Consider the following 56,079-nt stretch of genomic DNA (forward strand, 5'->3'; position numbering starts at 1 on the left):
GGGGGGGCGGCCGGAAGGGGGTTCGAAAAAACAAAAACTGACCCAAGGGGTTCCGAGGGGCGACCCACACAGGAACTCGGGGGGGGGCCGCCCGTTTCGTGTACGGGGAAAGAATTTCGGCGAGGCGGCATAGCGGGGGGCGTTCACAGGCGTCACCAAGGTCAGGAGCACCACAACGGTGGTGGGGGAAGTGAAGGTGACGATGGATGGCGTGCACGACCAGAACGCGGAGAGTTTCCGGGAGTTCGTGGCGAGCCGGTCGTCGGCGCTGCTGAAGACGGCCGTCCTGCTGAGCGGCGGTGACCGGCACGCGGGCGAGGATCTGCTGCAGAACGCGCTGATCAAGGTCGCGGGGAAGTGGAACCGGGTCGAGGATCCCGAGGCGTATGTGCGCCAGGTCCTCTACCGGCAGCAGATCGGCCGCTGGCGGCTCAAATGGCCCAAGAGAGAAGTGAGTTACGGGGAGGTGCCGGACGGCGTCGGAAGTGAGGGGAGTACGTCCTCGGCCGAACTGCGGGTCGTCGTGCGCGAGGCGCTCGGCCGGCTCACCGCCCGTCAGCGCACCGTTCTCGTCCTGCGTTACTTCGAGGACCTGCCCGAGGCGGACGTGGCCCGTCTCCTCGGCGTCTCGGTGGGAACCGTGCGCTCCACCACCCACCGCTCCCTGGCCAAGCTGCGCGGCCTCGTGCCCGACCTGGCCGGGTTCGGCCGGGCCGAGGCCGAGCAGCCGCCGTCCCGCGACTACACGCCCGTGGAGGTGCGCCCGTGAACGTCGACGAACTGCTCAAGGAGGCGCTGCGCGAACAGGCGGCCGATGTCGGACCCGCGCCCGTCGACCTCGCCGACCGGGTGTTCGTGACGCGGCGCAGGCGGCGCACCCGCGCCGCCGTGGCCGCGGCGGTGGCCGTCACCGCCGTGGTCGCCGCAGCCGTGGTGGTGCCGCGTACCGGTGGCGGCGAGGACACCAGGCCCATGGACGTGATCGGCCCCGCCGATGTCATCGCGCACCCGGACCAGTCACCGCCCAAGGACGTGATCGCGGCCGGTCGGACCGCTCTCGCGTCGTTCTCCACGACCAAGCAGGTCGTGTTCAAGAACGGCGACGGCGAACTCAAGCGGACGTACGGGGTGTTCGACCCCACGACCAGGACGTACCGCAAGACCACGAAGTGGTCCTGGCTCACCGTCGCGCCGGGCATGCGCACGGCCGCCGTCCTGGAGCAGAAACTGCCGGCCGAGCGGGTCGGTCTTCTCGACCTCGCTACGAACAAGGTGACGCGCTGGATCCCGGTGAAACAGGGGGTCGCCGGGATCGCGTTCTCACCGGACGGCAACAAACTCGTCGCCACCACCTACGGCAAGAACCCGGACCACCTCTACAAGGAGGTCGAGGTCGACGACGGCAGCGGCAAGACCATGCCGGGGCTGAGCTTCGAGTCGTCGAGGACCGGTTTCGCGATCCTCGACGTCGGCACGGGGCGCGGCGACTGGCACCGGGTCACGGAGAACAAGGACACCAACGCCCGCCAGGACTTCGCGTTCAGCCCGACCGGCAGGCTCGTGCACGCCGGGGTCATGACGGGCGGGGTGCCGGAGCAGTACTTCGATCTGAAGGGCCGCAAGGCGGCCGTGCCGGGCAACGAGAAGTACACCCAATGGTTCGTCGAGGCGGGGCTCTCACCGAACGGCAAGCTCGTCGCCGGTGACTTCGCGGGCAGCGGCAACACGATCGCCGTCGCGGTGAACGACGCCAGGACCGGCAAGCTCGTCGAGAAGCTGCCCGCGCAGCAACTGCTCGCCTGGGCCGACGACAAGCGGCTCGTCGCCTGGGGCTGTGACCCCAAGAAGTGCAACGGCAAGGGGGAGTTCCACAACCAGCTGCTGCTGGTCACCCTCGGCAGCAAGAAGGCCGTCGCGCTCAGCGACTTCCGCAAGGCGTCGGACGACTATCCCGGACGCTGGAGCCCCGAGTTCACGACGCGCTGACCAACGCGTCGTAAGCCCGGAGCAGCCCGTCGGTCACCTCGTGGCCGGCGGGCCGCAGGGGTGCCCGGACCGGGCCGCCGCCCGGCAGGCCGAGTGCGGCCAGGAGGGCCTTCACGGTGACGGTGCCGGGCAGCCCCGCGTTCATCGCCGCCTCCGTCAGCGGCACGGTCAGCCGCTGGCGGCGGGCGGCTTCGGCGGTGTCGCCCGCGTCGTGGGCGTCGACGATCGCGCGGAAGGCGCGGGGGACGGCGTTCGCGACCGTCGAGACGTATCCGGCGCCGCCCAGCGCGTACAGCGCGAGGACGTACTCGTCGCAGCCCGTGTAGTACGCCAGATCGGTGGCGGCCATGACCTTCTGGGTTCCGAGCAGGTCGTACGCGCAGTCCTTCACGGCGACGATCCGGGGATGCGCGGCGAGCCGGATCATGGTCTCCGGCTCGATCCGGGTGCCGGTGCGGCCCGGGATGTCGTACAGCATCACGGGTACGTCGACGGCGTCGGCAAGCGCGCGGAAGTGCGCCTCGACGGCGTCCTGCGGCGGCCTGCTGTAGTACGGGGTGACCGCCAACAGGCCTTCCGCCCCTGCTTGTTGGGCCTGTCGTGCCAGGGAGAGGGTGTGCCGGGTGTCGGACGTGCCGATGCCCGCGAGGACCGTGGCGCGGCCGTCGACCGCCTCGCGCACCGCCCGCACCAGGTCCGTCTTCTCGGCGTCCGTCGTGGTGGGGGACTCCCCGGTGGTGCCGGACAGCACGAGCCCTTCGCAGCCCTCGGTCACCAGCCGGTCGGCCAGGCGCTGCGCGGCGCTCAGGTCCAGGGCGCCGTCGTCGGTGAAGGGGGTGACCATGGCGCACAGGGCGCGGCCGAACGGGCTGCGGGGGCTTTGCGGGGCGCGGGTGTTCATAGGTGCAGTTTCGGCCGCCCGACGGTGAAGCTCCACTTAAATCTGCTACGAGGTGTCGTGAAGCATCGCTTAAGTGAGAGAAGAGTGATGCGATATTTCGTGTTGACTTGGCCGGTTCTAGCCGCGTTTTGGCCCGAAAGAGTTCTTCAGGGGGGTCGGCCGGAATCCGATGAACTGCACAGCAGGTGTTCTGAGTTGATGTGGTTCACGCGGTTCATGTGGGTCACGCGGTTCGAAGAGGGGTTCTGGTGCGAGACGTGGTCCTTGCCCTGACCATGCCCGCGCTGATGTGCGCGAGTGGGATCTACGCGGCCGGCGCGGCCTGGTGGCGGCGCAGGCGTCCGGCGCCACCGCCGTACTCGCAGGCCGGGCTGCGGCTCGCCGGCGAGCGGGCGGTCGTGGTCGCCGAGGCGATCGTGGCCGACGAGTACGCGCTGTGCGCGGCTGACATAGGGTTCCCGGATGATCGAAGTGCCGGAGGCGTTCGCGCGCGGGACCGTCGCCCGTGAAGGGGCGAGCGGAGCGGCTTGGATCGCCGAACTGCCTTATATCGTCGACCAGTTGCTGGAGCGGTGGCAGTGCGTGCCCGACGGTGGTGTGCTGCACGGCGGAGTCGGGGTCATCGTGCCCGTGCGGCGCGGGGACGGGACGCCCGCGGCCCTGAAGGTGTCGTTCCCGCACCACGGCAACGTCCATGAGCCCGACGCCTTCGAGGTGTGGGACGGGCGCGGGGCCGTCCGGCTCCGCGAGCGCGCCGACGACCGGTTCGCGATGCTCCTGGAACGGGTGGCCGGGACGACCCTCGCCGAGTGCGGCGACCCCGACACGATGATGACCGTCGCGGGCCGCCTCAGTCACCGGCTCGCCGTGCCCGCGCCGCCGGAACTGCCCCGGCTGCGGGACCGTGCCGACGAGTGGGAGGCACAACTACTTGCAAATGCGGCCGAGTTGGCGCATCCCCTGCCGTCACGGGTGGTGGCGGCCGCCGTCGAGAGCGTGCGCGATCTCGGGCGCGCCCAGCCCGATCTCCTCGTCCACGGCGACCTGCACGCCAGGAACATCCTGCGCGCCGAGCGCGAACCCTGGCTGGCCGTCGACCCGAAGGGGTGCGCGGGCGACCCCGCCTACGACGCGGGTACGGCCATCAAGGCACACCTGCTCTTCCTTCTGGCGGAGGACGACCTCGCCAGGGCCGTCCGGCGCAGCATGGACATCTTCGCCGACGCCGCCGGACTCGACCGCGACCGCGTCCGGCGCTGGTGCCAACTCCACGCAGTCCAGGCCACGTTCTGGGCGCTGCGGCACGGCCCCGGCCGCGAGCGCGCCGGTCTCGACCGGGACGGCATCGTGGAGCTCGCCGGACGGCTGGCAGCACTGCTCACCGAGGAGATCTGAGGCCCTGCTGCCAAATCGCCCAGTATGCGCCACCATGAAGGCGTAGCTCGCAGGCCGTTCAGGGGAGGCACCATGAGGCTGGGCAAGGCACTCGCCACCGGGATCGCCGAGGAAGCGCCGCGGGAGGCCGCCGAGGTCGCCGCGGAGCGCGAAGTCATCGTGGACAAGCGGGAGTCGACGGCCGAGGCCGGTGCGCCGGAGCCCATCGAGGTGCCGGCCGTCCGATGAGACTGCGGCTCCCCGAGGAGAGCCCGAAGCAGCCGCCCACCGGATTCAAGATCGCCCACCCCGTGCTCCACACGGACGGTGGGCGCGCCGGTTTCCTGGGCGTCTCGCTCGGCGCCGCCGCGCCCTACGGAGTGCTCGACGAGGCGCGGTGCGTGTACGGGCGGCGGCACCGCGTGCCCCACCGGCGCTGCGACTGCGGGTTCCACTGTGTGCACGAACGTGCCGTCGCCGAGGGGCTCGCGGTGCTCGCCGAGCACCGCAAGACGGTGCTGCTCGAAGTCTCCGTCCTCGGCCACTACATCCGGTTCGAGCGGGGCTTCCGCTACGCCCGGCAGCGGGTGCGCACCATGACCGTGGGGCCGTGCCCGTGCGGCGCGGCGGCCTCGGTGCTCGCCGACGCCGGATGGGGGCGCGACGGCCAGCGGGCCCTCGAAGCGGCGTGCGGCGGCTGTGTGGGCGGCCGGGCCCGCTGGACCCTCGCCACGTTCGCCGACCTCGCGGGACAGGGGCTGAAGGTCGTCGCCGCCCCCGGCGCCCAGGGCGCCGATGACCTGGTCGGCATGCCCGAGCTGGTCGCCGAGGCGGCCCTGCTTCAGGCCCGCCTCGACTGGTTCCAGGGGCAGCTGGGCCGGCTCGGTGAGGCGCAGGGCGGAGGCGGGCCGGAGACGCGGTGAACGGACCGGAGGCGCGGTGACCGGGCCGGCGTGGCCCCGGCCGCCGAACCGGTCACTCCGAACAGAATCCCCGTCTGGACAAAAAATGTTTTCGGTGCGACGGTGGAGTCATGTTCGACGTCACCGTCATCGAGGATCCGGCCGCCGCCGCGGTCTCGCTCGACCCCGTACGCGCCCGGCTGCTGGCCGAGCTCGCCGCGGGGCCCGCGTCCGCGGCGATGCTGGCGCCCAAGGTCGGCCTGCCGCGACAGAAGGTGAACTATCACCTGAAGACGCTGGAGAAGCACGGCCTGATCGAGCTGGCGGGCGAGCGGCGCAAGGGCAATGTGACCGAGCGGCTGATGCGGGCGAGCGCGGCGTCGTACGTGATCTCGCCCGGGGCGCTCGGCGCGGTGCAGCCCGACCCCGACCGGGACCGCGACCGGCTCTCCGCACACTGGCTGATCGCGCTCGCCGCCCGCCTGCTGCGGGACATGGGCGCGCTGCTCACCGGCGCCGCGAGAGCCCGCAAGCGGCTGGCGACGTTCGCGCTCGACGGCGAGGTGCGGTTCGCGTCCGCCGCCGACCGGGCGGCGTTCGTGGCGGAGCTGACCCAGGGCGTCGAAGGGCTGATCCGCAAGTACCACGCGGCGGATGCCGCCGACGGGCGCGACCACCGCCTGGTGATCGCCCTGCACCCCAAGGTCCGTGACGAGGAACCCCGACTGCCCACCAGCAACCAGGAATTGACGGAGTGACAGGCCATGGCTGACGAGAAGCGGCACGCCGAGAAGGCGGACAACGGCAAAGAGTTCGAGATCCCCCGCGAGTTCGAGGTGGGCGCCTCGCCCGAGCAGGTCTGGGACGCCGTCACCCGGCACACCGACGGCTGGCAGTGGCCCATGGAGTACGAGCCGAAGCAGGGCGGCGCGGGCCCCTTCAACTCCGTACTGACCGTGTGGGACCCGCCGAACCGGCTCACCGTCCGCTCCGACGACCCGGACGCGCTGCCCCCGTTCCAGACGAGCAACCAGCTCGACTACACGATCGAGGCCCGGGACGGCGGCGCCCGCTCCTGGGTGCGCTACGTGCACAGCGGCATCTTCGTCGACAACTGGGACGACTACTACGACGGCGCCGACAAGCACACCGACTTCTATCTGCACACGCTGCGCCAGTACGTCACGCACTTCGCGGGCCGCACGGCCGCCTTCGCCACCCTCGACGGCCCGGTGACCTCGGCGAACGGGGACGCGCTCACCGCCGTGGGCCGTGCGCTGAACCTGCCCGACGGCGCCGCGGCGGGTGCGCGGGTCCGGGTCCAGGGCCCGGACGGCACGACCCTGGACACTGTTCTCGACTACCGCAACGACTGGTTCATCGGCCTGCGCACCGACAGCGCGCTCTACCGCGTCTTCGGCCGGGGCCGCTGGGGCGCCCCGGTCGGCATCACCGTCCACGACTTCGCGCCGGACGCCGACGCCGAGCGGAACACGGCCGACTGGAGCGCCTGGCTCACGGCGGTCTTCAGCTGAGCCGGGCGGACCCGGAGGTCACGGCCGCAGGCGCAGCACCTGCGGGTCGTGGTCGCTGATCTGGTCGTGGAACTCGCTGTTGATGTGCACGCTGTCGTACGCGAACGAGCCCTTCCTGATCGAGGGGCTGACCAGGATCTGGTCCAGGACCTGGCTGTTGCCCTGGTAGTCGTACGTGTAGCGCTCGCTCTTCGGCAGCGACTTGATCGCCGACCAGAGCGCGCCGCCGTCCTCCAGGAGCTTCGCCGTCCCCGAGAACTCGAAGTCGTTGATGTCGCCGAGCGTGATCACGTCGGCGTCCTTCTGGACCTTGAGGATGTCCTTCACGAAGGAGTTCACGGAGGTCGCCTGCGCGTGGCGCTGCGTCTCGGAGCTGCGCGTCGGCGGCTGGTACTGCGAGGTCAGGCCCTGGTCGCCGCCCTTCGACGCGAAGTGGTTGGCGATGACGAAGACGGTCCTGCCGCGGAAGGTGAACTCGCCCGCGAGCGGCTTGCGGCTGTTCGTCCAGGCGGTGTTCGCCGGGTCGATCCGGCCGGGGGAGGCGGTGAGCGCGGCCTTGTTCTTCCCCGCGCGCGTCACGCCGACCGCCGTCGTCGCGTCGCCGCCCGCGCGGTCGGTGAAGGACACCCGCTCCGGGTTGAACAGGAACACCTGCCGGATGTTGCCGCCGGGCTCGCCGCCGTCCGCGTTGTTCACCGGGTCGATGGAGCGCCACTCGTAGCGCGGGCCGCCCGCCGCGACGATCGCGTCGATCAGCTTGCCCACCGTCACGTCGGCGGCGACGGTGCCGTCGTTCGTCGCGCCGTTGTTGTCCTGGATCTCCTCCAGGGACACGATGTCGGGCGAGCGCAGGTTGTCGACGATGGCGGCGGCGTGCTCCTCGAAGGTGGCGTCGCCCGGGTCGAGGTTCTCGACGTTGTACGTCGCCACGGCCAGCTCGCCCGACTTCTGCGCGCGGGTCGTCTCGCGGGTCAGCCCCGACTTCTTCAGGCTGCCCAACTCCCGCGCCACGAGCGTGTATCCGCCGAACGAGTTGTAGTCGAGCGGGCCCTCGGTGGTGCCGGTCAGGACGTCACCGACATCGGCCGTCGGGAAGTCGGCGGTCGCGCCGAGCGACTGGACCTGGAGCCGGCCCGAGTTCTGCGAGGTGTACGAGCCGTAGCGGGAACCGCCGCGCTTCGTCGCGTTCTCGTGCGGCTTCACCGTGACCCACAGCTCGGTGTACGGGTCCGACGCGGTCACCACCCGCGACGAGCCGATCCGGACGTTCTGGCCCTCCAGGGACTCGTAGTAGTCCAGGGTGTACTTCTTCGGCTGGAGCGTCAGCCCGTTGACCGAACCGTTCGCGGCGCTGTCGCCCGTCGCGGTGTACGCGTCCGGGACCGACTTCGCGCTGATCGTCGTCACCGGGACCGCGTTGCCGGACGAGACGACCGTCACCGTCGGCTTGGTTATCTCCGTGAGCGACTGGTTTCCGGACGCGGCGCCGCCCGGCACGTACTCGGTGACCGTGCCGGAGACGGTCACCGCGTCACCGGCCTTGACGGTCGGGGTGGAGCTGGTGAAGACGAAGACGCCCTCACTGGTGGCGGGGTCCGCGTCCGGGTTCGGGTCCTGGAACCAGAACCCCTTGGACGAGCCGTACGTGCGGACACCGGTCACCACACCGGCGACGTCCGTGACCGCCTGGCCGGCGAGCGGGGAGACGCGGGTGCTGCCCTGGATGTCGTGGATGGCGACCGCGGCGGCGTGCGCGGGGGCCGTCACCACGACCGCGTAGGTCGCGCAGCACGCGGTGGCGACGGCGAGCGCGGCCAGCCGCGAACGGGTACGCGCGGAGTGCACGGGCGATACGGACGATACGGATCTGCTCGACAAGGGATGCCTCCGGGGGCGTGCGTGTGGCGAGCGCCGGGACGAGGGTGGAGCGTGAGCGGGCGGGGCACGGGCCCCGTCCGTTTCTACGTCTACGTCTACGCGCGTCAATCTCTTTCCTGGGCAGGGGAGTTGTCAAGGTTTTCCGGGTGTCCCACAGGCGAGCGAAACCTGACGGGTACATGAACTGGGCGGCAAAGGGTCAAATCCGTCTACGCTGAGCCGTCGCAACGTATGACTCTTGTACGGCCCGAGGAGAACCAGCCGATGTCAGACAGCTCCCCCCTGCCGCCGGTGCGGCTGCCCGCCGAAGCGGAGCTGGCGCGGGACGCCCTTGCCACCCCCCTGCTGTCGCGCGCGGTGCAGCTCGCGCGCTGGGCCGGACCCGACACCCGGGTCGGCGCGGGCGGCGAACTCGTCGAGGAGCAGCTGCCCGCCGCCGCTGCCGAACTGGGACTCTCCGGCACCGGTGACGACGACGGCGAGGCCGTCGCGTACGCGAGCGAGGCGTGGCGCATCGCCGTCGACACGGGGCTCGTGGAGATCGTCGACGAGGAGGAGGGCACCGTCACCGTCGGCGACGAGCTGGGTGTGCTCACCTCCGGCGGCCCGGCCGACGTCCTCGGCCTGTGGCTCGGCGCGCTCGACAGCGTCCTGGCCGACGCCTCCGTGCCGGACCTGGACGACCTGGTCGACGCCATGGACCTCGAAGGGGGCTCCGGCGAGATCGACTTCTCGCAGCTCGACTGGGACCCCGAGGCGGAGTCCGAGTTCCTGGAGGGCGTCCTCGGCAATCTGTATCTGCTGACCGTCGCCGAGGGCGGCGCGGGCGACGGGCCCGTGCCGCTGCCCGCGCTCGCCGCGTCGATGATCGTCCCCGACGACATGGGGGAGCCCACCGACGACATCCTGGAGCAGGTGTCGGACGCGATGATGCGGCTCGACGACCAGTTCCGGCTGCTCGGCCCGGTCGGGCTCGTGGAGTTCCAGCCGGTCGACGAGGCGCTGATGGCAGACATCGACGAGGCGGCCGAGGCGGCCGAGCCGGTCGACGACTCCGACGTCTCCCGCTACGGCATGGTGCGGCTCACTCCGCTCGGCCTGTACGGGATCCGGGCGCGGATGCTGGAGGCCGGGGTGGACGCGCCGGCCGTCGGCGATCTCGCGGACAAGGGCGCCGACGTGCTCCTGGACAGCACGTCCGGGTTCCCGCAGGCGGCCGCCCAGGCCGAGATCGAGCAGTGGGTCGCACGGCGTGAACCGCTGGGCGCGGCGCGGGAGTTGCTGGCGGCGGCGCGGGGGGCCGACGAAGGCGCGCCGTTGCGCAGGCTGCGGTGTCAGCAGGCGCTGTCCCTGGTCGGGGCCGAGGCCGAGCCCGCGCTCCGGGAGGTGCTCGACGATCCCGAACTCGGGGGTCTTGCCCGGGTCTGGCTCGCCGAGCACGGGTTCGCCGATGTGCCCGCGCCCTCGGAGGACCTGGTCTTCTGGCTCACCGTCGACACCATCGCGGCGCAGCTCTCCCTGGAGGGGAACTCGGACGAGCTTCAGGCGCTGGTGGAGGGGCTTGCGGCGCAGCACAGCGGGTTCTTCGCGGCGGCGTGGCGGGTGGAACATCCTGCGACGCCGGATGTTCTGGAGGCCATGGGGCGGCTGCACCCCGACAAGAAGGTTGCCAAGGAGGCGCGCAAGGCTGCCTTCAAGGCTCGCTCAGCGGCGCAGTAGGGGTGGTTGTCGGTCGGCTGACGGCCGGTGGGGGCTGGTCGCGCAGTTCCCCGCGCCCCTGACAGATCTGCGTCTGCCCCACGGGGTTCGTCGTCGGGTGCCGGCCGGTGGCCGCTTCTCGCGCAGTTCCCCGCGCCCCTGGGAGCGAGCTTCGCTCGCCCAGGGGAAGGCGCGCGTAGCGCATGCCTTCAGGGGCGCGGGGAACTGCGCGACCAGCCCCCACCGGGCCCGCGGTCGAAGGACGGGCACGGGCGGGCCGGGGCCCGGGATGCTCCGGCCCGCCCTGGTGGTCGCTAGCCGAGATAGCGCGTCGTGTGCTTGAAGGACGACGTCGCCCCGTCGAAGCCGTACGTGCCCCGGTACGCCGGCGGATTCTGGTACTCCCCGACGATCGTGATCGTGTTCGCGCAGGAGCCCTGACCGGCCCGCTTGGCGTCGATCCGGATCGAGTCGCCGATGAAGCCGCCCGTGATGTCCCACGGGGCCCCGCAGATCCCGGACGTGATCTGACCCCCGGTCACCACGTAGGGATGCGTGTTCGGATTGACCTTCGCGGTGAGGGCGAAGGTGACCTGCCCGTTGTTCAGCTCCAGCTTGCAGTCGACCGACACCGCCTCGGCGGACACGTCGGCCTGCGCGGCGAACGCCTCGTCGCGGGTCTTGACCTCCGCGCCCTGCGGGTTGTGGAACCGGTGCTCGGTGCGGGACTGGCTCTTCTGCCTGCGTGCCTGAGTGGTCATGACGTCACCCCCTATGCCAGCTGCTCGGCGATCTCGACGCGCAGCAGCGCGCGGACGTTCTCGATGTGGTTGGCGACCGTGACCTGCGAGGAACCGGCGAACAGCAGGCCCACCGCGACATTGTCGAGGGACGTCACCAGGGAGCCGGAGTCGCCGCCGGCCGAGATGTTCGTGGTGAGGACCTGGTCCTTGAAGCGGGCCGTGCCGGCGGTGCCGTAGTTGACGTCGATCGTCGCGTCGACCGCGATGATCCGGCCGAAGGAGATGTTCGTCGTGCGGCCCGTCTTCTTCACGAGGTCGCCGACCGCGACATTGGCCTTGCGGCGCCAGGCCCGCGGCGCTCCGCTGAAGTACTGCTCGCGCGTGGCGTCCTGGAACTGGACCTCGCCGAGCGCGCAGTCGACCACGTTGTTCTGCTGGTCGAGCGGCGTCTGCGGGGCGAACTGGATGGTGATGAACCGGGACAGCGTCGCGATCCGGTCCGCGGGGCTGGTGCCGCCGTCGAACGTGCCGGGCTGCACGATGACGCTGCCCAGCTGCGCCCGGTTGGAGTCGGCGAGCACATGGTTGTTGGAGAGGATGTAGAACTTGGCCGGGGTGCCGAGGCCGGGCCCCGGCGGGTCCACGGTGGCGCCCGGCAGGAAGTCGTAGACGACGCTGCCCAGCGTGCCCGCGGTGATGGCCACGTTGCCGACCGAGAAGCCGGCCGGGCACGGGCGCATCCGGCGGACCAGGACCTGCGGCTCGAAGGTCGCGAGGCCGCCCAGCTCCTCCAGGAGCGGCTGGCTCAGGCCGCCGAGCTGCTGGCCGACGCCGCCGTCGGGCCCGTAGCCGACACCTTCCTGCTGGTGCGGTCCGGCGCCCGGCCTGCTCTGCCGCCGCTGGGCGGAGATCTGGCCGACGGCCACGATGTCGGTGGGGGTGCCGTCGTCCATCTGATGCGGGATCACATCCCGCTCGGGCAGCATGGATTCGGGCACTTTCTGGGTCACGAAGACCAGGACGGCCGGTTCACCGGTGGGCCGGCCGTCGACCCATTTCACGCCGTGGCCGTAGCCGACCACATTGGCCAGCGGCTGTTCGCGCCGCAGGAAGTCGTTCTGTGCCTGCTGGCGGGAGCTGTCGCTGAGCTGACCGCCGGCGGGTCCTCGCATCAATTCGGGCTGGCTCACGCCAGACCACCTCTTCCCCTGACTGCACATGCATGCGGGGGTCCCCCGGAGCCGGTCAGCGCTCGCCGGGTGTCTCGTCCTGGGCGCGGACGTCGCCGATCGCGAGCACGCGCACCGGTACGCCGTCGAGCTCCTGGGGAACCACGTCGTCCGCGGGAAGCCGGTCACGGGGCACTTTGCGGGTGACGAAGACGACGATCACGTCCGCCCCCGAGTGCTCGTCCCTCCCGATCCCGACTCCGGTGACATTGGCCAGCTTCATCAGCCGGCTCTCATGGAGGCCGCGCGCCCGACGTGCGTCCACTCGGCTCGCCACCCCCTCGACGGGTGATGCGGTGATGCAGGTAGGGACTGTCTATTGCCGCACGGAAAGGTGGTCAAGCCGTTCTGCGTGAAATCTTGGGTTTACGTAGGAGATGCGCCTGTTGACCTTCTTTACGAAGATTCTTCCGATGTCTGCGGGAAAGCGCTGTCAGATCCGTCAGGTCCGCAGATAGGAGGCGCCGTTGAGGTCCAGGACGGTTCCCGAGGCCCACTGCGCCCCGGGCGACGCCAGCCACAGCACCGCCCCGGCGATCTCCTCCACCGAGGCGACCCGGCCGAACGGGCTCTGCGCCCGCACCTCGTCGGTCAGCCGGTGCGCGACCCGCTCCGTCTCGATGAACCCGGGCGCCACCGACGCCACCCCGATTCCGTGCGGCGCGAGCGCGACCGCGAGGGACTGCCCGAGCGCGTGCACGGCGGCCTTCGTCGCCCCGTACGCCGGGTGGTCGGGCTCGCCCTTGAAGGCGCCGCGCGACCCGACGTTCACGATCCGGCCCCCCGTGCCCTGCTCGATCATGCGCCGGGCGGCCAGATGGCTGAGGTTCGCGGTGCCGAGCAGATTCACCGCCACATGCCGCTGCCACAGCTCCGACCACTCCTCGTACGAGGTGGTGGCGGGCGGGTGCGGAAGGTTCACGGCCGCGTTGTTGACGAGGACGTCGATGCCGCCGAGTCCCTCGGCCGCCCGCTCGGCGATCGACGCGGTGCCGGCCGGGTCGGACAGATCGCCCCCGACGAGCACGTGCCCGGTGCCGGGGAGCGAGTCGAGGGTGGCGCGCGCCTCGGCCTCGCGGGAGCCGTAATGCACGGCCACCCGGTCGCCGCCCGCCGCGAACGCCTGCGCCAGCGCGCGCCCCAGGCCGCGCGAGGCGCCGCTCACGAGCACGCGCCGTCCGGATTCCGGCAGGTTCACTGAAGTCATGAAAGGGAGCCCCTCGGCTTAGGACGGTGTTCAACCGCCGTTTATACGCGAGCGAGAACGTGTGGCCGAAACAGGCCCGCCCCCCGCCACACCATCATCACGGGAGACAGCCACATGTCGCTCACTCGCAGGGACTTCGCCAGACGCTCCGCGGCCACCGGTGCCGGAGTCGCCCTGGCCGGCTCCGTCGGCGCCCTCGCCACCGCGCCGAACGCGCTCGCGGCCACGGACCACGGTCACGACCACGACGACGACCACGGTCACGAGCACGGACACGAGCACGGCGTCGGCTACGGCCCGCTGATCCCCGACCCGGCCGGGCTCCTCGCGCTGCCCGCCCACTTCTCGTACAAGGTCATCACCTACAGCGGGAAGACCAGGCTGGAGTCCGGCGAGTTCACCCCGTCCAACCACGACGGCACCGCCACCTTCGAGGGCCCGCGCGGCACCACGCTCCTCGTCAACAACCACGAGCTGGCCGGCGCCCGCGCCGACTGGCCGCACCCGGTGCCGCTCACCGAGGGACTCGTGTACGACACCGGCGCGGCCGGCGGCTGCACGGTCGTCGAGGTGCGCCGCGGCGGCGAGGTCGCCGAGTGGGTCGGCATCGCCGGTACCGCCACCAACTGCGCGGGCGGCTCCACCCCCTGGAACACCTGGCTGACCTGCGAGGAGACCGAGGACAAGGCCGGCTCCAAGGGATTCACCAAGGACCACGGCTACGTCTTCGAGGTCGACCCCGCCGACCGCCGCGCCAACCGCTCGCCCAAGCCGGTCAAGGCGCTCGGCCGGTACGCCCACGAGGCCGTCGTCATCGACCCCAAGCGCGGCGACGCCCTGCTCACCGAGGACGCCGCGAGCCCCAACGGGCTGCTGTACCGCTGGGTGCCGCCGCACGGCTTCAAGCACGGCCGCGGTCGCCTGCGCACCCTCGCCGACGACGCGGGCGTCCTCCAGGCGTTCAAGTGCTTCGACTCCGGCGGCCGGTTCGTCGACGACCTCTCCCGCGCCACGAAGATCGGCACGGTCTACGGCGTGGACTGGGTCGAGGTCCCCGACCGCGACGCCAAGACGGTCTCCACCCGCAAGCAGTTCAAGGACGGCGAGGTCACCCGCGCCCGCAAGCTGGAGGGCATGTGGTGGGGTGACGGCGGCGCGTACATCGTCTCCTCCTTCGCCCGCACCGAGAGCCCCGTCCAGCACGACGGCCAGGTCTGGTTCTACGACCCCAAGCGCCGCACCCTCACCCTGAAGGTGCTGCTCGGCGTCAACCCGGACCCGTCGGTCGACGGCGCCTTCGACGGCCCGGACAACATCACCGTCTCGCCCTACGGCGGTCTGGTCATCGCCGAGGACGGCGAGGGCGTCCAGCACCTGTTCGGCGCGACCGAGAAGGGCCGTACGTACCCGATCGCGCGCAACGAGCTGAACATCGGCTCCGCGGACGACCCGGAGTACAGCGAGTTCACCGGCGTCACCTTCTCGCCCGACGGACGCACGCTGTTCGCCAACATCCAGACGCCCGGCATCATGCTCGCCATCACCGGCCCCTGGAAGCGCCAGCGCTAGTCACTACCGCAGCGGGTCCACCGGCGGCGCCTCGCGTTCCGAGGCGATCCGGTGGACCCGCCTGCGCACCGCGTACCAGCCGATCAGCAGCGCGGCCGCGATCGGGATCAGGGTGAGGACCGTGTCCCGGCCCGCGCCGTCCGTGTCGAACCACATCATCACGACGACCGCGAGCAGGAAGGCGACCGTCGACAGCTCGATCCACGGCGACGCCCACAGCCGGAACGCCGGCCGGTGCACCAGGCCCTGCTTCGCGCGCCGCACGAACAGCAGATGACAGATCATGATCATCGACCAGGTGGAGATCACGCCCAGCGAAGAGATGTTGGTGACGATCTCGAAGGCCTTGTCGGGCAGCCACGCGTTCAGCGCGACACCGAGCAGCGCCACCACCGCCACCAGCAGGATCCCGCCGTACGGGACATGGCTGCGGCTCATCCGCGCGGTGAAGGACGGCGCCGAGCCCGCCATCGACATCGAGCGCAGGATGCGGCCGGTCGTGTAGAGCCCGGAGTTGAGCGACGACAGCGCGGCGGTCAGCACCACCAGGTTCATGATGCCGCCCGCCGACGGCACCCCGATCTTCGACAGCACGGTCACGAACGGGCTCTCGTTCGCCGAGTACGAGGTCCAGGGCAGCAGCAGCGTCAGCATCACGACCGAGCCGACGTAGAAGATCGCCACCCGCCACATGATCGAGTTCACCGCCCGCGGCACGACGGTCGCCGGATCGGCGGTCTCGCCCGCCGTCACGCCGACCATCTCCACGGCCGCGTAGGCGAAGATCACGGTCTGGGTGATCAGCACGACCGGCCAGATGCCCAGCGGGAACATGCCGCCGTTGTCGGCGATCAGGGAGACACCCGCCGCGTGCCCGTCGATCGGCTCGCGCGAGACGAGGAAGTAGATCCCGATCAGCAGGAAGATGATCAGCGCGGCGACCTTGACGATCGCGAACCAGAACTCCATCTCGCCGAAGGCCTTCACCGAGATCAGATTGACCGTGAGCACGATTGCCAGGGCGATCGCCGCGAGCACCCACTGCGGCACCGAGGTGAACAGCGACCAGTAATGGACATAGACCGCGGCCGCCGTGATGTCCGCCATTCCCGCCGTCGACCACTGCAGGACGTACATCCAGCCCGCCGCGAACGCGCCCTGCTCGCCGAGGAACTCGCGCGCGTAACTCACGAACGAACCGGACGACGGTCTGTGCACCACCAGTTCGCCCAGCGCCCGCACGACGAAGAAGGCGAACACCCCGCACACGAGATAGGCGATGGCGAGCGCGGGCCCGGCCTTGGCGAGATTGCCGCCCGCGCCGTAGAGCAGACCGGTGCCGATCGCCCCGCCGATCGCGATCATGCTGATGTGCCGCGGCTGGAGCGTCTTGCTGTATCCGAGGTCTCCGGCGTCGGCGACGCCCTCGGCGGTGGTCGGGTCGTCGAGGCCTGAATCTGGATTCCTGTCCTGGTGCACGCACGGAACTCTCGCAAAATAAATGCCTGGCACGGCTGTTACGCGCCGCCGTACAGTCGTTCTTGTCCAGGTGCGACAGGCAGGACCTACTTCCACTCATAATGGGGAGGCCGCGGGTTCGATTCCCGCCGCCGGTATTTCCGTGCCGGTGTAGCTCAGTGGCAGAGCACCATCCGTCGGTTCCGCCGGCCTTGATCTCTGGACGCATGCATTTCCTCGGAAAGCGCAGTACATGGTGTGTGCCCGGTGCGCAGACAACGGGTACTTCTGGATCTGGCGGTTGCGGGTTCGAATCCCGTCGGTGACTTCGGGTTGCCGTAGCTCAATCGGGTAGAGCACCTGACTGTTTCCGTCGTCGATTCCTGACCTCGGGCACGCTCCATGCGCTGCGCTTTTCGTGTGCGCGAACGAAGAATTCAGGGGGGAGAATCGACATGGCCCGTTACAACCGCAAGGGCGCCAGAGCGGCGCTGCGTTCCGTCGTCCGCACCACCGGCCGCACCGTGCCCACGCACGAGGGCGGCACCGGATTCGGGCGCGACCCCCGCTCCGAGCTCTTTCTGCTGGCGGTCGCCAACTTCGTCTCCCAGCGGACCTTCTACGAGGACGGCGCGGACCGCGACGACCGGTTCGCCGCGCTCGTGCGCGCCCTCGCCGTGAGCGACCCGGAGTGGACCGCGGGTCTGCTCGGCTGGCTGCGCGGCGAGGGCAATCTGCGCACCGCGTCCCTCGTGGGCGCCGCCGAGTACGTGAAGGCACGGCTCGACGCCGGCGCGGGCGACGGACCGTCGAACCGGGCGGTCGTCGCCTCCGTGCTGCGCCGCCCCGATGAGCCCGGCGAGCTGCTCGGCTACTGGACGCAGACGTACGGACGGGCCGTCCCCAAGCCGGTCAAGCGCGGCATCGCCGACGCCGTGCGGCACCTGTACCACGGCAAGGCGCTCCTGAAGTACGACACCGCGTCCAAGGGCTACCGCTTCGGCGACGTGCTCAATCTGGTGCACGCCTCTCCCGACCCGGCCAAGCCGTGGCAGGGCGAGCTGTTCCGGTACGCACTCGACCGGCGCCACCACCCCGACACGGCCGCGCCCCCGGCGGGCAGCGACGTCCTGCGCGCCCACCGGGAGCTGATGGCCCTGCCGGTCGCCGAGCGGCGCTCCGTGCTGCTCGCGCCCGACGGCGCCGAGCGGCTCGCGGCGGCGGGCGTGACGTGGGAGGCGCTGGCCGGCTGGCTGCAGGGCCCGATGGACAAGGCGGCCTGGGAGGCCGTGGTCCCGTCCATGGGCGCGATGGCGCTGGTCCGCAACCTCCGCAACTTCGATGAGGCGGGCGTCTCGGACGAGGTCGCGTCGCGGGTCGCCGCGAAGATCTCCGACCCGGCCGAGGTGGCGCGCTCGCGGCAGTTCCCGTTCCGCTACCTCGCCGCCTACCAGCACGCCCCGTCGCTGCGCTGGGCGTACCCGCTGGAGACGGCGCTCGGCCACTCGCTGGCCAACGTGCCGTCCCTGAAGGGCCGTTCGCTGATCCTGGTGGACCGCTCCGGCTCCATGTGGGGTCCGCTGTCCGAGCGGTCGCAGCTCAACCGCGCGGACGCGGCAGCTGTTCGGCGCGGCGGTCGCGCTGCGGGCGGAGCGGGCCGACCTGGTGCAGTTCGGCACGGGCAGCACCGACGTCATGTACCGCAAGGGCGAGTCCGTCCTGAAGGTCCTGGAGCGCTTCGGGAACCTGGGCGGCACGAACACCGCCGAGGCGGTCCGGCGCCACTACCGCGGCCACGACCGGGTGCTGATCGTCACGGACGAGCAGGCGCGCTACAGCAGGCACGGCGACCCGACCGGGCAGGTTCCGGCGCGGGTCCCCGTCTACACCTGGAACCTGGCTGGGTACCGGGCGGGCCACGCGCCCTCCGGTGCGGCGAACCGGCACACGTTCGGCGGGCTCACCGACGCGGCGTTCCGGATGGTGTCGCTGCTCGAATCCGGGCGGGACGCGGACTGGCCCTGGACGTAGCGGGGTCGAGCGGCTCGGGCCGCTCGACCCGGCTCCTCGTCCGCCGGGTCAGCCCGGTTGCCGGGCTCCCGTTGTCTGTGGCTGGTCGCGCCCCGCGGCGGAGCCGCTGTTCGGTACGGCCCCGCGCCCCTTCCGGGGCCGTAGCCCCACCACGATGACCAACAGAGCCCCCATCGCGATCAGGGCGCCCACCTCGAACGCCCGTGTCGCCCCGTGCACCAAGACCGCGTCCGCCGACCCGTGGGCGTGGCGTGTCGCTGTGCCGTACACCGTGACCAGTGCCGCCAGGCCCACCGTGCCGCCCAGCCACTGGAAGGTCTGGAGCAGGCCCGAGGCCGCGCCCGCCTCGGCCGGGGTGATGCCCGTCAGGATCGTCGCGTTCAGCGGCATGAAGCTGAGGCCGACGCCCACGCCGAGCAGCAGCATCGGGCCGAGCAGCCCGCTCGCGAAGCTGTCGGTGGCGGCGAGGCGACTCAGCCAGGCGCCGGTCGCGATCATCAGCAGGGAGCCGGTGACCAGGAGCGGCTTGGCGCCGAAACGGGCGAGCAGCCGGGGCGCGCACCGCACCGTCACGAACACCGCCGCCGTCAACGGCAGGAACGCGAATCCTGCCTTCAACGGGCTGTAGTCCAGCACCTGTTGGACGTAGAGCGTGAGGAAGTAGAAGGCGCCGAAGTTGCCGGCGGGAAGCAGCAGGATGATCGCGTAGGCGGCCGCACGGTCGCGGTCCCTGAAGAGGGCGAGCGGGGCGATGGGCTGCCGGGCGCGCGACTCGACCCAGAGGAATCCGGCGAGCAGGGCCGCCGCCGAGAAGAAGCAGGTCAGGGCGAGGGGATCGGTCCAGGAGCTGTCCGAGACGCGGATGAAGGCGTAGACGAGGAAGAACATCCCGGCCGTGCCCGTGACGGCACCCCCGGTGTCGAAGGAGTCGAACCGGCCGCTGTGGCGCGGGGTTTCGCGGACCACGCGCGGCAGGGCGAGCGCGAGTGCCACGCCGATCGGTACGTTGATCAGGAGCGACCAGCGCCAGGACGCGAGGTCGGTGAGGGCGCCGCCGAGCACCAGACCGATGGAGGCGCCGATGCCGGCCATCGAGGAGTAGACGGCGAGGGCGCGGTGGCGGGCCGGTCCGTCGGCGAAGTGCATGGTGATCAGGGCGAGGGTGCTGGGCGCGATCAGGGCGGCGCCGACGCCCTGGACGGCGCGGGCGGCCAGCAGTAACGCGCCGTCGGTGGCGAGCCCGCCGCACAGCGACGCGGCGGCGAAGACCAGGACGCCGGTGATCAGCGTCCTGCGGCGGCCGAGGATGTCGCCCGCGCGACCGGCCAGGAGGAGCAGGCCGCCGAAGGCGAGGGTGTAGGCGTTCAGGACCCAGGACAGGCCGGTGGGTGTGAAGTCGAGGGTGCGCTGGATGTCGGGCAGCGCGACGTTCACGACGGTGGAGTCCAGACCCACCATCAGGTAGGCGGTGACGATGAGGGTGAGGACCGCGCCGGGGCGCGCTACGGTGCGGTCCCGAAGGTCCGTGGATGTGGTGGCGGGCGGTGCGGAGGACATGCTCGACTCCCGTACAGGGACGGTGGGTTGAGAGGCGCGCGGGCAGCCCGGACTGCCCGCGAGATGAAGCGGGGACTGTCTCCGTTTAGCTCCGGCTAACATACGGAGACAGTCCCCGGTTGTGCAAGGGGTTCTCGAAGGCGCCCCCGGAGGAGGCAGACATGGCCCAGGTGGGAGCGGCCGGGCGACCGGCGAAGCCGAAGCGCGCGGACGCGCGCCGCAACTACGAACGGCTCCTGAAGGAAGCCGCCGCCGCGTTCGCCGAGAAGGGCCCCCAGGCCTCGCTGGACGACATCGCCAAGCGGGCCGGCGTCGGATCGGGCACGCTCTACCGGCACTTCCCGACGCGCGAGGCGCTCATGGAGGCCGTGTACGTCGACCTCTTCGAGGCGCTGGCCGAGCGGGCGAGGACGCTGGGCGCCGAGCTGCCGCCGGGGGACGCGCTCTTCGCCTGGCTCGGGGAACTCGGCGAGCAGATCGTGCAGGTGAAGGCCCTCAAATCGCTGCTCGGAGCGGTCGTCGCCGAGAGCGGGGCACCCCTCGTCATCCAGTGCGGCGAGTGCCTCAAGAGTGCGGCGGCCGAGCTGCTCGCCGCGGCGCAGGAGGCCGGCGAGATGCGCACCGACCTGACCCATCTGGAGCTGCTGCGCCTCAATCACGCCGTCGTCGAGGCGGCTCAGCTGGCCGGAGGCGACCCGGAGGGCGTGGCCCGCTATCGGCGGCTGATGCTGGAAGGCCTGCGGACATCCGCGTAGAAGGCCTGCCCGCGGCCGCGCAGGAGTGGGCCGGGCAGAGACGTGGAAGCGGGCCCGGGTAAGAGAACCGTAGAAAAGTCTTCGGTAAGGGAACGGTAAAGCGGAGCCGCTCGTTACCTGGGGCATGACCGCTATGACCCCCGGCTCGAACATCCCGCTCACGGCGCAGCGCGTGGCGGTGGACGTCTCCGCTCCCGTGCGGCTCGACGTATCGGGCCTGCTGCTCACCGCCGACGGCAAGGTGCGCTCGGACGACGACTTCATCTTCTACAACCAGCCCGCCGGCCCCGGTGTGACGTACGCGTCGGGCGGGGGCTCGGCCCCCGACTCGATCACCGTGGACACCGCGGCGGTGCCGCCCGGCATCGAGAAGATCGTCGTCACCGCGAGCCCGGACGCCGAAGGACAGACGTTCCAGGGCATCGAGCCCACGGCCACGATCCGTGACGCGGCCGACGGCTCGGTCCTCGCCACGTTCACCCCGCCGCAGCTCGGCGCCGAGACGGCGCTGGTGATCATCGAGGTGTACCTGCGCAACGGCGCGTGGAAGGCCCGCGCGGTGGGCCAGGGGTATGCGAACGGGCTGGCGGGCATCGCCACCGACTTCGGCGTCTCCGTCGAGGAGGAGCCGGCGGCTCCGGCCGCGCCCGCCCAGGCCCCGGCCGCCCCGGTGACGACGCCGCCCCCGCCGACCACGCCGCCGGTCGACCCGCGCCTCGCGCCGCCCCCGCCGCAGACCGCGGCTCCGGCGGCCCCTGCGGCGCCGCCCGCCCCCGCGCCGGGCGCCGGGAAGATCAACCTGGACAAGGGGCGCGTCTCCCTCCAGAAGAACCAGACGGTGTCCCTGGTCAAGGCCGGCCGGCCGCTGCTGAGCCAGGTCAAGATGGGCCTCGGCTGGGAGCCCGCCTACCGGGGCAAGGACATCGACCTGGACGCGTCGGTCATCGCATACGGGCCGCAGCGCAACCACATCGACAGCTGCTACTTCGGCAAGCTCTCGATCGTGAACGGCGCGATCAAGCACTCCGGCGACAACCTCACGGGCGAGGGCGGCGGTGACGACGAGGTGATCGTCGTCGACCTGGGCCGGCTCCCGCAGGAGGTCACCGGTCTGGTCTTCACGGTGAACTCGTTCTCCGGCCAGAAGTTCACCGAGGTCGCCAAGGCGTACTGCCGCCTCGTCGACGCGGCGAGCGGCGAGGAACTGGTCCGCTTCGACCTCACGAGCGCCGAGGCGCAGACCGGCGTCATGATGGCCAAGCTCATCAAGCAGTTCACCGGCGAGTGGGAGATGACCGCGATCGGCGACTTCGTGAAGTCGCGGACCGTACGCGGCATGGTGAAGCCCGCGGCGCAGGCGCTCTAGCCCGGCAGCACTGCGCCGAACAGCTGTGGCCGCCCGCGCCCCCGGGCGGCCATCGGCGTACCGTGGGCGCGTCGAGACACCAGGAGGCCTGCCCATGGCGCACGTTCAGGCGGTGACCGCGGGACTCGCGGGGATCCGGGAGGATCTGGCCGCGTTCTACCAGGACCTGCACCGGCACCCGGAGCTGTCCCTCCAGGAGACCCGCACGGCCGCTCTGCTCGCGCAGCGGCTGCGGGACGCCGGGTTCGACGAGGTCGCCGAGGGCGTCGGCACCACCGGAGTGGTGGGCGTGCTGCGCAACGGCGAGGGGCCCGTGGTCATGCTCCGCGCCGACTTCGACGCGCTGCCCGTCGAGGAGAAGACCGGCCTGCCGTACGCCAGCACGGAGCGTGCCGTGGACCACGAGGGCCGCGAGGTCCCGGTGATGCACGCCTGCGGCCACGACATGCACGCCGCCTGTCTCGTCGGCGCGGCCACCCTGTTCGCGCAGGCCCGCGACGCGTGGTCGGGGACGCTCCTCGTCGTCTTCCAGCCGGCTGAGGAACTCGTTCTCGGCGCCCAGGGAATGATCGACGACGGCCTCTTCGAGCGGTTCCCCGTCCCGGGCATCGTCCTCGGCCAGCACGTGGGACCGCTGCCCGCGGGCTTCATCGGGTACGGCACGGGCCCCGTCATGGCGGCGGCCGACTCCCTGCACGTCACCCTGCACGGCCGCGGCGGCCACGGCTCACGTCCTGAGGCGACCGTCGACCCGGTCCTGATGGCCGCGCACGTCGTCACCCGGCTCCAGGGCATCGTCGCCCGCGAGGTCTCCCCGGCCGAGCCCGCCGTCGTCACCGTCGGCCGGCTCCAGGCGGGCACGAAGGACAACATCATTCCCGACCGCGCCGAGCTCGGGATCAACATCCGCACCTACACCCCGCAGACCCGCGACCTGGTGCGCGCCGCCGTCGAGCGGATCGTGCGCGCCGAGTCGGCGGCCGGCGGCGCCGTCGCCGAGCCCGACCTGGTCTGGTCCGGCGCCGCGCCCGCCCTGGTCAGCGACCCCGACGCCACGAAGACCACGATGGCCGTGTTCGCCGAGCACTTCGGCGAGCAGCGCATCCAGACGCTTCCGCTCGTCACCGCCAGCGAGGACGTCGGGGTGTTCGGCGACTTCCTGAAGGTGCCGACCGTCTTCTGGTTCTGGGGCGGTCTCGACCCGGAGCCGACGATCGCCGCCTTCCTGGAGGGCCGTGCGGACCAGCTCCCCAGCAATCATTCGCCGTTCTTCGCGCCGCTGGTCGAGCCCACGCTCAGCACGGGCGTGGAGGCGCTGGTGCTCGCCGCCCACACCTGGCTGAGCCGCTCCTGAACCGTCCCGCTACGGCACGACGACGATCTTCCGGCCCACGCCGGACGCGAACTGGTCGAGGGCCTGCGGGTAGCTGTCCAGCGGGAGCCGGTCGCTGATGAAGACGTCCGGGTCGAGGACCCCGCCCGCGAACAGTTCGGCGGCCCGCTCGTAGCTGTGCAGCACCGCCATCGACCCGGTGATGGTGATCTCCTGGTTGTAGATGCGGTACGGGTCGATGGTCACCCGGGTCGCGTAGTCGGCGACGCCGAACTGGAGGAACGTACCGGCCTTGGAAACCCGGCCGAGGCCGTCCTGGATCGCCGCCGCGTTGCCGGTCGCGTCGATGACGACGTCCCAGCCGATCGGCCGGTCGAGCTCGTCGGGGTTCGCCGCAGAGGCGGAGACGCCGAGCCGCTGGGCCGTGGCGAGCCGGTCGGGGTTGAGGTCGACGACGTCGACGCTCGCGGCGCCGGTCCGCTTGGCGAGCTCCAGCATCATCAGGCCCATGGTCCCCGAGCCGTAGATCAGCACGTGCGCGCCGAGCCGCGAGTTCAGCACGTCGTAGCCGCGCACCGCGCAGGACAGCGGCTCGATGAGGGCCGCGTCCTGGGTGCGTACGTGGTCGGGCAGCCGGACGCAGTTGGCGACGGGAGCCAGCGCGTACTGGGCGGCGCCGCCCGCCGTGGTCACGCCGATCGCGGCCCACCGCTCGCACAGGTTGCCGCGCCCGGCCCGGCAGAAGCGGCACTCGTGACAGTGCAGGGAGGGGTCGACGGCGACCCGGTCGCCCACCCGCACCTCCGTGACGTCGCGGCCCACCTCGGCGACCGTGCCGGCGAACTCGTGGCCCGGCACCACCGGCAGCGTGGGCGCGAACTCGCCCTGGCGGATGTGCAGATCGGTGCCGCACAGCCCGCAGGCGGCGACCTCGACGACCACGTCCCGCAGTCCCGGTGTCGGGTCGGGCACCTCGCCGACGGTGACCTTGCCGACGGACTCGACGATCGCTGCCTTCATTTCACTGCTCCCAACGACAGGCCCTGGACCAGCTTGTCCTGGGCGGCGAACCCCGCGGCGAGCACCGGCAGGGAGATCACGAGCGACGCGGCGCACACCTTCGCCAGGAACAGTCCCTGGCTGGTGATGAAGCCGGTCAGGAAGACGGGCGCGGTCTGGGCGACGACCCCGGTGAGCACCCGTGCGAAGAGAAGTTCGTTCCAGCTGAAGATGAAGCAGATCAGGGCCGTCGCCGCGATGCCGGGCAGCGCGATGGGGGCCACGACCCGGGTGAGGACCGTGGGCAGCCGGGCGCCGTCGATCTGCGCGGCCTCGATCACCGCGACCGGCACCTCGGCGAGGAACGACTGCATCATCCACACCGCGATCGGCAGGTTCATCGACGTGTAGAGGATGACCAGGAGCCAGATGTTGTCGAGGAAGTCGGTGTTCTTCGCGAAGAGGTAGATCGGCAGCAGTCCGGCGACGATCGGCAGCATCTTCGTCGACAGGAAGAAGAACAGGACGTCCGTCCACTTCTTCACCGGCCGGATGGCGAGGGCGTACGCGGCCGGGAGCGCGAGGATCAGGACGAACAGGGTCGAACCGAGCGACGCCACCAGCGAGTTGATGAGGGCGGGCCACGGGCTCGCGCCGCCGCCCGCGCCGAAGAAGTCGCGGTAGCCGTCGAGGGTGAGGGCGGCGGCGAAGGACGGCGGGTTGGTCGCCGCGTTCTCCTCCGAGTGGAAGGACGTCAGGACCATCCAGGCGATCGGCAGGAAGAAGACGATGCCGAGCAGCCAGGCGACGAGACCGAGTCCCTTGCCTTTGAGGACCGTTGCGAAGTTCATCCGCGGCCCACCTCCTCGCGGAACAGCGACGACACGACGCGCAGCGCGAACGTCGCGATGATGATGGAGCCGATGACGACGAGCACGCCCGCCGCGGAGGCCAGGCCGTTCTCGTGGGCCTGGTAGAAGGTCTGGTAGACGGTGTAGGGCAGGTTCGCCGTGCCCAGGCCGCCGGAGGTGAGGGTGAACACCGCGTCGAAGTTCTGCACGATGTAGATCGAGCCGAGCAGGGCGCCGAGTTCGAGGTAGCGCCGCAGGTGGGGGAGGGTGAGGTGGCGGAAGATCTGCCAGGGGCTCGCGCCGTCCATCCGGGCCGCCTCGATCTGCTCGGCGGAGCGTGACTGGAGGCCGGCGAGCAGGATCAGCATCATGAACGGCGTCCACTGCCAGATCAGCGACATCTCCACCGCGAGCAGCGGCGTGTTCGAGATCCAGTCGGGCTGGGGGCCGCCGACGTAGTGCAGCAGGCCGTTGAACAGGCCGTACTCGGGGTTGTAGAGGACGTGCTTCCACAGCAGCGCGGCCGCCACGGGCACGACGAGGAACGGCGCGATCAGCAGCGTACGGACGATGCCGCGGCCCTTGAACTTCCGGTCCAGGAGCAGGGCGAGCGCCAGCCCGGCGACCAGGCTCACCACCACGACGGTGACCGTCAGCAGGATCGTCGTCAGGACCGACTTGCGAAGGTCGGGATCGGTGAGCACCTCGGAGTAGTTGGCGAAGCCGGTGAAGTGGCGGGCGTCGGGGTAAAGGGCGTTCCAGTCGAAGAGCGAGATCACCAGCGTTGCCACGAAGGGCAGTTGGGTGACGACGATCATGAAGACCAGGGCGGGCAGGAGCGGCGCTCTCGTGGCCCAGGCGCGCAGCCTTTGGGGCGGGCGTCGGCTCGCGGGCGTCTGCGGGGCGGCCACGGGGGCCGAGGTCACGGTCGTCATCGGCCCTCGTACTCCTTCGCGATCTCGGAGGCGAGTTTCTGGGACTTCTTCAGGGCCGAGTCGACGGACTGGCGCCCGGCGACGGCCGCGCTGATCTCCTGCGAGACCTTGGTGCCGAGGTCGGTGAACTCGGGGATGCCGACGAACTGGATGCCCGGCGCGGGCCGCGGCTGTACGCCCGGGTCACGCGGTTTGGCGCCCTCGATGGCGGCGCGGGTCTGGTCCTGGAAGGCGGCGGCCTCGTCGCGGTACTGCGGGATGTCGTACGTGGAGGCGCGCTTGCCCGCGGGGACGTTGGCCCAGCCGAACTTCTCGCCGACGAGCTTCTCGTACTCCTTGCCGGACGCCCAGGAGATGAACTTCCAGGCCTTGTCGGGGTTGTGGGACGCCTTCTGAAGGCCCCACGCCCACGTGTACAGCCAGCCGCTGGACTTCGTCTTCACGGTGGGCGCGGCGACGTACCCGATCTTGCCCTTGACCGGCGACTTCGCCGATTCCAGGGACCCGGCGGCGGACGTGGCGTCGTACCACATGGCCGTCTTGCCCTGGGTGAGGTTGTTGAGGCACTCGGCGAACCCGGACTGCGCGGCGCCCGACTCGCCGTGCTTGCGTACGAGGTCGACGTAGAACTGCGTCGCTTCCTTGAAGCCCTTGTCGTCGAGGCGCGCCGTCCAGTCCTTGTCGAACCAGGTGCCGCCGAAGGTGTTCACCACCGTCGTCAGCGGCGCCATCAGCTCGCCCCAGCCGGGCAGGCCGCGCAGACAGATGCCGCGCATGTCCTTCTCGGCGCCGTCGGCCTTCGCCGCGAGGTCCGCGACTTGGCTCCAGGTCGGGTGCGCGGGCATCTTCAGGCCCTTCTTCGCGAAGACGTCCTTGCGGTACATCAGGAAGGACGACTCGCCGTAGAAGGGCTCCCCGTAGAGCTTGCCGTCGTCGCCGGTCAGCGACTGGCGCATGGGCGCGAGGATGTCCTGCTGGTCGAAGCCCTTGTCCTTCTTCACGTACGGGCCCAGTTCGTGCAGCCAGCCGTTGCGGGCGTAGATCGGGATCTCGTAGTTGGAGAGCGTCGCCACGTCGTACTGGCCCGCCTGGTTGGCGAAGTCCTGGCTGATCTTGTCGCGGACGTCGTTCTCCGGCAGGACCGTGAAGTTCACCTTGATCCCGGTCTCGCGGGTGAAGTACTTCGCGGTGAGTTTCTGCAATTCGGTCATCTGCGGGTTGTTCACCATCAGGACGTTGATGGAGTCGCCGCCCCCGAGTCCGCCCGCACCGGCCCAGCAGCCGGACAGCAGAGGGGTGAGCAGCGTCCCTGCGGCGGCCGTCGCGAGCAGGGCGCCCGGCGGCCTCCGTCGGCTCTGGGTTCGCATGGATGCTCCTGGACTTCTGTCGCGTATAAGGATGAAACGCTTCGCTGACGGGTGTGCGGGTCCGACTCCCGCGCATCGCACGGCAGTTGACGGTTCGTCCGGCGGTCAGGCGCGGATGACCTGCGGTCCCATCAGCGAGTAGCGGTGTGCTTCGGACACGGGCAGGTGGGTGCTCGTCACGATCGTCTCCAGGGCGCCCACGGGCGCGAACCGGCAGAAGCTGACCGCGCCGAACTTGGTGTGCACGCCCGCGAAGACCGTGCGCCGTGCCGCCCGGATCGCCTGCGCCTTGACCTCGCTGACCGCCGGGTCGGGGGTGGTCAGGCCGTGGTCGCGGCTGATGCCGTTGGCGCCGATGTAGGCGAGGTCGATGACGAAGCCGGCGAGCATCTTCGTCGTCCAGTGGTCCACGGTGGCCAGCGTGCCCGCGCGGACCCGCCCGCCGAGCAGCAGGACGGAGGTGTTCGGTGCCTCGGCCAGTGCGCCCGCCGTGGCCAGGGACGCCGTGACGACCGTGAGTGGCCGGTCGTGCGGCAGCGCCTCCGCGATGAGCTGCGGGGTGAACCCCTCGTCGACGAAGACCGTCTCCGCGTCGCCGAGCAGGTCGGCGGCGGCCGTCGCGATCCGCCGCTTCTCCGGTACGTGCATGGTGGTGCGGAACGCGAGCGTCGTCTCGAACCCGGCGCTCTCCACCGGGTACGCCCCGCCGTGCGTGCGCCGGACCAGACCGTGGTCCTCCAGCGCGCGCAGATCGCGGCGGACCGTCTCCTTGGCGACGCCCAGTTCGGCCGCGAGCTCGGTCACGTCGACGCTGCCGGTGCGGCGTGCCGCGCGTACGATCTCCCGCTGCCGTTCCTCGGCGCTCATGTCGCCCCTCCGTGCCCGTGGTGCCGTGGTGCCCGTTCGGGCCCGGTGGGGCCCGCTCCGGAATTTCTACCGGCGCGGAGGGGTGGTGACCAGGTCTGTTGCGGAAGCGATACTGCCCGTTTCTGTCTGTTTCGGGGCGTGGCTGCCCGGCTCGGACCAGGGCGGGAGCCCGGGATCATGTGGGTTCGGGCGGGGTGGATGCCCGTTCAGGGGGCCGGACCGGCCCGGATGGTGACCGGATGGGGCGCGGGCGGCGCTCGGGTCAGTACGGCCAGATCGGCGGGTCGTTGATGAAACGCCCGCCCATGTACCGGTGTGCCGGGTTCTCGTCGGAGAGCGGGCCGAACTCCGCCAGCAGCTTCTCCGCGTACACCTCGGAGTCGTCCTGCGGCTCGTAGCCGAGGGCGCGGGCGCTCGAAAGGTCCCACCAGACGCGGGTGTTGGCGGAGGAGCCGTAGACGACCGTGTGGCCGACGCCCGGCGCGGACAGGCCCGCGTGGAAGAGGCGGGCGCCGTCGGCGGGGCTCATCCAGACCGACATCATGCGGACGTCGGTGGGCTCCCTGAAGCAGGACCCGATCCGGACCGACACCGTCTCGATGCCGTGCTCGTCCCAGTAGTACTGGGCCAGGTCCTCGCCGAACGACTTGGACAGGCCGTAGAAGGTGTCGGGGCGGCGGAGCGTCGAGACCGGGACGACCGGTTCGCCGTCCTCGGTGCGCGGGCGCGCGGTGTAGCCGATCGCGTGGTTGGACGAGGCGAAGACGACCCGGGGGGCCGTGCCGTCGGCGCGGGAGGCGCCCTCCGCGCGGACCGCCTCGTAGAGCCGCTGGGTGCCCTTGATGTTCGACTCGACGATTTTGTCGAAGGTCGACTCCAGGGAGATGCCCGCCAGATGCAGGACGCCGTCGACGCCACGGACCGCCTCGCGCAGCGCCTCCGCGTCGTTCAGGTCCGCGACGATCGCGTCCGGCGCGTCCGGCACGGGGCGGACGTCGAACAGGCGCAGGGTGTACCCGTGCTGCGGCAGCAACTCACGCATCAGGGTGCCGAGTCCGCCGGCGGCGCCGGTCAGCAGGATCGTGCGGGGCGCGGAGGGGACTGACATGTGCGTGATCTCCATGTCCATGCGTGAGCGGCATTCACATTCGTGGACACGCTAAGGAGGCGGTCCGGCTCCGTCAAGAGTCTGCCGCAGGTCCGCCCAGTTCGGGCGCTTGACCGCCTGCTTTGGGGCGGCTTACGGTGAGTGCGTTCAGAAATATAGACGCGGATCAGAAACATGCACATGTGTGCGTGCAACGCTCAGGGAGAGCCCGTGACGTCAGCCGCCCTCGCCGTTCGACTCGGTGTCCCGAGTGGCCCGCTCTTCTTCCCGGTCACCCCGTACGGGCCGGACGGCGCCGTCGACCTCGACATGTACCGCACCCATGTGCGGCGCGGCGTCGAGGCCGGGGCCGCCGCCGTCTTCGCCTGCTGCGGCACCGGGGAGTTCCACGCGCTGGCCCCCGAGGAGTTCGAGGCGTGCGTGGCCGCCGCGGTCGAGGCGACGGACGGCCGGGTGCCGGTGGTCGCGGGCGCCGGATACGGCACCGCGCTCGCCGTCCGCTACGCGCGCGCGGCCGAACGGGCGGGCGCGGACGGCCTGTTGGCGATGCCGCCCTATCTCGTCGTCGCCGGGCAGGAGGGCCTGCTGCGGCACTACACCGAACTGGCCGACGCGACCTCCCTCGATGTCATCGTGTACCAGCGCGACAACGCCGTGTTCACCCCGGAGACCGTCGTCGCGCTCGCCCGCCACCCGAAGGTGATCGGGCTCAAGGACGGGCTCGGCGACCTCGACCTGATGCAGCGGACCGTGAGCGCGGTACGCGCCGCGGGCGTGCGCGACGACTTCCTCTACTTCAACGGACTGCCGACCGCCGAACTCACCATGCTCGCCTACCGGGGCATCGGCATCACGCTCTACTCCTCCGCCGTGTTCTGCTTCGCGCCCGAGATCGCGCAGGCCTTCCACACGGCGGTGAACACCGGCGACGACACGACCGTGAACGCGCTGCTCGACGGCTTCTACCGGCCGCTCGTCGAACTGCGCAACCAGGGCCGGGGCTACGCGGTCGCGCTGGTGAAGGCCGGGGTACGGTTGCGCGGGCTCGACGTCGGCGAGGTCCGCCCGCCGCTGCACGAGCCGACCGAGGACCATGTCAAGCAGCTCGCCGAACTCATCGAGCGGGCGGCCGAGTTGCTGGAGTCCGCACGTCCGGCATCCGCGAGTGAGGAGCAGGGCGCGTGAAGACCTCCGCCTTCGTCTATCCCTGGGACGTCGTCGGCGACCCCGAAGCCGCCCGCCGCATCGCCGGCCTCGGCGTCCAGCAGGTCACCCTCGCCGCCGCCTACCACTCCACCCGGGCCCTCACCCCGCGCCATCCCCGCCACCGCGTCGTCACCGCCGAACATGCCTCCGTCCTCTACCCGGTCGACGAACAGCGCTGGGCGGGAGCTGAGTTGAGGCCGTACGCCGCGGGGGACTGGGCTCCGGGCGACGCCTACGGCGAAGCCGCGGCGGCCCTCGCCGACGCCGGTCTGGAGGTGCACACCTGGGTCGTCCTCGCCCACAACTCCCGCCTGGGCGCCGAACATCCGGACACCTCGGTCGTCAACGCGTACGGCGACCGCTACCCGTGGGCCCCCTGCATCGCCCAGCCCGCCACCCGCGCCTACCTCGTCGCCCTCGCCGCCGAGGCCGCGACCCGGCCCGGCGCGCGCGGCACCGAACTCGAGTCGCTCGGCTGGTACGGCCTCGCGCATCTGCACGCCCACGACAAGACGGGCGGCGTCGGCCTCGGGGAGGCGGCGCAGTACCTGATGTCACTCTGCTTCTGCTTTTCGTGCCAGGCCGGATACGTCGAACACGGTCTGGATGCGGATGAGTTGAGCGCTGCCGTGCGGGCCGCGCTGGAACCCGTATGGCGGGGCGAGGCCGTCGACGACGGCTGGGGGAGCGTCGAGAAGCTGCTCGGGGCCGAGACGGCCGGCGCCACCCGCGCCTACCGCGACGCCACCGCCCGCGGCCTCCAGGAAGCCGCCGTCGCGGCGGTACGGGAAGCGGCCCCCGCCGGCTTCCAGGTGCTGCTGCACGCCGACCCGGTCTCCTACCACTGCGGAGCCAACGCCGGCGTGGACCCCGCGCACATCCTCTCCGTCGCCGACGGGGTGGTCGTGCCGTGCACGGGCGGCGCCGGGCTGCTGCCCCCCTTCGCCGCGCAGGGCAGGGGAGTGGTCGCCGCGAACCTCACCGTCGTCCGGGGCATGGGCGGCAGCCCCGGCACCCTTGCCGCCGACGCGCGGGCCGCGCGCGACCTGGGCGCCAGCGAGCTGCGGCTGTACCACGCGGGGCTGGCGTCGGACGCGGACCTCACCCTCGTCACGGAGGCGCTCGCCGGGCTCTGAGCCGGGACCGATGAGTTCCGGGCCGCGGTGGGGTCTGTACCGGTGAACACCGGACATCACGCCTCACCGGAAGGGTCACCATGAGTGACACGACAGTGGACCTCAGCCCCCAGGCCCGGATCGTCACCCGGCTCGCCCACGGGGTCCGCGAGGACCAGCTCGACCTGCCGACACCCTGTCCCGACTACGCGGTACGCCATCTCGTCGGCCACATCGTCGGCCTGGCCGACGGCCTGCGCGCGACGGCCCGCAAGGAGCGCGCGGACGGCGACGCGGCGCAGCCCGGCAGCACGCTGCCCGACCTCGACCCGGACTGGCGAGCCGCCCTGCCCAAGGCGCTCGACGAGCTGGCCGAGGCCTGGCGGGACCCCGCCGCCTGGGACGGCACGACCCACGCGGGCGGCCTCGACCTGCCCGGCGCCGTCGCCGGACTCGTCACCGCCGACGAACTGGTCGTGCACGGCTGGGACCTGGCCCGCGCCACCGGCCAGGAGTACACCCCGGACGAGGCGGCCCTCGGCGCGGCCCACGCGCTGCTCGCCCCCGCCGCGGACGACAGCGAACGCGGCGGCCTGTTCGGACCGGTCGTCGCGGTGCCCGAGGGCGCCTCGCTCACCGACCGGGTCATCGGCCTCAGCGGCCGCGATCCCGGCTGGCGACCCTAGGGCGTGTGTCGAAAGTCCTGGCTGCCCCGCGGCGTCTGGCACGCACGCTCGCGGCGTTGCCGAAACGCCCTAATAGCTCCGCTATGAGGACGCTCCGGCGCCTTGCGATCGCACGCACCAGACGCCGCGGGGCCCGCCCTCCGGGCGAACGCCAGGACTTTCGACACACGCCCTAGGCCGCGTTCCGGCGAGACCCGCCACCATCACCGCCCTCCGCCCCAACTCATCTGAGTTGGGGCGGACTTCTTTTGCCGGAAGCGTTGACGAAACAAGTTCGTGCTTCTAGCTTCAACGCGTCGTACTTCGTACGTCATATATGAGACGCGATACGTGATACACCGAGAGGCGCGCATGACCTCTGTGCCCATCCCGATCCCCTCCCGCACCCAGTTCGTCCTGGAAGAGATCAAGCGCCGTATCCTGACCGGCCAGTTGAGACCCGGACAGGCCCTGGTCGAGACCGACCTGGCCGCGCAGTTCGGGGTCTCCAAGACGCCGGTGCGCGAGGCGCTCAAGACGCTCGCCGGGACCGGGCTCGTCGTGATGAACCAGTACAAGGGCGTCACGGTGCGCATGGTGGACGCGGACATGGCCCGCGAGGTCTACGACGTGCGCCTGCTCCTCGAACCGGAGGCCCTGCGCCGCACCGTGCGGCGCAAGGCGTCCCTCGACGACGCCCGCGACGCCCTGCGGGCCGCCGACACCGCGGCCGACACCGCCCAACGGTCGCTGGCCAACCGGGAGTTCCACCGCGCCCTCTACGTCCCCTGCGGCAACCCGCTGCTCGGCAAGATGCTCGACGAGGTGCGCGACCAGGCCGCGCTGGTCTCCGCGGTGGCCTGGGCCGCCGACCCGTCCTGGGAGCGGGAGGCCGCCGAGCACCGGGAGATCCTGGAGCTCGCGCTGGCCGGTGACGCACAGGGCGCCTCGCGCGCACTGCGGGACCACATCGCGTCGTTCGTGCAGCGGGCCTTCCCCGAGGCCGGCGAAGAAGAGGGTGAGCAGCACTCATGACAGCGCCGAAGGCTTCGTTCGAGATTCAGCGGGCCGCGCTCGCCGACGTCGTGGCGATCCCGGTGACACCGTTCGCCACAGACGGATCCGTGGACGAGACGGTCCTGCGGACCCTGCTGCGACGGCTGCTCGACGGCGGCGTGCGCATCCTCACGCCGAACGGCAACACGGGCGAGTTCTACGCCCTGACCGCCGCCGAGCGTCGCCTGGTCACCGAGGTGACCCTGGACGAGGCGGGCACCTCGGCCACCGTCCTGGCCGGCGTCGGCCACGACGTGCCGACCGCGATCGAGACCGCCCGGCACGCCCAGGAGCACGGCGCCGCCATGGTGATGGTGCACCAGCCGGTGCACCCGTACATCTCCGAGGCCGGCTGGGTCGACTACCACCGGGCCATCGCCGAGGCGGTGCCCGGGCTCGGCGTCGTCCCCTACATCAAGAACGCCACGCTGCCGGGTGCCCGGCTCGCCGAACTCGGCGCGGCCTGTCCGAACGTGATCGGCGTCAAGTACGCCGTCCCGGACGCCGCCCGCTTCGCCGCCTTCGCCCGCGACGCCGGCCTGGACCGCTTCGTCTGGGTGGCCGGGCTCGCCGAGCCGTACGCCCCCTCCTACTTCTCGGCCGGCGCCACCGGCTTCACCTCCGGTCTGGTGAACGTCGCCCCGAGCGTCTCGCTGTCCATGATCGAAGCGCTTCGATCCGGCGACTACCCGGCCGCCATGAAGGTCTGGGAGCAGATCCGCCGCTTCGAGGAGCTGCGCGCCGCCGACTCCTCCGCCAACAACGTCTCCGTCGTCAAGGAGGCCCTCGCCTCGCTCGGCCTGTGCCGCCGCGAAGTGCGGCCGCCCAGCGCGGAGTTGCCTCAGGCGGAGCGCGCCGAGGTCGCGGAGATCGCGGCGGGGTGGTCGATATGACCGGCCCGAGCCGCGCACGGCTGACCCCGGAACAGCTCCGCTCCCACCAGTGGTACGGCACCGAGGGCGCCCTGCGCACCTGGTCGCACAACGCCCGGATGCGCCAGCTCGGTTACGAGTCCGAGGAGTACCGGGGCCGCCCGGTCATCGCCGTCCTCAACACCTGGTCCGACATCAACCCCTGCCACGTCCATCTGCGCGAGCGCGCCGAGGCGGTCAAGCGGGGCGTGTGGCAGGCGGGCGGCTTTCCCCTGGAGTTCCCCGTCTCCACGCTCTCGGAGACGTACCAGAAGCCGACCCCGATGCTCTACCGCAACCTCCTCGCCATGGAGACGGAGGAGCTGCTGCGCTCCTACCCGATCGACGCGGCGGTGCTGCTCGGCGGCTGTGACAAGTCGACGCCCGCGCTGATCATGGGTGCCACGTCCGCCGACGTCCCGGCCCTCTTCGTGCCCGCCGGGCCGATGCTGCCGGGCCACTGGCGTGGCGAGACGCTCGGCTCCGGCACCGACATGTGGAAGTACTGGGACGAGCACCGCGCGGGCAACCTCACCGACTGCGAACTGCGCGAGTTGCAGGGCGGGTTGGCGAGATCGCCGGGCCACTGCATGACCATGGGGACCGCGTCCACCATGACCGCCGCGGCCGAGGCCCTCGGCATGACACTGCCCGGCGCGTCCTCCATCCCTGCCGTCGACTCCGCGCACGAGCGGATGGCCGCCGCCTCCGGGCGCCGCGCCGTCGAGCTGGCGTGGACCGCGCTCAGGCCGTCCGAGATCCTCACCGGCGAGGCCTTCGACGACGCCGTCACCACGGTGCTCGGCCTCGGCGGCTCCACCAACGCCGTCATCCACCTGATCGCGATGGCCGGCCGCGCCGGGATCGCGCTCACCCTCGACGACTTCGACCGCATCGCCCGCACCGTGCCCGTCCTGGCCAACGTGCGGCCCGGCGGACAGACCTACCTCATGGAGGACTTCTACTTCGCCGGCGGACTGCCCGCCTTCCTCTCCCGGATCACCGATCTGCTGCACCTCGAACGGCCCACGGTGAACGGCACGTTGGCCGACCAGCTCGACGGCGCCGTCGTCCACGACGACGACGTCATCCGCACCCGGGACAACCCGGTCGCGGCCGAGGGCGGCGTCGCCGTCCTGCGCGGCAACCTCTGTCCCGACGGCGCCGTCATCAAGCACATCGCCGCCGAACCGCACCTGCTCAAGCACACCGGCCCCGCCGTCGTCTTCGACGACTACAAGACCATGCAGCGCACCATCGACGACGCGGAGCTGGGCATCACCGCGGACAGCGTCCTGGTGCTGCGCAACTCCGGCCCCAAGGGCGGGCCCGGCATGCCCGAGTACGGCATGCTGCCCATCCCCGACCACCTGCTCAAGCAGGGAGTACGGGACATGGTGCGGATCTCCGACGCCCGGATGAGCGGCACCAGCTACGGGGCGTGCGTCCTGCACGTGGCCCCCGAGTCCTACATCGGCGGCCCGCTCGCGCTCGTCCGCACCGGCGACAGCATCACCCTCGACGTGGCCGCCCGGAGCCTTCGACTCAACGTAGAAGAAGACGAGTTGGCGTCCCGCCGGGCCGAGTGGAGCGCGCCGCCCGAGCGGTACGAGCGCGGCTACGGCGCGCTCTACAACGAGCAGATCACGCAGGCCGACACCGGCTGCGACTTCGCCTTCCTGGCCCGGCCGGGCCAGGTGCCGGATCCCTACGCGGGCTGAGCCCGCCGCCGTGCGGGGCCCCGGCCCCACATGATCGACATCTCGAACAGCGTCTGTAAAGCGCTTTCTGCCCAGGTGGGTGAAGCGCTTCACCAGTACCGACCTGAGCCACTGAGAACGGAGTTCCCGTCATGGCCCAAGCCGCAGCCGTGGCCAAAGCCCCGCCGGCCGGACCACCGGCCCGGCGCCGCCGCCGCACGTCCGCCACCCCGCGCAGGCTGCCGTATCTGCTGATCGCGCCCGCCGGTCTGCTGATGCTGGGCTTCATCGCGTACCCCGTCATCAGCGTCTTCTACTACAGCCTGCAGAACTACAACCCCACCAAGCCGTGGCGGAACGGCTTCGCGGGCTTCGACAACTTCGTCACCGCCTTCACCAGCGACCCCGACTTCTGGAGCACGCTGGGCTTCAGCCTCCAGTGGGTCGTGGTGCAGGTCGTCCTGCAACTCCTGCTCGGTCTCGGGCTCGCGCTCGTCGTGAACCAGACGTTCGTCGGCCGCGGTCTCGCCCGCGCGATGGTGTTCTCGCCGTGGGCCGTCTCCGGCGTGCTCACGTCGTCGATCTGGATGCTGCTCTACAACTCCCAGACGGGCATCACCCGTTACCTCGCCGACGCGGGCATCGGCAGTTACGGGACCTCGTGGCTGTCCGACACCGCGACCGTCTTCCCGGCCGTCGTCACCGCCGAACTCTGGCGCGGCGTACCGTTCTTCGCGATCCTCATCCTCGCCGACCTCCAGTCCGTCTCCAAGGACCTGTACGAGGCCGCCGAGGTCGACGGCGCGAGCCGCATGCGGCAGTTCTTCCACATCACGCTGCCGCACCTGAAGGACGCCATCATCCTGTCCACGCTGCTGCGCGCGGTGTGGGAGTTCAACAACGTCGACCTGCTCTACACCCTCACCGGCGGCGGCCCCGCGGGAGAGACGACGACGCTGCCGCTGCGGATCGCCTCCATCGCCGTCGACAGCCACGACTTCGGCTACGCGTCCGCGCTGACCTCCATCGCCTTCGTGATCCTCCTGTTCTGCTCGATGATCTATCTCCGCCTGAGCAAGTTCGGGGGCGACGACAAGTGACCGTCAAGGAAGCCCAGTTGACCGCCACCACGACCGCCCCCGTGCGCCCGGCGCCGGGCAGGCGCCGCCCGGAGATCAAGCCGTCCAAGAAGGGGGCGTCCTGGGAGGACGTGCCGCGCTGGCAGATCTACGTGCCGCTCGGCGTGTACCTGCTCTTCACGCTCGTCCCGTTCTACTGGATGCTGCTCTTCGCGTTCCGGCCCACCGGCTCGACCTCGCTCGTGCCGTGGCCGCTCACCTTCGAGCACTTCGACAAGGTCTGGAACGAGCGGGCGTTCGCCACCTTCTTCCAGAACAGCCTGCTCGTCGGCGTCGCCTCGATGTTCATGACGACCGTCGTCGCCCTGGCCGGCGGCTATGCGCTCGCCCGCTTCAACTTCAAGGTCAAAAAAGCCTTCATGCTGGCGCTGCTCTGCTCGCAGTTCATCCCGGGCGCGCTGATGCTCGTACCGCTCTTCGAGATCTTCGCCAACCTGAAGATGATCAACTCGCTGGGCAGCGTCATCATCGCCGAGACCGTCTTCCAGCTGCCGCTGACGATGATCCTGATCAGCGGCTTCATCCGGAACGTGCCGCCCTCCTTGGAGGAGGCCGCCTGGGTCGACGGCTGCGGACGCTTCCGCGCCTTCTGCGCCGTCGTCCTGCCGCTGCTGCGGCCGGGGCTGATCGCCGTGGGCTCCTTCGCCTTCGTGCACAGCTGGAACCACTTCCTGTTCGCCCTGATGTTCCTCTCGGACCAGAGCAAGCAGACGATCCCGGTCGGCCTCGCCACCCTCATGGGCGCCGACTCCGTCGACCTCGGCGCGCTCGCCGCCGGCGGTGTCGTGGCCGCCCTGCCCGTCGTGATCGTCTTCGCCTTCATCCAGAAGTGGCTCGTCACGGGCTTCAGCGCCGGGGCGGTGAAGGGATGACCACCGAGATTCCGGTTCCCGTCGTTCTCGCGGGTGCCCGCGGACACGGCCGCTGGCACCTGGACAACATCCGGCGGCTGGCCGACGCGGGCCTCGTCACCCTTGCCGGAGTCTGCGAACTGCAACCGCTCCCGGACTCCGAGCTGGCCGGTCTCGGAGGTGTGGCCCAATCCCCGGACCTCGGCGACCTCCTGGACCGCACCGGCGCCCGCGTCGCGGTCGTCTGCACCCCGATCCCCACCCACACCGATCTCGCGCTGACCGCCGCCGCACGGGGCGTGCACCTGCTCCTGGAGAAGCCGCCCGCGCCGTCGTACGCGGAGTACGAGCGGATGGCCGCCGGGGTCGCCGAAGCCGGTGTCGCCTGCCAGATCGGCTTCCAGTCGCTGGGCTCGCACGCCGTGTCCCATGTACGGGATCTCGTACGGGACGGCCTCATCGGCGAACCCCTCGGCATCGGCGCCGCCGGCGCCTGGGCCCGCGACGAGGCCTACTTCCGGCGCGCGTCCTGGTCCGGGCGGCGCAGGCTGCCGGACGGCAACGGCGGCTCCGTCGACGTGGTCGACGGCGTCCTCACCAACCCCCTCGCCCACGCCGTCGCCACCGGCCTCGCCCTCGACGGCGCGACCGGCGCCGACGACCTGACCGCCGTCCGCACCGAACTGTTCCGCGCGAACGCCATCGAGGCCGACGACACCTCGTACGTCTCGATCACGACCCGCACCGGCTCGCGCGTCACCGTCGCCGCGACCCTGTGCGCCGAGCGGCCCGACGAGCCCTATGTCGTCGTGCACGGCAGCCACGGCCGGATCACCTTCTGGTACAAGCAGGACCGCGTCCTCGTCCAGCGCGCCGGACACGGCCCGCAGGAGACCACGCACGCCCGCACGGACCTCCTGGAGAACCTGGTCGCCCACCTCACCGACCCGGCCGGGGCCACCGAACTCCTCGTCACCCCCGCCGCGACCGGCGCCTTCATGCGGGTCGTCGAGGCGATCCGCCGCGCGCCCGACCCCCGCCCGCTGCCCGCGTCGGCCTGGCACACGGTGCCCGGCGGCGGGGGCGACGGCACCGTCCGCCGGGTCGTGCCCGGCATCGACGGGCTCGTCGCCGCCAGCGCCGACACCCTCACCGGCTTCGCCGGGCTCGGCGCCGACTGGGCCCGGCGGGAGACCGGCCCGGCCCGCACGGAACAGGAGGCCGCCCGATGAACCGGCTCGCCGCCGCACCCCTGACCCTGCACTGCGCGGGCCGCCCCGTCGCCCGCTACGAGGTGCGCGCCGACCTCGGCCGACGGCGCTCCCCGCGCCCGTTCCTGCACCCCGTGACCACCCTCGCCGGCATCCCCGTCACCGAGTGCGGGCCCGCCGACCATCCGCACCACCTGGGCGTCGGCGTCGCCGTGCCGGACGTCGACGGGCACAACTTCTGGGGCGGCCGCACCTACGTGCGCGACCAGGGCCCGACCGAACTCGACAACCACGGCGAGCAGCGGCACCGCGAGTTCAAGCTGTGCGACCCGGACGGGTGCGTCGAGGACCTGGACTGGATCGCGGACACGCGCGTCCTGCTGCGCGAGCGCCGCACCGTCGCCGTGACCCGGCTCGCCGACGACGCCTGGGCGCTCGACCTCACCTTCGCGCTCACCAACCCGGGCCGCGAACCGGTCACCGTCGGCAGCCCCGCCACCAACGGCCGCCCCGGCGCCGCCTACGGAGGCTTCTTCTGGCGGGCGCCCAAGGAGAGCGCCGCCCCGTCCGTGCGCACCGCCGACGCCGAGGGCGAGGACGCCGTGCACGGCCGCCCCGCCGACTGGCTCGCCCTGACCGGCGACGGCTGGACGCTGGTCTTCGCCGGGGCCACCGCCGAGACCCGGCGCGACCCGTGGTTCGTGCGCACCGCCGAGTACCCCGGCGTCGGCTCCTCGCTCGCCGCACGCGAGCGCCTCGCGATCGCCCCCGGCGACACCGCCGTACGCCGCGTCGTCACGGTCGTCGCCGACGGCCGCCTCGACCGCGAACGCGTCACCGCCCTGGTCAGAAAGGCGGTCTCCGCATGAGCCCGCCGGCCCGCACCGGCGACCTGGGCGACGGCACGTACCGCAACCCGGTCCTCGCCGCCGACTGGTCCGACCCCGACGTGTGCCGCGTCGGCGACGACTTCTACCTCACCGCGTCCAGCTTCGGCCGCGCCCCGGGACTGCCCCTCCTGCACTCCCGCGACCTCGTCAACTGGACCCTGATCGGACACGCCCTCGACCGCCTCGAACCCACCGAGGCGTTCACGGCTCCGCGCCACGACTGCGGCGTGTGGGCGCCCTCGATCCGGTACCACGACGACCGCTTCTGGATCTTCTGGGGCGACCCCGACCACGGCATCCACCAGATCAACGCGCCGTCCATCAGGGGCCCTTGGAGCCGGCCCCACCTGCTGAAGGCGGGCAAGGGCCTGATCGACGCCTGCCCGCTGTGGGACGAGGAGAGCGGCGAGGCGTTCCTCGTGCACGCCTACGCCAGGTCGCGGGCCGGCATCAAGAACCGGCTCACCGGCCACCGGATGAGCGCGGACGCCACCGAACTCCTCGACGAGGGAACCCTGTTGATCGACGGGGACCGCCTCCCCGGCTGGTTCACCGTCGAGGGCCCCAAGCTGTACCGGCGCGACGGCTGGTACTGGATCCTCGCCCCGGCCGGAAGCGTGGAGACGGGCTGGCAGGGCGCCTTCCGCTCCCGCTCGTTCTTCGGCCCGTACGAGGAACGCGTGATCCTCGAACAGGGCGCCACCGACGTCAACGGCCCCCACCAGGGCGGCTGGGTGGACACGCCCACGGGCGAGGACTGGTTCCTGCACTTCCAGCAGCGCGGAGCGTACGGGCGGGTGGTGCATCTCCAGCCGATGCGCCGGGACGCGGACGGCTGGCCGGTGCTCGGCGCCGAGAACGCGCCCGGCGTTCCCGTGCGGGTCCACGCCAAGCCGGACCTGCCCGCGCAACCGGTCACGGCGCCCGCCACCGACGACGACTTCCCCGGCGGCCGGTTCGGCCGGCAGTGGCAGTGGACCGCCAACCCGCGCGACGGCCTCGCGACCGCGCACGGCGGCGACGGGCTGCGCCTGACCTGCGTACGCTCCGCCGACGGCGTCCGCGACCTGCGCCGCGTCCCGCACGTCCTCACCCAGCGCCTGCCCCTGACCCCCTCCCGCGTCGAGGTGGACCTCCGCCTCGACGGCTCAACTCCCGGCGCACGCGCGGGACTCGTGGTGCTCGGCGACGCCTACTCCTGGATCGGCCTGGAGCGCGCCGCCGACGGCACGGCCCGCGTCGTGCACCGGTTCGCCGAGGGCCCGACCGCCGACACCGAGCGCGACGCCGCCCACCCGCGCCCGGCACCGGACGGCACGGCGCGGCTGCGCATCGACATCTCCGACGGGGCGCGCTGCCGCTTCCTCGTCGACACCGGCGACGGATTCCGGCCCTCGGGCCAGATGTTCGCCGCACTGCCGTGGCGCTGGGTCGGAGCACTGCTCGGCCTGTTCGCCGCGGCCCCGGACGGGGCGGTCCCCGGCGGTACGGGACCCGCCGGGACCGCCCTCTTCACCCGCTTCCGCATCACCGAACCCACCCCACAGGCATCTGCCCCACCCCTCTGATCCCTCTGATCCCTCTGATCCCTCTGACCCAGCAGACCCCTCTGATCCAGCAGAAGAGAGCCGATCATGAACATGCGTATGCGCAAAGGCGCGCTCCGTACCGGCACCGCCGTGGCCCTGTCCACACTGCTCGCCCTGACCGCCACCGCCTGTGGTGACGACGGCTCCGGCGCCGGCGGCGACAAGGGCGACGAGGGTTCCGGCAAGGGCACGATCACCTTCTGGGACAACAACACGGCCGTGCGCCGCGACGTCTGGATGGAGATCATCAAGGACTTCGAGAAGAAGAACCCCGACATCAAGGTCAAGTACGTCGGCATCCCCGCCGAGAACGTGCAGTCCAAGTACGACACCGCCATCCAGGGCGGCGGCCTGCCCGACGTCGGCGGGGTGGGCACCGCGATGCTCGCCACCCTCACCGCGCAGGACGCCCTCGAACCGGTCGGCGACCGGCTGGCCACCAGCTCCCTCAACGGCAAGCTGAACGACAAGTTCGTGGACTCGGTGAAGGCGGCCGGCGGCAGCAGCGAGCTGTACACGATCCCGACCTCCGCGAACAACGGCGTCCTGTACTACCGCACCGACCTGTTCGACAAGGCGGGCCTGGAAGCGCCGACGACCTGGTCCAGATTCTTCGAGGCCGCGACCAAGCTCACCCACACCTCGAAGAACCAGTTCGGGTACACCATCCGCGGCGGCGAGGGCTCCATCGCCCAGGCCCTCGACGTGATGTACGGGCAGAGCGGCATCACCTCGTTCTGGGACGGCGACAACGAGAAGACGACGGTCGACGACCCCAAGAACGTCGCGGCGCTGGAGAAGTACGCCGCCCTCTTCAAGAAGGCCACCCCGTCGGCCGACGTCAACAACGACTTCACCAAGATGGTCAGCCAGTGGGACAGCGGCACCATCGGCATGCTCAACCACAACCTGGGCTCCTACGCGGGCCATGTGAAGGCGCTGGGTGCCGACAAGTTCAAGGGCCTGCCGAACCCGACCGGTGACGACGGCACCCGCGTCCAGGTCTCCAACCCGGTCGACGGGCTCGGCCTGTTCAAGGCGAGCAAGAACAAGACGGCCGCCTGGAAGTTCATCGAGTTCGCCGCCTCGCGCACCGAGAACAGCAAGTGGAACGAGTCGGCGGGCCAGATCCCGGCCAACACCGACGCCGCGAAGGACGCCTGGGTCCAGAAGGCCGAGCCCACCCGGCTCGCCGCCGAGGCCCTGGAGTCCGGCTCCACCAAGATCGTGCAGCTGCCGTACTACCTGCCCGACTGGAACACCATCTCCAAGGCCGACAACGAGGCCAACTTCCAGAAGGTCCTGCTCGGCAAGGAATCCGCCAAGGACTTCCTCACCGCCATGGCCAAGGAGCTGAACAAGGCCCAGGACGACTGGAAGCAGCAGGCCAACTAGCCGCCGCGCGCCGGGGCCGGTGGCGGAAGCATCCTCCGCCGGCCCGCCTGCACGGCCCCTTTGGCCCACTCACCACGACCCGCACGTACGTCACGCACGTCACGAAAGGACGGCGCACCGTCGTGTCGACCACCCGAAGAGCCACCCTGGCCGCGCTCGCGGCCCTCCCGCTCGCGGCGGCCGTGGCGAGCCCCGCCGCCGCCCGCTCCCACCCGGCGCACCGCCGCACCCTGTTCATCGCCGGGGACTCCACCGCCGCCCAGAAATACGCCGACGCCGCACCCGAGTCGGGCTGGGGCACGGCCCTGCCGTTCTTCCTCAGCGACCGCATCCGGGTCGCCAACCACGCGGTCAACGGCCGCAGTTCGAGGAGCTTCGCCGACGAGGGCCGCCTGGACGCGATCCTCGCGGCGATCCGCCCCGGCGACGTCCTCCTCGTCCAGTTCGCCCACAACGACGAGAAGAGCGCCGACCCCGCCCGCTACACCGAACCCTGGTCGACGTACCAGCAGTACCTGCGGCGCTACCTCGACGGAGCCCGCGCCCAGGGCGCCCGGCCGGTGCTCGCCACCCCCGTCGAGCGCAGGAAGTTCGACGCCGACGGCAACGCCCTGCCCACCCACGGCGACTACCCGGCGGCGATGCGCGCCCTGGCGAAGGAGGAGGGCGTGGCCCTGCTCGACGTCCAGGCCCGCTCGATCGCCCTGTGGCAGCGGCTGGGCGTCGAGGAGACGAAGGTCTACTTCAACTGGACCGCCACGGAACAGGACAACACCCACAGCAATCCGCCCGGCGCCATCGCCGTGGCCCGGCTCGTCGCCCGTGAACTGGCGCACGCGCGCGTGCTGCCCGCCCACGACGTGCGCCGCACCGGCGACGAGATCGACGAGCTCTCCGACGTATGGCAGTCGCGTCTGACCTGGCTGCCCGGCACGACACCCGCCTGATACCGGCAAGGAGCGCACAGTGAGTACACAGAAATGTCATGGCCGCGTCATATCTGGACTGGTCGGCTGCACGGCCCTGGCCCTCGTCGTCACCGGCACCGCGGGCACCGCCCAGGCGCACGGCCATGACGCCGGCCGCCGGACCCTCGCCTCCGGCGACGGCTGGGCCTCGGCGACCACCGGCACCACCGGGGGCGCCGCCGCCGACGCCGCACACGTCTACACCGTCACCACCTGGGCCGAGCTGAAGGCCGCCTTCGCCTCGGGAGGCACCGCGCCGAAGATCATCAAGGTCAGGGGGACGCTCGACGCGGACGGTTCGACCTGCGACGACTTCGCCGCCGACGGCTACGACCTCGACCAGTACCTCGCCGACTACGACCCGGCCGTGTGGGGCTACGAGAACGAGGTCAGCGGCGAACAGGAGGACCTGAGAGCCGCCTCCGCCACCGCCCAGGCCAAGGCCATCAAGGCCACCGTGCCCGCCAACACCACCATCATCGGGGTCGGCAAGAACGCCGGAATCGTCGGCGGCAGCCTCCAGATCACCGGCGTCGACAACGTCATCGTGCGCGGGCTCACCCTGGAGTCGCCGCTCGACTGCTTCCCGCAGTGGGACCCGACCGACGGCGACACCGGCAACTGGAACTCCGAGTACGACGCCGCCGTCGTCTACGGCTCCACCCATGTGTGGCTGGACCACAACACCTTCACCGACGGCGACCACCCCGACTCCACGCTGCCCACCTACTACGGCCGCATCTACCAGCAGCACGACGGCGAACTCGACATCGTCAAGGGCGCCGACTACGTCACCGTGTCCTGGAACGTCTTCGAGGACCACGACAAGACGCTGATGATCGGCAACAGCGACAGCGCCGCCGCCACCGACGAGGGCAAGCTGCGCGTCACCCTGCACCACAACCTCTTCAAGAACCTCGTGGAGCGGGCCCCCCGCGTCCGCTTCGGCCAGGTCGACGCGTACAACAACTCCTACGTGGCGAACGCCGACTACGGCTACTCGTTCGGCATCGGCTTCAAGTCGCAGCTCTACGCGGAGAAGAACGCCTTCACGCTGCCGCACGGGGTCGGCGCCGGGTCGATCCTCTACCGGTGGAACGACTATCCCGTCACGGCCAAGGGGAACGTGGTCAACGGCGTCGGGACCGACCTCATCGCCGCCTACAACACCGCGAACGCGGCTGCTCCGCTGCGGTCCGGTGCCGGGTGGACGCCCGAACTCCGCTTGCGCGTGGACCCGGCCAAGGCGGTCAGCCGGGTGGTGGCCCAGGGCGCCGGAGCACCTCGACTCCACTGACCCGCGTCCTCATCGCGCAGTTCCCTGCGCCCCTGTTGGGCTGTCGTCCGCCTGCGGCCCGGTGGCCGCTTCTCGCGCAGTTCCCCGCGCCCCTGAGATGCGCACTTCGTGCGCCATCTCATCAGAGACCCGGCCCCCGACTCTCAGGAGAGGCGCGCCATCTGGCCGAGGTGGAGGTACGCCCCTGCCTCTCAGCGGAGGCGCGCCACCCGCCCTTCAGGAGGGGCGCGCCCTCGCCTCTTAGGAGAGGTGCGCCCCGCCTCTCCTGGGAGGCGCGCCACCTGCCCTTCGGAAGGGGTGCGCCCCCGTCCTTCGTCAGAGGCGCGCGAAGCGCAGCCTCAAGGGGAGGCGGCGCGGAGCGCCTGCCTCAGGGGCGCGGGGAACTGCGCGAGAAGCGGCCACCGGCCGTCAGTCGAACGACAACCCAGGGGCGCGGAGCGCAAGCGCGGGGAACTGCGCGACCAGCCCCCACCGGACCCGCACCCCTCCACGAAGGAGCCCCCCTTGAACCGACGCGGATTCATCGCAGCCAGCATCGGCATCGGCATAGGCATCGGCACCGCCGCCCTGACCACAACCCCGGCCCAGGCCAAAGACACAGGCAAACCCTTCGGCCCCTACGGTTCCCCCGCACACCGCAGAGACGCCGACACCGTCTACGTAGACCCCCACGGCCGCGGCGACTTCACCACAGTGCAGGCCGCAGCCACCACCGCCCGCACCCTCGTCATCGCCCCCGGCATCTACCGGGAGACCGTCACCGCGACCGTCGCAGGGGCGACCTGGATCGGAGCGAGCGGCAACCCCCGGGACACCGTCGTCGTGTACGACAATGCGGCCGGCACCCAGAAGCCGGACGGCTCGGGCACGTACGGCACCACCGGTTCGGCCACCGTCACCCTGCGCGGCGAGGACTTCACCGCGCAGAACATCACCTTCGCCAACGACTGGCTCCGCGCCGACCACCCGGACATCACCGGCACCCAGGCCGTCGCCCTGAAGGTGACGGGCGACCGGTCGGCGTTCTTCGGCTGCCGCTTCCTCGGCCACCAGGACACCCTCTACGCCGACTCGCCCGCGGTGACCGCCATCGCCCGCCAGTACTTCCGTGACTGCTACGCCGAGGGCGACGTCGACTTCGTCTTCGGGCGGGGGACTGCGGTGTACGAACACTGCCACTTCCGCACCCTCGACCGCACCGACCTGGGCGGCGCCCCGTACGGATTCGTCTTCGCGCCCTCCACGGCGGGCGCCGCCCCGCGGGGGTTCCTCGTCACCCGTTCCCGGATCACGAGCACCGCCCCCGACGCCTACTACAAGCTGGCCCGCCCCTGGGTGCCCAGCTCCGACACCACGGCCGTACCGTCCCTCGTCGTCCGGGACACCCGGCTCGGCGCGGGCATCGACGCGGCCGCGCCCTACGCGAACATGTCGGACAGCTACCCGTGGCAGCGCCAGCGCTTCGCCGAGTACCGCAACACGGGCCCCGGCGCGGCCGTCACCGTCCCGGAGAACCGCCCCCAACTCACCCATGAACAGGCCGAGTCGGCGACCCCCGCCACCTATCTCGCCGACTGGACGCCGCGCCGGGCACGGCCGTAAGCACTACGGGGACACCGGCATCGCGGCACCGGTCTTCCTCGCGACGAACGCGACGATGACCTGCCCGCCCACGGATCCCGGGGCGTCAGCCGCCCGACAGCGCGAGGCCGGGGGAGAAGTGCAGGCCTCGGACTTCGAGGGGCGCTCTCCCGGATCCGGCATCTCCAGTTTTCACGTACGTACGTCCCTCGGGGCCCAAGCATGTGCGGGCGGCGGTGAATCAGCCTCACTTTGCCATGCCTTGACTCGCCGTGAGTGCGACGTCAGTGATTTTTGATCACGGTCTCAGCCCAACTGCCACAACGCGTAAGCGACCACGATCAGCAGCAGCCCGGCCAGGGCCATCACCGCGCCCAGGAAGCGCAGATAGCCGGGGCGGGCGAGCAGGTCGTGCGTGGTGGTGTCGAGGTCGTTCGCCGGGGTTGTCATGTTCCAGGGGGTGGGCTGCTTGTGGCGGATGCGTTCGCAGCGGCGGGTGGTGATGCCGCGCAGGTCGAGGGCCCAGTTCATTCCGGTCCAGATCGCGACGATGCCGCCCACCAGGAAGGCGCCGAGGATCACGGGGGAGGGGCCGTGGCCCGGGGCGGCGAGGGTGACTCCGGCAGTCACGGTGATCCGTCCTTGCTGCGTCGGCTGTACATGTGTCAGACGACCTTATGGGCCCGGGTTCAACACCAGGTCAAGTGCGGTTCACACCTGGGCAATGGCCCCGAAAACGGGGTGGCGGCGGCCGCGTCTCCTGTGGGTCGGATATCGATCGAGTAAAGGTGCTCGCCCTGCGTGTGTGATGCGCGTAGACAGTGCGTGACCTGGCGCGCCCATCCGTGCGCCGCGGGTCGGATTCCGGAGGCATGACATGCGTAGATCCATCAGAATCACGGGCCTCGCCGCGGCCTGTGCCCTCGCGGGCGGCGTCCTGTACGGCACCGGTGCCGCCAGCGCCGATCGCCCGACCGGGAACACGACGGCCGAGCCGCACAACATCGGCGTCCTCGTGAACGAGATCAAGAGCTACTACGGCGCCACCCAGGACGCCGACGGCGTGTGGCAGGCGTCGCCCGACAGTGCGTACGCCGACGACATGGCGCGCGTCACCGCCAAGGCCGAGCGCGCGATCGACAAGGCGGCCAAGGGGCACGGCAAGCACGGGAAGAAGCCTGCCGTCGTCTTCGACATCGACGACACGCTGCTGCTCAGCCTCGACTACGAGATCAAGACCAACTACACGTACAACAGCGCGAGTTGGGCCGATTACGTGGCCAAGGCCGACCGGCCGGCCGTGCCCGGGACACCCGAGCTCGTCAAGTACGCGACCCGCAAGGGCATCGCGGTCTTCTACAACTCCGGGCTGAAGGAGTCGCAGCGCGCCGGGGCCGTGGAGAACCTGAAGAAGGTCGGCATCGACGTCAATCTCGACGCGGGCCACATCTTCCTCAAGGACACCGCCAACCCGCCCGCCTATCTGAGCGACTGCGCCACCGCGGCCGCCTGGAACTGCACCACGGTGCAGTACAAGTCCGGCACGCGGCAGCACATCGAGTCCCTCGGCTACGACATCGTCGGCAACTTCGGCGACCAGTACTCCGACCTCCAGGGCGGCCACGCCGACAAGACGTACAAGTTCCCCAACCCGACGTACTTCGTCGAGTAGTGGTCGGGTGGTGAGCGGGGCGCCGCCGCCGGCGGAACCGGCACGCGGACCGCGGCGGGGGCGCCCGGCCGGAGTCAGTCGTACGTCAGGTCCGAGGCCGTGTACTGGCAGTACGTGCCGTCGGGGCCGCTGCCGACCTCGGTGGGCTCGGCGCCGGTGCTGTTGCCGTTGTAGCGGACGCACGGCTTGATCTTCTTGCTGCTGTCGCCGTGGATCCGGATGTTGCGCAGGGCCGCGGTGTCGCCGTAGTTGGAGTTGATGCCGACGATCGACTTGCCCGGCGCGGTCACGTCCACGTCGTTGACGATGATGTTCCGGTTCTTGTACTGCGTCGAGCAGTTGCCGCAGGAGCGGACCAGCTTGCCGAAGTCGGACACCTGGAACTTGGTGACGACGAGCTTCCCGGCGCCGTTGAACTGGAACACCTTGTCGGACGCCGACTTCGCACCGCCGCCGTACACCGTGTACACGGACGACGTCGACTTGCCCTTGAAGGTGGCCGCGTCCTCGCCGACGTCCTCCCACCACACGTTCTGGAGCGTGCAACTGCCCGCGCAGTGCACGCCGTCGGCCGCGGGGGAGCCGATGATGACGTTCTTCAGCGTGGCACCGTCCGCAAGGTTGAAGATCGGGTCCTGGCCCTCGTCCTGGCCGCCGTCGCCCAGGTCGCCGGAGCCGTAGTAGCGCTTGTATCCGCCGTCGAGGGTGCCGGACACGGCGATGGTGCTGCTCACCGCCTGCTCGCCCTTGGCGCTCGGCCAGGCGGTCGCGGCGCCCGCGGACCCGATGAAGGTCGTCGTGGCGAGGGCGCCGCCGGTGAGGGCGAGCGCGGTGAGGCCACCGATCGTCATGCGCTTTCTGCTCGTGCGGCGACGGTGACGGTGGCGTGGGGGGTGCTGCGGCTCTTGTGTCATGCCCTGGAGTGGTCGCCCCGCGCGGAAAGGTTGCCGGGTGGTCGCGGGCTACGCGAAGTCGCCGCCGACAGCGGCCTGTTCACCGTCGGCCGTCCGCGCCGACACCGTGTACGTGTCCTTCGCGGCGTCCCGGCCGCCCGCGGCGTGGTTGTACTGCCCGGCGAAGACGAACTCCCCGGTGGGTACGGTCCGCCCGGGCCTCAACTGCCAGCGGTACACGAGGAATCCGTCGTGCTCGGCGACGGACACCGAGAAGTCCTCGGCGGGCAGCGAGCGCCAGTTGCCGGTGTCCGCGACGCCGCCGGTCTGGGCGATCCGCAACTCGACGGTGAGTGAGGAGAGCCGCTCCCCGGTCTTGAAGGTGACATCGCTCTGGCTCCAGTACTCGCCCGACCCCGCGTCGACGGAGCCGTCCGACCAGAGCGGGCCGTCCGAGGTGGTCTCCGGGCCGGGAGAGGCCGGCGGCTTCGCGTCGCCGGTACCGTTCGACGGCTTCGCCGGGGCCGACGACGTCTCGTGCCGCCGGGGCGCGGACGGCGAAGGGCTGCCGGTCGCCGAGGCGGTGGGCGTCCGCTCGCGTGCGGTGGCGTCGGGGGAGGCCGGGGTGGGCGACGGCGAGACGGCGACCGTCTGCCGCGGCTCGTCGTCGGGCCGCAGCGCCGCGCCGACCGCGAACCCGCCCACGGCGAGCGCCCCCGCGACACCCGCGGTCACCCCGGCGATCCGCACCCAGCCGACGGCGGGCCCGCGCCCTCGCGAGGGAATGCCGGCGGCCGGCGGCTCGGCCATGCCGCGCTCGATCCGGGCCAGCATCCGCGCACGGTCGGGCCGGTGCGCGTCGGCGGCCGTGCGCAGCCGACGGCGCAGTTCGTCGCTCATCGCCGGCCCCCTTCCGTGGCATCGAGCGCGGTCGCGCCGACCGCGGGCACGCGCCGGGGCGCGATGCCGTGCACCCCGCCCTGGCCGAGCCGCCGCTCCAGCTCGGCCATGCCCTTGGACGTCTGGCTCTTCACCGTACCCACCGAGATCCCGAGGGCGAGCGCGGTGTCCTTCTCCGACAGGTCGAACGCGTGCCGCAGCACCACGCAGGCCCGCTTGCGGAACGGCAACTCCCGCAGCGCGTCCTGCACATCGACGACGGCCGGTATGTCGGGGCCCTCGGTCCGGTCCTGCCGGCCCGACCAGAAGAGGGCCACGCGCCGCCGCTCACGGACCGCGGTGCGGATACGGGTGCGCGCGAGATTGGCGACGACTCCGCGCGCGTACGCCACCGGATGGTCGGCGGCGCGCACCCGGTCCCAGCGGTGCCAGAGCGCGAGCAGCGCGTCGGCCGCGAGATCGTCGGCGGCGTCCGCCTCACCGGTCAACAGGTGGGCGAGACGGGCGAGTTCTGCGTGATGCCGTTCGAAGAAGGCGTGGAACTCGGCGGAGGCGGGGCCGTCTTCGAAGTCCACGACGGTACTCACGCTGAATCCTCCCTCACAGTGCGGCTCGGCGGGATGCGAGAGCGTACCAGCGTGACGTACGGAGGTTCGACGGTCGTCCGTGATACCGGACATGCGGGGGCGGGATTCAGCCGGGGAGGTCTAGATTGATGCTCTGACCAGGTACGGAGGTACTCAGGTACGTCATGGAGGGCGGCAGCGCGTGAGCGACGGGGCGACGGCGGCGGCGTACTGGGACGCGCTCTCCGGGCACCTGCGGGGCCGCGGTCTGCCGCCCGGCCATGTCACGGAGACGGTCGGCGAACTCGCCGCGCGGTCCGGCGGCACGGACCCGGCGGACGCGTTCGGCCCGGCCGGGGAACTCGCCCGCCGGCTGGCCCCCGGGCCGGCCGCGCCCGACGAACACGTCGAGATCTGGCGCTGGACCGCCGACACCTACGCCGACGCGGCGCTCCTGGACCGCTTCGGCGCCGAGGGCTGGGAGCTGCGGGAGATCGACGACCTCGGCCGCTTCGTCTGCCGGCGCGATCCGGAACGCCCCGGCCGCTGGGAGTACCGCAGAGAGCCGGCCGTCCCCGGCGCTGCCGCTCCCGAGGGCTGGGAGCCCTGCGGCACCTGGGTCGTCTACCACTGGTACAAGCGCCCGGCGCGGACCCCACCGGAAACGGCGACCGGGGCCGGGGACACACGGTCCCCGGCCCCGGTGGGCCGCCGGCCGCTGCGCCGGATGCTGCTGAAGCGCCGCCGGTAGGGCGTCAGTTCTTCAGCGCCGCCTTCATCATCGCCTTCGCGATCGGCGCCGCCAGCCCGTTGCCACTGACCTCCGAGCGCTCCGCGTCCGACTGCTCCACGACCACCGCGACGGCGACGGACTTCCCCGTCGAGTCGTCCTTCGCGTACGACGTGAACCAGGCGTACGGCGTCTGGCTGTTGTTCTCGCCGTGCTGCGCCGTACCCGTCTTGCCGCCCACGGTCGCCCCCGCGATCTGCGCGTTCGTGCCCGTGCCCTGGTCGACGACCGTCTCCATCGCCGACCGCAACTGCTTCGCGGTGGACTCGCTGACGACCCGCTCGGTGTCGGAGTCGGGGTAGGACGTGACGGCGTCCCCGTCCGCGTCCGTCACCTGCGACACCATGTGCGGCGACGCCTGAAGGCCGCCGTTGGAGAGCGTGGCCGAGACCATCGCCATCTGGAGCGGGGTGGCGGTGACGTCGAACTGGCCGATACCGGTCAGTGCCGTCTGCGCGTCGTCCATGCCGGACGGGTACACGCTCTCGGCGGCCCGCACCGGCACGTCCTGCTTCGCGTCGTCGAAGCCGAACTTCTCGGCCATCGCCTTGAGCTTCTTCTCCCCGAGATCGGCGGCGATCTTGCCGAAGACGTTGTTGCAGGAGTACTGGAGCGCGGTCCTGATCGTCGCGTTCTCGCAGGGTGCCGACGCGCTCTCGTTCTTCAGATACGTGTGCGTGCCGGGCAGCAGATACGGGTTCGGGGAGTCGGTCTTCTCGTCGACCGACGAGTACAGCCCGTTCTCCAGCGCGGCCGAGGCGACCACCAGCTTGAACGTGGAGCCCGGCGGCAGCGCCTGCTTCAGTGCCCGGTTCAGCCTCGGCTGGTCCTTGTCGGCCGCCAGCTTCTTCCACGCCGACGCGTCCGACGAGCCCGAACCGCTGATCGTCGACGGGTCGTACGACGGCGTCGACACCATGCCGAGGATCTTCCCGGTCTCCGGGTCGATGGCGACGGCGGCGCCCTTCTTGTCGCCGAGCGCCTGGTACGCGGCCTTCTGCACGCCGGGGTCGACCGTCGTGATGACGTCACCGGGCTTGGTGCTCTTCCCGGTTAGCAGGTCCACCGGGTTCTTGATCTTGTTGTCGGTGCCGTCGAGCACGCCCTGGTAGAGCGACTCCAGCTGCGTGGAGCCGTACACCTGTGACGTGTAGCCCGTCACCGCCGAGTACAGCGAGCCGTCCGTATAGGTCCGCTTGTACGCGAGATCGCTGTCGGACCCCGTCTTCGTGGAGCCGGTCACCGCCTCTCCGCCCACGATGATGTCGCCCAGCGGATGCGCGTACTGCTGCATCACGGTCCGCCGGTTGTTCTTGTCGTCCGCGAGGGCCTGGCCGTCGTAGAACTGCACCCATGTCACCCTGACCAGCAGGGCGAGCACGAGCAGCAGACAGAAGACGGAGGCACGTCTGATCGTCTTGTTCATCCCGCACAGAAGACGAGCGGAGCGAAGGGTTTCGTTCCGTTAGCGACGCTTTTCACAGACTTTCTCAGGAAGCTCTCACGGAACCGTCACCGGAGGTGCGCGGTCAGAGGCGGCGCGTGGCCAGGGTCAGCCGGTCCCGGGCGTCGAACAGCGCGTCCTTGACCATCTGCTCGTGCGCGGGGGTGAGCCGGGCCACCGGCACCGAGCAGGAGATCGCGTCCCGGGCCGGGGTCCGGTACGGGATGGCGACACCGAAGCAGCGCAGCCCCAGCGTGTTCTCCTCGCGGTCCACCGCGAAGCCCTGCTCGCGCACCGCGTGCAGCTCCTCGATGAGCTTCTCGCGGTCGGTGATCGTGTGCTCGGTCAGCGCGGGCAGCGTCTCGGGGAGCAGCTTGCGGACCTGCTCGTCGGTGTGGGTGGCGAGCAGCGCCTTGCCGAGCGAGGTGGAGTGCGCGGGCAGCCGGCGGCCCACGCGCGTGAAGGGGCGCAGATAGTGCTGCGACTGGCGGGTGGCGAGGTACACGACGTTCGTGCCGTCGAGGCGCGCGAGGTGGATGGTCTCCGTGGTGTCGTCGGAGAGCCGGTCCAGGGTCGGCCGGGCGGCGGCGACCACCTCGTCACCGTCGATGTACGACGTGCCGACCAGCAGCGCCCGCACCCCGATCCCGTACCGTGTGCCGGTCGCGTCGGTCTCCACCCAGCCCAGCTCGACGAGGGTGCGCAGCAGCATGTACAGGCTGGACTTGGGGTAGCCGACGGCCTCCTGGACCGCGGCCAGGGAGTGCATGCCGGGACGGCCCGCGAAGTACTCCAGCAACTCGACCGTCCGCACCGCCGACTTGACCTGCGCGCCACCTGCCGCGCCGCCCGCCGCGGCCCCCGTCTCGCCTGCCGACATCGCCCTTGACCCCTTCGTTCGACGAGAAATAGTCTCCGTATTGTTCATCAACAGAGACAGCGTTCAGTATATCGAACGACCCTCGGGACTCGTCCGCCGAGCCGCGAGAAAAGCTGGAGGAATTCGTCGTGGCAGACGTGGCAGCAGCACCAGTCTGGAGTGTGGACCCCCGAACCGGGAAGCAGCGGGAGCAGGTTGCGGTCGAAGCCACGGCCCAGGAGGTGGACCAGGCGGTCCGCGCCGCCGACGCCGCCCGCCCGGCCCTCGCCGACCGCGCCGTGCGCGCCGCCTTCCTGCGCACCGCGGCCGACCTGCTCGCCCAGGCCAAGGACCATCTGGTCGAGGCCGCCGACGCGGAGACGGCCCTCGGCCCGGTCCGGCTCACGGGTGAACTCGCGCGCACCAGCTTCCAGCTGCGGGCGTTCGCGGACATCGTCGACGAGGGCGCCTTCCTCGGCGTCGTCATCGACCACCCCGACGACACGGCGACCCCGCCCATCCCCGATCTGCGCCGCTACAAGATCCCGCTGGGCGTCGTCGCGGTCTACTCCGCCTCGAACTTCCCCTTCGCCTTCTCCGTGCCCGGCGGCGACACGGCGAGCGCGCTCGCGGCCGGCTGCCCGGTCGTGGTGAAGGCCCACCCCGACCACCCGGCCACCTCCGAGCTGGTCGCCTCCGTGATCCGCCGGGCCGCCGTCCAGCACGGCATTCCCGAGGGCGTCCTCGGCCTGGTCCACGGCTTCGACGCCGGTGTCGAGCTGGTCAGGCACCCGCTGGTCGCGGCGGCCGGCTTCACCGGTTCCGTACGCGGCGGCCGGGCGCTCTTCGACGCCGCCGCCTCGCGGCCGACGCCGATCCCGTTCCACGGCGAGCTGGGCTCGCTCAACCCCGTCGTCGTCACCGAGGCCGCCGCCGCCGAGCGCGCCGAGGCGATCGGCGCCGGGCTCGCGGGCTCCATGACCCTCGGCGTCGGCCAGTTCTGCGTCAAGCCCGGCCTGGTCCTCGCGCCCGCCGGCGCGGCGGGCGACACCCTGGTCAAGGCGCTCACCGCCGCCGTCAGCGACACCGGCTCGGGCGTCCTGCTCGACCACCGGATGCGGGACAACTTCATCGCCGGGGTCGCCGAGCGCGCCCAGCTGCCCGACGTGTCCGCCCCGGTCACGCCCGGCGCGGGCAGCGACCACACCGTCTCGCCCGGCTTCCTCACGGTCCCGGCCGCCCGCCTCGCCGTCGCTGGTGGCGCGCACGACCTGCTCCTGGAGGAGTGCTTCGGCCCGGTCACGGTCGTCGCCCGCTACGAGTCGGCCGACGAGATCACCGCCGTCGTCTCCCGGCTGCCCGGCAACCTCACCGCCACCGTCCAGCTGTCCTCGGCCGAGGCCGCGGGGGAGGGCCGGGGCGCGGAGCTGCTCACCGAGCTGACGCCCATCGCGGGCCGTGTCCTGGTCAACGGCTGGCCGACGGGTGTCGCCGTCGCCCCGGCCCAGCACCACGGTGGCCCGTACCCGGCGACCACCTCCACCTCCACCTCCGTCGGCGGCACGGCGATCGAGCGCTGGCTGCGTCCGGTCACGTACCAGACCGCGCCGGAGGCCCTGCTCCCGCCCGAGCTGCGCGACGGCAACCCGCTGGGGCTGCCGCGGCGCTACAACGGCCGCCTGGAAAACTGATCACCATGGAACTGAACCTCCCTGAACTGCCCTTTCCCCTG

52 protein-coding genes and 1 pseudogene (1 of these 53 only partly in view) are annotated in these 56,079 nt (G+C 71.2%); 32 read left to right on the forward strand and 21 right to left on the reverse strand.

Going from position 1 to position 56,079, the window contains the following annotated elements; translation table 11 throughout:
- The first annotated feature begins 202 nt into the window (after positions 1-202).
- Positions 203-769 (forward strand): SigE family RNA polymerase sigma factor, encoded by a 567-nt coding sequence (locus ACFVDP_RS33160; protein WP_383498014.1) that lies wholly within the window; start codon positions 203-205, stop codon positions 767-769.
- Entirely contained in the window at positions 766-1,986 is a 1,221-nt protein-coding gene (locus ACFVDP_RS33165) for a WD40 repeat domain-containing protein (RefSeq protein WP_383497871.1), read from the forward strand. Before ACFVDP_RS33160 ends, ACFVDP_RS33165 begins: the two co-directional genes overlap by 4 nt.
- Here ACFVDP_RS33165 and dapA read toward each other — a convergent pair.
- Together dapA and ACFVDP_RS33175 are read right to left on the reverse strand one after the other, a co-directional pair.
- Positions 1,973-2,887: a 4-hydroxy-tetrahydrodipicolinate synthase gene (dapA, locus tag ACFVDP_RS33170; protein WP_383497873.1), complete on the reverse strand. Its 915-nt coding sequence runs from the start codon at positions 2,885-2,887 to the stop codon at positions 1,973-1,975. The two genes, ACFVDP_RS33165 and dapA, sit on opposite strands and share 14 nt — an antisense overlap.
- Positions 2,888-3,191: 304 nt before the next feature.
- Entirely contained in the window at positions 3,192-3,338 is a 147-nt protein-coding gene (locus ACFVDP_RS33175) for a hypothetical protein (RefSeq protein WP_383497875.1), read from the reverse strand.
- 11 nt (positions 3,339-3,349) lie between these two features.
- Here ACFVDP_RS33175 and ACFVDP_RS33180 point away from each other — a divergent pair, with 11 nt between their 5' ends.
- The 5 genes from ACFVDP_RS33180 (at position 3,350) to ACFVDP_RS33200 (ending at position 6,698) form a co-directional block, all read left to right on the forward strand.
- Complete coding sequence (locus ACFVDP_RS33180; protein ID WP_383497877.1) at positions 3,350-4,282, forward strand: aminoglycoside phosphotransferase family protein; 933 nt, start codon at positions 3,350-3,352, stop codon at positions 4,280-4,282.
- Positions 4,283-4,354: 72 nt separating this feature from the next.
- Positions 4,355-4,510, forward strand: a complete 156-nt coding sequence (locus ACFVDP_RS33185; protein WP_383497879.1) for a hypothetical protein — start codon at positions 4,355-4,357, stop codon at positions 4,508-4,510.
- Positions 4,507-5,184: a hypothetical protein gene (locus tag ACFVDP_RS33190; RefSeq protein ID WP_383497882.1), complete on the forward strand. Its 678-nt coding sequence runs from the start codon at positions 4,507-4,509 to the stop codon at positions 5,182-5,184. Before ACFVDP_RS33185 ends, ACFVDP_RS33190 begins: the two co-directional genes overlap by 4 nt.
- Positions 5,185-5,294: 110 nt before the next feature.
- On the forward strand, positions 5,295-5,921 hold the full coding sequence (locus ACFVDP_RS33195) for an ArsR/SmtB family transcription factor (RefSeq protein WP_383497884.1): 627 nt from the start codon (positions 5,295-5,297) through the stop codon (positions 5,919-5,921).
- A gap of 6 nt (positions 5,922-5,927) precedes the next feature.
- Complete coding sequence (locus ACFVDP_RS33200; protein ID WP_383497886.1) at positions 5,928-6,698, forward strand: SRPBCC domain-containing protein; 771 nt, start codon at positions 5,928-5,930, stop codon at positions 6,696-6,698.
- Between the two features lie 18 nt (positions 6,699-6,716).
- On the opposite strand, the gene ACFVDP_RS33205 is transcribed toward ACFVDP_RS33200, so the two are convergent.
- Positions 6,717-8,543: an endonuclease/exonuclease/phosphatase family protein gene (locus tag ACFVDP_RS33205; RefSeq protein ID WP_383497888.1), complete on the reverse strand. Its 1,827-nt coding sequence runs from the start codon at positions 8,541-8,543 to the stop codon at positions 6,717-6,719.
- A gap of 297 nt (positions 8,544-8,840) precedes the next feature.
- On the opposite strand from ACFVDP_RS33205, the gene ACFVDP_RS33210 reads away from it, so the two are divergent.
- On the forward strand, positions 8,841-10,295 hold the full coding sequence (locus ACFVDP_RS33210; RefSeq protein ID WP_383497890.1) for a hypothetical protein: 1,455 nt from the start codon (positions 8,841-8,843) through the stop codon (positions 10,293-10,295).
- Between the two features lie 293 nt (positions 10,296-10,588).
- On the opposite strand, the gene ACFVDP_RS33215 is transcribed toward ACFVDP_RS33210, so the two are convergent.
- From ACFVDP_RS33215 to ACFVDP_RS33230, 4 genes are all read right to left on the reverse strand, one after another.
- A complete protein-coding gene (locus ACFVDP_RS33215) occupies positions 10,589-11,035 on the reverse strand; it encodes a hypothetical protein (protein WP_383497893.1) in 447 nt (148 codons plus the stop codon).
- A gap of 11 nt (positions 11,036-11,046) precedes the next feature.
- Positions 11,047-12,189 (reverse strand): hypothetical protein, encoded by a 1,143-nt coding sequence (locus ACFVDP_RS33220; protein WP_383498016.1) that lies wholly within the window; start codon positions 12,187-12,189, stop codon positions 11,047-11,049.
- 73 nt (positions 12,190-12,262) lie between these two features.
- Entirely contained in the window at positions 12,263-12,469 is a 207-nt protein-coding gene (locus ACFVDP_RS33225; RefSeq protein ID WP_383497895.1) for a hypothetical protein, read from the reverse strand.
- Positions 12,470-12,688: 219 nt separating this feature from the next.
- Positions 12,689-13,453, reverse strand: a complete 765-nt coding sequence (locus tag ACFVDP_RS33230; RefSeq protein ID WP_383497897.1) for an SDR family NAD(P)-dependent oxidoreductase — start codon at positions 13,451-13,453, stop codon at positions 12,689-12,691.
- A 114-nt stretch (positions 13,454-13,567) separates the two neighbouring features.
- Here ACFVDP_RS33230 and ACFVDP_RS33235 point away from each other — a divergent pair, with 114 nt between their 5' ends.
- Positions 13,568-15,022, forward strand: a complete 1,455-nt coding sequence (locus tag ACFVDP_RS33235) for an alkaline phosphatase PhoX (RefSeq protein ID WP_383497899.1) — start codon at positions 13,568-13,570, stop codon at positions 15,020-15,022.
- Between the two features lie 3 nt (positions 15,023-15,025).
- Here the strand turns inward: ACFVDP_RS33235 and ACFVDP_RS33240 are convergent, their stop codons facing one another.
- Positions 15,026-16,501: an amino acid permease gene (locus ACFVDP_RS33240; protein WP_383497901.1), complete on the reverse strand. Its 1,476-nt coding sequence runs from the start codon at positions 16,499-16,501 to the stop codon at positions 15,026-15,028.
- A gap of 434 nt (positions 16,502-16,935) precedes the next feature.
- Here ACFVDP_RS33240 and ACFVDP_RS33245 point away from each other — a divergent pair.
- Positions 16,936-18,511, forward strand: a pseudogene (locus ACFVDP_RS33245) (TROVE domain-containing protein).
- Positions 18,512-18,559: 48 nt separating this feature from the next.
- Here the strand turns inward: ACFVDP_RS33245 and ACFVDP_RS33250 are convergent.
- Positions 18,560-20,068, reverse strand: a complete 1,509-nt coding sequence (locus ACFVDP_RS33250; protein ID WP_383497903.1) for an MFS transporter — start codon at positions 20,066-20,068, stop codon at positions 18,560-18,562.
- Positions 20,069-20,229: 161 nt separating this feature from the next.
- Between ACFVDP_RS33250 and ACFVDP_RS33255 the strand changes: the two genes are divergently transcribed.
- From ACFVDP_RS33255 to ACFVDP_RS33265, 3 genes are all read left to right on the forward strand, one after another.
- On the forward strand, positions 20,230-20,823 hold the full coding sequence (locus tag ACFVDP_RS33255) for a TetR/AcrR family transcriptional regulator (protein WP_383497905.1): 594 nt from the start codon (positions 20,230-20,232) through the stop codon (positions 20,821-20,823).
- A gap of 133 nt (positions 20,824-20,956) precedes the next feature.
- On the forward strand, positions 20,957-22,189 hold the full coding sequence (locus tag ACFVDP_RS33260) for a TerD family protein (protein WP_383498018.1): 1,233 nt from the start codon (positions 20,957-20,959) through the stop codon (positions 22,187-22,189).
- Positions 22,190-22,283: 94 nt separating this feature from the next.
- Entirely contained in the window at positions 22,284-23,543 is a 1,260-nt protein-coding gene (locus tag ACFVDP_RS33265; RefSeq protein WP_383497907.1) for an amidohydrolase, read from the forward strand.
- Positions 23,544-23,552: 9 nt separating this feature from the next.
- Here the strand turns inward: ACFVDP_RS33265 and ACFVDP_RS33270 are convergent, their stop codons facing one another.
- The 6 genes from ACFVDP_RS33270 to ACFVDP_RS33295 all read right to left on the reverse strand — a co-directional run bounded on the left by ACFVDP_RS33270 (position 23,553) and on the right by ACFVDP_RS33295 (position 29,649).
- Positions 23,553-24,542 carry a zinc-dependent alcohol dehydrogenase family protein gene (locus tag ACFVDP_RS33270; protein WP_383497909.1) on the reverse strand — a complete coding sequence of 330 codons (990 nt, stop codon included), beginning with the start codon at positions 24,540-24,542 and terminating at the stop codon, positions 23,553-23,555.
- Positions 24,539-25,372 carry a carbohydrate ABC transporter permease gene (locus ACFVDP_RS33275; protein WP_383497911.1) on the reverse strand — a complete coding sequence of 278 codons (834 nt, stop codon included), beginning with the start codon at positions 25,370-25,372 and terminating at the stop codon, positions 24,539-24,541. The genes ACFVDP_RS33270 and ACFVDP_RS33275 overlap by 4 nt, the downstream gene beginning before the upstream one ends.
- Positions 25,369-26,307, reverse strand: coding sequence for a carbohydrate ABC transporter permease (locus tag ACFVDP_RS33280; protein WP_383497913.1), 939 nt, complete (start codon positions 26,305-26,307; stop codon positions 25,369-25,371). Before ACFVDP_RS33280 ends, ACFVDP_RS33275 begins: the two co-directional genes overlap by 4 nt.
- Positions 26,304-27,674 (reverse strand): ABC transporter substrate-binding protein, encoded by a 1,371-nt coding sequence (locus tag ACFVDP_RS33285; protein ID WP_383497915.1) that lies wholly within the window; start codon positions 27,672-27,674, stop codon positions 26,304-26,306. Before ACFVDP_RS33285 ends, ACFVDP_RS33280 begins: the two co-directional genes overlap by 4 nt.
- A 105-nt stretch (positions 27,675-27,779) precedes the next feature.
- Positions 27,780-28,541, reverse strand: coding sequence for a DeoR/GlpR family DNA-binding transcription regulator (locus ACFVDP_RS33290; RefSeq protein WP_383497917.1), 762 nt, complete (start codon positions 28,539-28,541; stop codon positions 27,780-27,782).
- 262 nt (positions 28,542-28,803) lie between these two features.
- Positions 28,804-29,649, reverse strand: a complete 846-nt coding sequence (locus tag ACFVDP_RS33295; protein WP_383497919.1) for an NAD-dependent epimerase/dehydratase family protein — start codon at positions 29,647-29,649, stop codon at positions 28,804-28,806.
- 210 nt (positions 29,650-29,859) lie between these two features.
- Here ACFVDP_RS33295 and ACFVDP_RS33300 point away from each other — a divergent pair, with 210 nt between their 5' ends.
- The 15 genes from ACFVDP_RS33300 (at position 29,860) to ACFVDP_RS33370 (ending at position 47,244) form a co-directional block, all read left to right on the forward strand.
- The gene (locus ACFVDP_RS33300; RefSeq protein WP_383497921.1) at positions 29,860-30,834 is read left to right on the forward strand and encodes a 5-dehydro-4-deoxyglucarate dehydratase; all 975 of its coding nucleotides are present in this window, start codon (positions 29,860-29,862) and stop codon (positions 30,832-30,834) included.
- On the forward strand, positions 30,831-31,991 hold the full coding sequence (locus tag ACFVDP_RS33305; protein ID WP_383497923.1) for a hypothetical protein: 1,161 nt from the start codon (positions 30,831-30,833) through the stop codon (positions 31,989-31,991). Before ACFVDP_RS33300 ends, ACFVDP_RS33305 begins: the two co-directional genes overlap by 4 nt.
- A gap of 80 nt (positions 31,992-32,071) precedes the next feature.
- Positions 32,072-32,656: a TIGR03086 family metal-binding protein gene (locus tag ACFVDP_RS33310; RefSeq protein WP_383497925.1), complete on the forward strand. Its 585-nt coding sequence runs from the start codon at positions 32,072-32,074 to the stop codon at positions 32,654-32,656.
- Between the two features lie 351 nt (positions 32,657-33,007).
- Positions 33,008-33,670: a GntR family transcriptional regulator gene (locus ACFVDP_RS33315; RefSeq protein WP_383497927.1), complete on the forward strand. Its 663-nt coding sequence runs from the start codon at positions 33,008-33,010 to the stop codon at positions 33,668-33,670.
- Positions 33,667-34,584, forward strand: a complete 918-nt coding sequence (locus ACFVDP_RS33320; protein WP_383497929.1) for a dihydrodipicolinate synthase family protein — start codon at positions 33,667-33,669, stop codon at positions 34,582-34,584. Before ACFVDP_RS33315 ends, ACFVDP_RS33320 begins: the two co-directional genes overlap by 4 nt.
- Positions 34,581-36,323: an L-arabinonate dehydratase gene (araD, locus tag ACFVDP_RS33325; RefSeq protein ID WP_383497931.1), complete on the forward strand. Its 1,743-nt coding sequence runs from the start codon at positions 34,581-34,583 to the stop codon at positions 36,321-36,323. The genes ACFVDP_RS33320 and araD overlap by 4 nt, the downstream gene beginning before the upstream one ends.
- Before the next feature lie 131 nt (positions 36,324-36,454).
- On the forward strand, positions 36,455-37,402 hold the full coding sequence (locus ACFVDP_RS33330) for a carbohydrate ABC transporter permease (RefSeq protein ID WP_383497933.1): 948 nt from the start codon (positions 36,455-36,457) through the stop codon (positions 37,400-37,402).
- Positions 37,399-38,313: a carbohydrate ABC transporter permease gene (locus tag ACFVDP_RS33335; RefSeq protein ID WP_383497935.1), complete on the forward strand. Its 915-nt coding sequence runs from the start codon at positions 37,399-37,401 to the stop codon at positions 38,311-38,313. The genes ACFVDP_RS33330 and ACFVDP_RS33335 overlap by 4 nt, the downstream gene beginning before the upstream one ends.
- On the forward strand, positions 38,310-39,524 hold the full coding sequence (locus ACFVDP_RS33340) for a Gfo/Idh/MocA family protein (protein WP_383497937.1): 1,215 nt from the start codon (positions 38,310-38,312) through the stop codon (positions 39,522-39,524). Before ACFVDP_RS33335 ends, ACFVDP_RS33340 begins: the two co-directional genes overlap by 4 nt.
- Positions 39,521-40,372, forward strand: coding sequence for a PmoA family protein (locus tag ACFVDP_RS33345; protein ID WP_383497939.1), 852 nt, complete (start codon positions 39,521-39,523; stop codon positions 40,370-40,372). The genes ACFVDP_RS33340 and ACFVDP_RS33345 overlap by 4 nt, the downstream gene beginning before the upstream one ends.
- Complete coding sequence (locus ACFVDP_RS33350) at positions 40,369-41,961, forward strand: family 43 glycosylhydrolase (RefSeq protein ID WP_383497941.1); 1,593 nt, start codon at positions 40,369-40,371, stop codon at positions 41,959-41,961. The genes ACFVDP_RS33345 and ACFVDP_RS33350 overlap by 4 nt, the downstream gene beginning before the upstream one ends.
- Positions 41,962-42,027: 66 nt before the next feature.
- A complete protein-coding gene (locus ACFVDP_RS33355; protein WP_383497943.1) occupies positions 42,028-43,377 on the forward strand; it encodes an ABC transporter substrate-binding protein in 1,350 nt (449 codons plus the stop codon).
- Positions 43,378-43,499: 122 nt separating this feature from the next.
- Positions 43,500-44,324: a rhamnogalacturonan acetylesterase gene (locus tag ACFVDP_RS33360; protein WP_383497945.1), complete on the forward strand. Its 825-nt coding sequence runs from the start codon at positions 43,500-43,502 to the stop codon at positions 44,322-44,324.
- Between the two features lie 19 nt (positions 44,325-44,343).
- Positions 44,344-45,642 (forward strand): polysaccharide lyase family 1 protein, encoded by a 1,299-nt coding sequence (locus ACFVDP_RS33365; protein ID WP_383497947.1) that lies wholly within the window; start codon positions 44,344-44,346, stop codon positions 45,640-45,642.
- A 504-nt stretch (positions 45,643-46,146) separates the two neighbouring features.
- Complete coding sequence (locus ACFVDP_RS33370) at positions 46,147-47,244, forward strand: pectinesterase family protein (protein ID WP_383497949.1); 1,098 nt, start codon at positions 46,147-46,149, stop codon at positions 47,242-47,244.
- 285 nt (positions 47,245-47,529) lie between these two features.
- Here the strand turns inward: ACFVDP_RS33370 and ACFVDP_RS33375 are convergent, their stop codons facing one another.
- On the reverse strand, positions 47,530-47,853 hold the full coding sequence (locus ACFVDP_RS33375; protein WP_383497951.1) for a hypothetical protein: 324 nt from the start codon (positions 47,851-47,853) through the stop codon (positions 47,530-47,532).
- A gap of 247 nt (positions 47,854-48,100) precedes the next feature.
- Between ACFVDP_RS33375 and ACFVDP_RS33380 the strand changes: the two genes are divergently transcribed.
- Positions 48,101-48,895 (forward strand): HAD family acid phosphatase, encoded by a 795-nt coding sequence (locus ACFVDP_RS33380; protein WP_383497953.1) that lies wholly within the window; start codon positions 48,101-48,103, stop codon positions 48,893-48,895.
- Between the two features lie 74 nt (positions 48,896-48,969).
- Here ACFVDP_RS33380 and ACFVDP_RS33385 read toward each other — a convergent pair whose 3' ends face one another.
- The 3 genes from ACFVDP_RS33385 to ACFVDP_RS33395 are packed head-to-tail and all read right to left on the reverse strand — an operon-like array spanning position 48,970 to position 51,275.
- A complete protein-coding gene (locus tag ACFVDP_RS33385) occupies positions 48,970-49,809 on the reverse strand; it encodes a pectate lyase (protein WP_383497955.1) in 840 nt (279 codons plus the stop codon).
- 48 nt (positions 49,810-49,857) lie between these two features.
- The gene (locus ACFVDP_RS33390; RefSeq protein WP_383497957.1) at positions 49,858-50,688 is read right to left on the reverse strand and encodes a hypothetical protein; all 831 of its coding nucleotides are present in this window, start codon (positions 50,686-50,688) and stop codon (positions 49,858-49,860) included.
- Complete coding sequence (locus ACFVDP_RS33395) at positions 50,685-51,275, reverse strand: SigE family RNA polymerase sigma factor (protein WP_383497959.1); 591 nt, start codon at positions 51,273-51,275, stop codon at positions 50,685-50,687. The genes ACFVDP_RS33390 and ACFVDP_RS33395 overlap by 4 nt, the downstream gene beginning before the upstream one ends.
- A 181-nt stretch (positions 51,276-51,456) precedes the next feature.
- Between ACFVDP_RS33395 and ACFVDP_RS33400 the strand changes: the two genes are divergently transcribed.
- The gene (locus ACFVDP_RS33400) at positions 51,457-52,005 is read left to right on the forward strand and encodes a hypothetical protein (protein ID WP_383497961.1); all 549 of its coding nucleotides are present in this window, start codon (positions 51,457-51,459) and stop codon (positions 52,003-52,005) included.
- A gap of 4 nt (positions 52,006-52,009) precedes the next feature.
- Here ACFVDP_RS33400 and ACFVDP_RS33405 read toward each other — a convergent pair whose 3' ends face one another.
- Both ACFVDP_RS33405 and ACFVDP_RS33410 read right to left on the reverse strand, forming a co-directional pair.
- A complete protein-coding gene (locus tag ACFVDP_RS33405) occupies positions 52,010-53,470 on the reverse strand; it encodes a peptidoglycan D,D-transpeptidase FtsI family protein (protein WP_383497963.1) in 1,461 nt (486 codons plus the stop codon).
- Positions 53,471-53,573: 103 nt separating this feature from the next.
- Positions 53,574-54,368 (reverse strand): IclR family transcriptional regulator, encoded by a 795-nt coding sequence (locus ACFVDP_RS33410; protein WP_383497965.1) that lies wholly within the window; start codon positions 54,366-54,368, stop codon positions 53,574-53,576.
- A gap of 137 nt (positions 54,369-54,505) precedes the next feature.
- Between ACFVDP_RS33410 and ACFVDP_RS33415 the strand changes: the two genes are divergently transcribed.
- Positions 54,506-56,038 carry an aldehyde dehydrogenase (NADP(+)) gene (locus tag ACFVDP_RS33415; protein WP_383498020.1) on the forward strand — a complete coding sequence of 511 codons (1,533 nt, stop codon included), beginning with the start codon at positions 54,506-54,508 and terminating at the stop codon, positions 56,036-56,038.
- Positions 56,039-56,043: 5 nt separating this feature from the next.
- On the forward strand, positions 56,044-56,079 hold the 5' end (the start) of the coding sequence (locus tag ACFVDP_RS33420) for a DUF1349 domain-containing protein (RefSeq protein ID WP_383497967.1). Its footprint extends 564 nt past the window's final position; 36 of the gene's 600 nt are visible here — the first part of the coding sequence; it begins with the start codon at positions 56,044-56,046; its stop codon lies beyond the right edge, outside the window.

The sequence above is a fragment of the Streptomyces sp. NPDC057694 genome (assembly GCF_042799415.1).
Lineage (GTDB): Bacteria > Actinomycetota > Actinomycetes > Streptomycetales > Streptomycetaceae > Streptomyces.

What these genes read in the sequence shown, in the direction of transcription:
- ACFVDP_RS33160 (WP_383498014.1), top strand. Translation starts at nt 203, where the DNA reads ATGGATGGCGTGCACGACCAGAACGCGGAGAGTTTCCGGGAGTTCGTG.
- dapA (WP_383497873.1), bottom strand. Translation starts at nt 2,887, where the DNA reads ATGAACACCCGCGCCCCGCAAAGCCCCCGCAGCCCGTTCGGCCGCGCC.
- ACFVDP_RS33175 (WP_383497875.1), bottom strand. Translation starts at nt 3,338, where the DNA reads ATGTCAGCCGCGCACAGCGCGTACTCGTCGGCCACGATCGCCTCGGCG.
- ACFVDP_RS33180 (WP_383497877.1), top strand. Translation starts at nt 3,350, where the DNA reads ATGATCGAAGTGCCGGAGGCGTTCGCGCGCGGGACCGTCGCCCGTGAA.
- ACFVDP_RS33185 (WP_383497879.1), top strand. Translation starts at nt 4,355, where the DNA reads ATGAGGCTGGGCAAGGCACTCGCCACCGGGATCGCCGAGGAAGCGCCG.
- ACFVDP_RS33190 (WP_383497882.1), top strand. Translation starts at nt 4,507, where the DNA reads ATGAGACTGCGGCTCCCCGAGGAGAGCCCGAAGCAGCCGCCCACCGGA.
- ACFVDP_RS33195 (WP_383497884.1), top strand. Translation starts at nt 5,295, where the DNA reads ATGTTCGACGTCACCGTCATCGAGGATCCGGCCGCCGCCGCGGTCTCG.
- ACFVDP_RS33200 (WP_383497886.1), top strand. Translation starts at nt 5,928, where the DNA reads ATGGCTGACGAGAAGCGGCACGCCGAGAAGGCGGACAACGGCAAAGAG.
- ACFVDP_RS33210 (WP_383497890.1), top strand. Translation starts at nt 8,841, where the DNA reads ATGTCAGACAGCTCCCCCCTGCCGCCGGTGCGGCTGCCCGCCGAAGCG.
- ACFVDP_RS33215 (WP_383497893.1), bottom strand. Translation starts at nt 11,035, where the DNA reads ATGACCACTCAGGCACGCAGGCAGAAGAGCCAGTCCCGCACCGAGCAC.
- ACFVDP_RS33220 (WP_383498016.1), bottom strand. Translation starts at nt 12,189, where the DNA reads ATGCGAGGACCCGCCGGCGGTCAGCTCAGCGACAGCTCCCGCCAGCAG.
- ACFVDP_RS33225 (WP_383497895.1), bottom strand. Translation starts at nt 12,469, where the DNA reads ATGAAGCTGGCCAATGTCACCGGAGTCGGGATCGGGAGGGACGAGCAC.
- ACFVDP_RS33230 (WP_383497897.1), bottom strand. Translation starts at nt 13,453, where the DNA reads ATGACTTCAGTGAACCTGCCGGAATCCGGACGGCGCGTGCTCGTGAGC.
- ACFVDP_RS33235 (WP_383497899.1), top strand. Translation starts at nt 13,568, where the DNA reads ATGTCGCTCACTCGCAGGGACTTCGCCAGACGCTCCGCGGCCACCGGT.
- ACFVDP_RS33250 (WP_383497903.1), bottom strand. Translation starts at nt 20,068, where the DNA reads ATGTCCTCCGCACCGCCCGCCACCACATCCACGGACCTTCGGGACCGC.
- ACFVDP_RS33255 (WP_383497905.1), top strand. Translation starts at nt 20,230, where the DNA reads ATGGCCCAGGTGGGAGCGGCCGGGCGACCGGCGAAGCCGAAGCGCGCG.
- ACFVDP_RS33260 (WP_383498018.1), top strand. Translation starts at nt 20,957, where the DNA reads ATGACCCCCGGCTCGAACATCCCGCTCACGGCGCAGCGCGTGGCGGTG.
- ACFVDP_RS33265 (WP_383497907.1), top strand. Translation starts at nt 22,284, where the DNA reads ATGGCGCACGTTCAGGCGGTGACCGCGGGACTCGCGGGGATCCGGGAG.
- ACFVDP_RS33270 (WP_383497909.1), bottom strand. Translation starts at nt 24,542, where the DNA reads ATGAAGGCAGCGATCGTCGAGTCCGTCGGCAAGGTCACCGTCGGCGAG.
- ACFVDP_RS33275 (WP_383497911.1), bottom strand. Translation starts at nt 25,372, where the DNA reads ATGAACTTCGCAACGGTCCTCAAAGGCAAGGGACTCGGTCTCGTCGCC.
- ACFVDP_RS33280 (WP_383497913.1), bottom strand. Translation starts at nt 26,307, where the DNA reads ATGACGACCGTGACCTCGGCCCCCGTGGCCGCCCCGCAGACGCCCGCG.
- ACFVDP_RS33285 (WP_383497915.1), bottom strand. Translation starts at nt 27,674, where the DNA reads ATGCGAACCCAGAGCCGACGGAGGCCGCCGGGCGCCCTGCTCGCGACG.
- ACFVDP_RS33290 (WP_383497917.1), bottom strand. Translation starts at nt 28,541, where the DNA reads ATGAGCGCCGAGGAACGGCAGCGGGAGATCGTACGCGCGGCACGCCGC.
- ACFVDP_RS33295 (WP_383497919.1), bottom strand. Translation starts at nt 29,649, where the DNA reads ATGTCAGTCCCCTCCGCGCCCCGCACGATCCTGCTGACCGGCGCCGCC.
- ACFVDP_RS33310 (WP_383497925.1), top strand. Translation starts at nt 32,072, where the DNA reads ATGAGTGACACGACAGTGGACCTCAGCCCCCAGGCCCGGATCGTCACC.
- ACFVDP_RS33315 (WP_383497927.1), top strand. Translation starts at nt 33,008, where the DNA reads ATGACCTCTGTGCCCATCCCGATCCCCTCCCGCACCCAGTTCGTCCTG.
- ACFVDP_RS33320 (WP_383497929.1), top strand. Translation starts at nt 33,667, where the DNA reads ATGACAGCGCCGAAGGCTTCGTTCGAGATTCAGCGGGCCGCGCTCGCC.
- araD (WP_383497931.1), top strand. Translation starts at nt 34,581, where the DNA reads ATGACCGGCCCGAGCCGCGCACGGCTGACCCCGGAACAGCTCCGCTCC.
- ACFVDP_RS33330 (WP_383497933.1), top strand. Translation starts at nt 36,455, where the DNA reads ATGGCCCAAGCCGCAGCCGTGGCCAAAGCCCCGCCGGCCGGACCACCG.
- ACFVDP_RS33340 (WP_383497937.1), top strand. Translation starts at nt 38,310, where the DNA reads ATGACCACCGAGATTCCGGTTCCCGTCGTTCTCGCGGGTGCCCGCGGA.
- ACFVDP_RS33345 (WP_383497939.1), top strand. Translation starts at nt 39,521, where the DNA reads ATGAACCGGCTCGCCGCCGCACCCCTGACCCTGCACTGCGCGGGCCGC.
- ACFVDP_RS33350 (WP_383497941.1), top strand. Translation starts at nt 40,369, where the DNA reads ATGAGCCCGCCGGCCCGCACCGGCGACCTGGGCGACGGCACGTACCGC.
- ACFVDP_RS33355 (WP_383497943.1), top strand. Translation starts at nt 42,028, where the DNA reads ATGAACATGCGTATGCGCAAAGGCGCGCTCCGTACCGGCACCGCCGTG.
- ACFVDP_RS33380 (WP_383497953.1), top strand. Translation starts at nt 48,101, where the DNA reads ATGCGTAGATCCATCAGAATCACGGGCCTCGCCGCGGCCTGTGCCCTC.
- ACFVDP_RS33385 (WP_383497955.1), bottom strand. Translation starts at nt 49,809, where the DNA reads ATGACACAAGAGCCGCAGCACCCCCCACGCCACCGTCACCGTCGCCGC.
- ACFVDP_RS33390 (WP_383497957.1), bottom strand. Translation starts at nt 50,688, where the DNA reads ATGAGCGACGAACTGCGCCGTCGGCTGCGCACGGCCGCCGACGCGCAC.
- ACFVDP_RS33405 (WP_383497963.1), bottom strand. Translation starts at nt 53,470, where the DNA reads ATGAACAAGACGATCAGACGTGCCTCCGTCTTCTGTCTGCTGCTCGTG.
- ACFVDP_RS33410 (WP_383497965.1), bottom strand. Translation starts at nt 54,368, where the DNA reads ATGTCGGCAGGCGAGACGGGGGCCGCGGCGGGCGGCGCGGCAGGTGGC.